This window comes from Croceicoccus bisphenolivorans (genome assembly GCF_001634625.1).
In the GTDB taxonomy this organism is placed as follows: Bacteria; Pseudomonadota; Alphaproteobacteria; order Sphingomonadales; family Sphingomonadaceae; genus Croceicoccus; species Croceicoccus bisphenolivorans.
Map to the genome: position 1 here is coordinate 57,672 of NZ_LRSE01000009.1, position 55,905 is coordinate 113,576.

The window sequence follows — 55,905 nt, forward strand, 5'->3', positions numbered from 1 at the left end:
TTCCGCCCCGCCCGTGGCGCGGATCACGCGGGCCTGCGCCTTGCGCCGCTTCAGGTTTTCGCGCAGCTGGCGGGCAAGCCGTTCCTCACGCGTTTCCGCCGCGTTCGCGCCCGTGGTCACCGATTGACCTGCGCTGTCCGGGTTGCCGTCATCCATCGCCATTCCATGGCATCACCACCGCCGGCTCGCAAGCGCGGCAATGCAGTGCTTGACAAGCACCGGCCCCACCGCCAATAGCGCGCCCCTGCGAACCCCCGACCCTACAGGCGGGAATGGCGGATTCGCACAGCTCCGGTAACGGACACGATGGCGATGCTGCTGTAGCTCAGTGGTAGAGCGCACCCTTGGTAAGGGTGAGGTCGGGAGTTCAATCCTCCCCAGCAGCACCATCGCTTTTACGGCCCCATCGGCGCCTATCCCGACCGACATCGCCCGTCCCGGCTGCTGATCCGCTTCTTTGCGGCCCGTTAACCTGTTCGCCTTACCCTAGCGCAACGGTTCGTTAGCGCTCCGTTACACAGGTGAAGAGTTCCGTCATATCTATGACCGGCCTTCTTGCCTGTTGGACGAGAGCGTATTTGCAGCTGCGTCGTATCGCCCGGCCCCTTTGGCATCGCGGGCGGCGCGGAAGGGAAGCAGATATGTTCAAGCGGTTCTGGAAGGATGAAAGCGGCGGCTCGGCTGCCGAGTATGCGCTTATCATCGCAGTGGTCGGCCCCGGCATCGGCGCGGCGGCTCTGGTTCTTGGCGCCAACGTCAAGCAGTCAGGCGGCAGCCTCGACACGGAACTTGATTCGACCAACGCGGTGGCGGCGGTATCGTCCAACGGTAACAACGGCGGCGGTCAGGGCCTTGATAGCGGCTCCGCCGACGGAACACCGGTGAACCAGGAAACCGTCGCACAGGAACCGGTCACTACCGACAACCCCGGCAACAGCCACACCAATCCCAAGCCCTGCAATCCGAACAAGCCGGGCTGCAGCTAACACAAGATATCCTGTTTCCCGGCACACACCCCAAGCGCGTGTCGGGAGGGGCGGGGACGGTTGCGGCCGCCCCCGCCCCACCTCGAATCAAGCCGGCGCGATCAACACTTGGGATGTTGGCCGATGTCGCGGATGTCGTAGACCTTGCCGTCGGCAACCGTCACCTGAAGGCACTGGCCGGACTGCGGACGCGCCCAGATGGTATATGCGCTGGTGCCCGACTTGAACCCGTCGACATTGGCGAAGCCGCGTTCTTCCAGCACCCTGTCGAAATTCTGCGCCCGCGCGCCCTGCAGATCGGCAAACTGAGCCTTTTCGCGATAGCCGCCGCTGCCGTGGTGATAGCTGGTGTTGTGCCCGCGCTGGTCGACGCCTGCAGAATAGCCCGATGAATAGGCGTCGGTCTTGTCGTAGTTGTGGTACGCGACGTTGTGCAGCCCGTCGTTGTAGCCGCGTTCGTATTCCTGCTCCGCATTCGCATCGTCGAGATGCTTGTTATCGTCGTGATGGTGCGACTTGTGGCTGAGCAATGCGCCCAGCAGCGCCGCACCCGCCACGGCGGCAACGGCGGTACCGGCACCGGAATGATGTTCGCTGTGCCCGCAATCTTGCGCGGAAACGTCGCTGATGGTCATGACGTGCCCGTCCATCGCCTCGACCTGCACGCAATTCTTGTCAGCGCCGTGCCACCAGTTGCTGTAGCTTGAAGAATAGCCGCCCTTGCGCCCGTCGACGTAGATAAAGCCGCGGGACTGCAGTTCGCCTTCCGCGCTGGACGCGCCCAAGCCATTGATGTCGGTCAGCGTGCTAGCCTTCCTCGCAAGTGCTGGCGTGGCGGCAAGGCCGACGGCGGCGGCAAGCGCGAAAACGGAACCGGTTGTACGCAAGATATTCATCAGTCTGTCTCCCCCAGAATGGACAGATGCGTGGATTACCGGCGAGTCGCCCCATGCCGGCAAGTCATTCTAACATTTGAGAGAGGCAGTCGGGTGACATAATTCGTCACCCCGTTATTGGGCCTGTACTTGCACCAGACTGTTCAGGCGCGAACGTCGGCCCATTCCGGATTGCGGCGAAACGCGGTGACGACATAGCTGCATAGCGGCCTGATCTTGAAATCCTGCTCGCGCGCATCGGCAACCAGTGCCTCGACCAGCTTTGCCGCCACGGATTTGCCGCGCAACGCCGGCGGCACGAACGTGTGGTCGGCCACCAGCACTTTTCCGTCCGCCTGCTTCTGGTAAGTCAGCTCGCCGGCTTCCGCGTGTCCGGAAACTTCGGCCTTGTATGCGCCGCGGCTGTCGCCATCGTGGCGCGTGATCTTCACATCGGTCATGAAAACTCCTTTGCCACCTGCAACGAGCGCGGCGGCATGGCGGTTCCGCCCGACGCCCCTATCCCCGCGCGCCGAACAGCGCGGTGCCGACGCGCACATGGGTCGCGCCCACCTTCACCGCGCTTTCGAAATCGCTGCTCATCCCCATGGAAAGGCCCTCCAGCCCGTTTTCCGCAGCCAGCTTCGCCAGCAACGCGAAATAGGGCGACGGTTCGACATCGAGTGGCGGCACGCACATCAGGCCCGCAACCGGAATCCCTGCCTCTCGCGCCTCGGCGATCAGTGCGGGCAAGTCGGCGATGGCGCAGCCGCCCTTCTGATCCTCGTCGCCGATGTTCACCTGCACGAAGCAGGGCACAGTCCGCCCCGCTTTCCCGAACGCCTTGGCCAGTGCCTGCACGAGGCTGGACCGGTCCAGCGAGTGGATCGCATCGAACAGCGCAACCGCATCGTCCGCCTTGTTCGATTGCAACTGGCCGACAAGGTGCAGCTCCACGCCGGGATGGCGTGCCTTCAGTTCGGGCCACTTGGCCTGCGCCTCCTGTACGCGGTTTTCACCGAAGACGCGGTGGCCCGCTTCGAGCAAGGGCTCGATCTCTTCTGCGGACTTCGTTTTCGAAATCGCGATCAGCGTCACGTCCGCGCCCTTGCGCCGCGCGATGCGGGCGGCGTGGTCGATGTCTTCGCGGATTTCTTGCAAGGCTTGCGCTGGTTCGGTCATGGCGCGCTGCTATAGCGATGCCGTGACGAAGAGCCAGACCCTCCTGACAACACGCGTCCTGCCCGCAACATGGCTGATCAGCGATGCGCGCAACGATGCCGTGCTGGAGAAAGCGCTGGACACCCTGCCGCGCGGCAGCGGGTTCGTGTTCCGGCACTACCACCTGCCAACGCCTCAGCGACATGCGCGCTTCAAGGTACTGGCGCACATCGCGCGGGCACGCGGTATTCCGGTTGCGCTGGCGGGCGATCCGGCGCGGGCAAGGGACTGGGGCGCGGATGCCGTCTATGGTGCACCGTCGCAAGTGGCGGGCGCACACGGGCTGATCCGCGTGGCGACGGTCCATTCCCTGCGCGAACTGGGCGAAGCGCATCGCGCGCGGGCGGATCTGGTCATGTTGTCGCCGGTCTTCGCAACGCGCAGCCATCCCGGCGCAAAGGCGCTTGGACCCATGCGCGCGCGCCTGATCGCCCGCCATGCTCAGGTGCCGGTAGTGATGCTGGGCGGGATGAACGCAAGACGCGCCCGCGCGATGGCCCCGCACGGCTGGGCCGCGATCGACGGGCTGACACCGTCCTGACGAATTGCCGCGATACCCACAGGGGCCATGTCGATCGATTGACCCACATCACGCGCAGCGCGTAATTTCGCGCGCGAACGAACGGGGAACCGAACCAATGGCCACGCGAGCGGCACAAAACAGACCGGACTGGCGCGCCGCGCTGAAGCGCAGTGTCAGCCGCACCGGCGAACTGGCCGGCGCGGCGGCATTGATGCTGCTTGCGCTGTTCCTTGCGCTGGCCATGGCCAGCTACAGCCAGACGGACGGTTCGCTTTCCACTGCGGCGGGCGAAGGCACGGCCAACTGGATGGGTGTGCCCGGCGCCTATGCGGCGGACCTGCTGTTCCTAGCCTTTGGCCCAGTGGCGGTGCTGATCCTGCCGATGCTGTGGGTATTCGCGCGCCGGTTGTGGCAGCTTGCCGAACATGAAGCGGCGGATCGCCCGCACTGGTGGCGCCCGCTGGCCATGCTGGCGCTGGCGATGCTACTGCTGGCAACCGTGCTGGCGCTGCTGGTCGAAGGGCCGGTCTGGGGCCTTCCCGCCGGAATGGGGGGGATCGCGGGACTGGCCGGATCGAAACTGATCTACGGCCTCTCCTCCTTCGCGCCTTCGCCCTATGGCGGGTGGGTGATCCTTGTGCTGGCTGTCTTGGCGCTGCTGGGCGGTGCCTATGCTGCGGGGCGCGTCTTCGCCATCGACTGGGCGGGGCTGCTGACGCTGCCGCTTGGCCTGAAGCGTGATCGCGCCGACGATGCGGACGATGGCCGCGTGGTCGTTGCCCCGCGCAAGGCGAAGAAGGCCCCGCGCGAAACCGTCATCGATGACGATCCGGATATCGTGGACGCCGCACCGCGCCGCGCGCCGGAAATTTCCGATCCGACCGCGCCGCCAAAGCCCGCGGCAAAGGCGAAGAAGCCCAAGCAAGGCGACTTCTTCAATGCCGATTATGCGCTGCCCAGCCCGGAGCTGCTGGCCGAAGTGCCGGATCAGTCTGGCCACAAGCTGGACAAGATGGCGCTGGAACGGAACGCCCGCCTGCTCGAAAACGTGCTGGAAGATTTCAACGTAAAGGGTGAAATCACCGCTGTTCGCACGGGGCCTGTCGTCACGATGTACGAACTGGAACCGGCGCCGGGCATCAAGGCCGCGCGCGTCATGGGCCTTGCCGACGACATCGCCCGCAACATGAGTGCCATTTCCGCCCGCGTCTCGGCCATTCCGGGCAAGACCGTAATGGGCATCGAACTGCCGAATGCCGACCGCCAGATGGTCTCGTTCCGCGAACTGATCGAATCCGCCGCGTTCGGCGATCACAAGGGCATGCTGCCGATCATCCTTGGCAAGGATATCGCGGGCGAGCCGATCGTCGCCGACCTTGCCGCCATGCCCCACCTGCTGGTCGCGGGTACGACGGGTTCGGGCAAATCCGTCGGCCTCAACGCGATCCTGCTGTCGCTGCTCTACCGTCTGACCCCTGCCGAGTGCCGGTTGATCCTGATCGATCCCAAGGTGCTTGAACTCAAGACCTACGACGACATCCCGCACCTGCTCTCCCCCGTGGTGACGGAGCCGCAAAAGTCGGTCCGCGCGCTGAAATGGGCGGTGGAAGAGATGGAGCGGCGCTACCGGATGATGAGCTCCATCGGATCGCGCAACCTTGCCGGTTTCAACGAGAAGGTGAAGATCGCAAGGGCCAAGGGCAAGCCGCTTGGCCGCCGTGTGCAAACCGGGTTCGACCCCGAAACGGGCGAGGAAATCTTCGAGGAAGAGCAGCTCGATTACGAAGTCCTGCCCCAGATCGTGCTGATCGTCGACGAACTGGCCGACCTGATGATCACGGTGGGCAAGGAGATCGAAGTCCTGATCCAGCGCCTCTCCCAGAAATCGCGTGCGGCGGGCATCCACCTCATCATGGCGACGCAGCGCCCGTCGGTGGACGTCATCACCGGCGTGATCAAGGCGAACATGCCGACCCGCATTTCCTTCCACGTCACTAGCCGCATCGACAGCCGCACGATCCTTGGCGAACAGGGCGCGGAACAGCTGTTGGGCAAGGGCGACATGCTCTACAAGGCGAGTTCAAAGCCGCTGACCCGCGTGCACGGCCCCTTCGTGTCGGACGAGGAAGTGGAGGAAGTGGCGAACTTCTGGCGCGGTCAGGGCTCGCCCGAATATGTCGATTCTGTCACCGAGGAACCGGAAGACGGCGGCTTTGCGTTCGATGACCTCGATGGCGGATCGGACGATCCCGAACAGCGCAAGTACGTACAGGTTTGCCAGATGGTGTTCGAAAACCAGAAAGCCTCGGCCAGCTGGATCCAGCGGCAGATGGGTGTCGGCTACAACACCGCATCGAAATGGATCGAGCGTATGGAAAAGGACGGGCTGGTCGGCCCGGCCAATCATGTCGGGCGGCGCGAAATCTACCGCGATCGCGATGGCCAGCCGCTGTGAACGCCATCCATCGCACTGCGCGAAATCGAAAAACATGATATAGTAACGCTTTGAAGACCAAGAGCGGGCGACTTCGGACGGGAGCCGGCGGATAATGAACGCGGGATGGAAAGTACCGGATAACCAGGCGATCGGCGCCAATGGTGGCGAACGCCTGCGGATGATCCGCGTGGTGCTTCTCACCATCGTTATCGCCATCGCGGCCTCCATCGCGGCAATCGGCTGGGTGCTCGGCTACGATCCGCTGGTGCACGTGAACGGCAAAGCACCGGCCATGGTGCCCACCACCGCATTCTGCCTGCTCGCGCTCACCGGTGCACACCTCGCGCTTCACCTCAGGCGCAGCGATGCCAGCCGCGCCGCGATGCTGTGCGTGGCGATCGGGGCGGGAACGATCGCATCCGTGAATCTGGTGGCAGTCGTATCGGGCTGGTGGCCACACGGCATCGACGGCCTGCTGTGGCCCGCACTGTTTGCCGGAACCCGCGATGCCATGGCGCCCGCGACGGCAACCTGCATCCTGCTTGCCGTCGTGGCCAGCGTGGAGCTGCGGCGCACCGGCGGCCCGCGCAAGCGTTTGTTCCAGTTTGCCGCCACGTCGGGCCTTGCCGTTTCGGCATTCGCCCTTGTCGCGTACCTGCTGGCGCGGGAATCGCTGTCCAACGCCATGCCGTTCGCCGCGATGTCGGTGCAGACGGCGGTCGCCTCGGCCATGCTGTTCGCCGCCATCGTGCTGGCCCAGCCAGGCGGCGGCTGGCTCTCCGTCCTGTTCGGATCGCTGGGCGGCAGCCGCATATCGCGCCGCCTGTTGCCGGTGGTCGTGCTCTGTCCGCTCGGCCTTGCCGTGCTAGGCAATTTCGCGACGCGGATCGGCTGGATCGATCCCGGCATGCGGCTTGTCCTGCTCACCGTGCTGTTGATGGCCGTTGGTGCCGCCGCGGTCCTGCTGATCGCCATCGGCGAGAACCGGTACGAGGCGGCGCACCTTCGCAACATGCTGACGCTGGAAAAATCGTCCGAGGAAAAAGAGCGCCTGCTGGGCGAAATTTACCACCGCGTGCGCAACAACCTTCAGCGTATCGACGCCATGCTCGCCTTCGAAAGCGCGCAAGTGCCGGGTGCCGAGGGCCGAGACGCCTTCGTGGCGATGTCGCACCGCGTGCGCGCCCTTGCCGTCGTGCACGAGGCGCTGATGCGGTCCGTCTCGCTCTCGCGTATCGAGATCGCGGATTACCTCGACCGGCTTTCGCAAGAGATATCGCGTTCGCGTGCGCTGCCCGAACGGGGCATCCACATATCCTGCCAGGTCGAGCGGATGTTCGTCGACTTCGAAACCGCCAACACCATGGGCCTGCTGGTGAACGAACTGGTTTCCGATGCCGCCGTCCACGCTTTTCCGGTTGGCCAACAAGGGATTATCCGTGTATCCTTCGGCAGACTGGACGCAGACACCTGCGTATTGGCGGTCTCGGACGATGGCGTGAATCCTGCTGCGGACCTTGATCGCGGCGGGGTCGGATCGCGGATTATCCGGTCGCTTGCGCGGCAATTGCGTGGCGAACTTCGGGTGGAAGTCCATGATGGGACACACGTCACCATCACCTTTCCCGACATGACGACCAGATGGGATGGCAGTGGCGCAAACGGCAGTAGATAGCAGGACCAAACGGGTCGTCATCGTCGATGACGATGTCCTGATCTGCGAGTACCTGAGCGACCTTTGCCAGTTCTACGGCGCCGAAGTGGTCGGCATGGCGCACGAGGCGCAGGAAGCCGAAGACATCATCCTCGAAAACCGGCCCGAATTCGTGCTGATGGACCTGCGGCTGGGTGGCCCGCGCGACGGGGTGGACGTTGCCGAAGCGGTCCAGAACCGGATGTCCGGCGTGAAGTTCGTCTATGTTTCCGGTTCGAACGAGCCGAAATCGATGGACCGGATCGCCAGCAACGCCCCGCACCACGTGCTGATCAAGCCGATTTCGCCCGCAGACTTGCGCAAGGCACTGGCCTGAGCGGAGCCTGCGGCCGCTTCGTGCGTTGATCGTCGCGACAGTGCCGATTATCCGGGCCGACACCCCGGCAGGCACACAAGGCTGAGGAACGAGCGATGCGCATCGGGTGCCCGAAGGAAATCAAGAACCACGAATACCGCGTCGGCCTGACGCCCGAAAGCGTGCACGAACTCGTCTCGCACGGGCACGAGGTTCGGGTGGAAACCGGCGCGGGGCTGGGCATTGGCGCCAGCGATGTCGACTACCGCAACGCCGGCGCGGAGATCGTCGACGGGCCGGACGCCATATTCGACGACTGCGAAATGGTGGTGAAGGTAAAGGAACCGCAGGCAGACGAACGCGCTAAACTGCGCGAAGGGCAGGTCCTCTACACTTACCTCCACCTCGCCCCCGATCCGGAACAGACGGCGGACCTCGTCAAATCAGGCGTTACCGCCATCGCTTATGAAACCGTGACCGGCCCGGGCGGCACGCTGCCCTTGCTGAAGCCGATGAGCCAGGTTGCGGGCCGGATGAGCATACAGGCAGGCGCGACCGCGCTGGAAAAGGCGCATGGCGGGCGCGGCGTGCTGCTTGGCGGCGTACCGGGCGTGATGCCGGGGAAGGTCGCGGTGATCGGCGGCGGCGTGGTTGGCTGGAACGCGGCGCAGATGGCAGTCGGGCTCGGCGCGGATGTCACGATCCTCGATCGCAATCCCGAACAGCTGGAACGACTGGGCATGTATTTCGAAAGCCGTGCCAAGACGCGGTTTTCGAACAAGGCGAACCTTGCCGAATCGGTATGCGAGGCGGATCTCGTGATCGGCGCGGTGCTCATCCCCGGGGCCGCCGCGCCGAAACTGGTCAGCCGCGCGATGCTGGCCGATATGAAGCGTGGCACGGTGCTGGTCGATGTCGCGATAGACCAGGGCGGGTGCTTTGAAACCAGTCACCCCACCACGCACGACGATCCGACATTCGTGGTCGACGGGATCGTCCATTACTGTGTCGCCAACATGCCTGGCGCGGTGGCACGCACCAGCACATATGCCCTCAACAACGTGACCCTACCCCATGCCCTTGCCATCGCGGACAAGGGCTGGCGGCAGGCAATGCGCGACAACCCGCATCTCGCCGCCGGGCTGAATGTCCACGCCGGAGCCGTAACGTATGAAGCTGTCGCGCGCGAACTGGGCTACGAATACCGGCCGTTCGAGGGAAACTGACGGGACACTCCGGTACGGCGGTCTGCGCCGCCACATTTCCGACGTATTAACCAGAAATCAAACGAATCGGTGCCAATGTCGGCCCCGATGAAAAGTGCGGCAATTCACTGGGCAACCAAGGCGTTCGGAGCGGTGCTGCTGTGCATGGCCGCGCTTCTGCCAATTACCGCACATGCGGAAGACGTTCGTCCGGGCTGCTGGGCGGCGACAAGTACCGTATCCGGCGGCGATGACCCGGTTCTTCCCCGCACGGATCGATGGATCTGCGACGGGCAGGCGCAGGAAATTGCCCGCGGCACATCGTGGCTGTTCTTCACTCCCGCCGATTTTGCGATGCTGGATACACCGCCTGACCATTTCGTCACCGATATCGGTCGGTTCGAACGCATTCACCTTATCGTCATGGACGCCAGCGGCCCCTTACGTTCGCGCGCTTACTCGATGCGTGATGTCGGCACTTTCGTGAACGGTCCCAAGTTCGCCCTGCCGCTTCCCGACATGACCCGCGCGACGGGGCTGGTCGTCGCGATCGAAAAACCGTGGTCGCCTGCCATCATGTCGCAGGCTCAGCTGCAGACACGCCATGACATCGACGACGCGCTGGGCTGGAGCAATTCAGCCATGCTGGTACTGGCCCTGCTCGTCGGCCTGCTGGCGACGCCGCTTGCCTACAACGCCGCGTTCTACCGCATCCTGCGCGAACCTTTCGTTCTATGGATGCTGGCTGCCGAAATCTCGATGCTGGCTTATGTGCTCGTCTCAAGCGGGCTGTTCCACCACATCGTTGACGTGAGCCTTCCGGTCAGCGTGTCGATTTCGGCGCTGACGCTGTTTGCGCCGATGCTGTTCTCTACCGGGTTCTTCCTGAGTTATCTGGAGGAACGAACGCTGAGCGAAACGATGCACCAGTTGCTGATGAGCACGGCCATCGCAACGGGCATCGTGGGTGCGTTCTTCTGCCTGCCGATGGAATTCCTGCGCCCTTACGGCCACGACCTGTTCCTCGGCGCGCCGGTGCCCTTGCTGGTCGCCGTTGCTGCCGCGTGCGTCATGGCCGCTCGCAATGGCAGTAATGCGGTGTGGTTCCAGGCAGCATCGTGGACCGCGCTGGCCGTGTCGGCGCTGGCCGTGATGGCGCGCAGTTCGGGCATGGGGATCGCGGGGGCCTGGCCCGACATCCTGCTTTACGCCGCTATCTTTGCCCACGTGGCGATCGGATCGATCGCGGTGGTCTATCGCGTCGACATCATGCGGCGCGAGCGTGAACGGGTGAACGCGCGCCTTGAATCGCTGACCAACCTGATCGATCTCGATCCGCTGACCGGCATCTTCAACCGCCGCGCGCTGGAACAGCGTTTCGCCGAATTGCGGTCGGACGGCTTCCACGCATTGGCGGTCGTCGATCTCGATCATTTCAAGCAGGTCAACGACCGCTTCGGCCATACCGTCGGCGACCGCGTGTTACAGGAAGTCGCCGCCGTACTGGCCAGTGACAAAGATGCCATTGCCTTCCGCATGGGCGGGGAAGAGTTCGTCATCATGCTGCGCGGCGCACAGATCCAGCAGCGGGCAGAACAGCTGCGCCGGGCGATCACCATCCGCATCGCGAACGAGGTGGACGGGATCGACGGGCCCATCACGGCCAGCATGGGCCTGATCGAAAGCCCGCCGGGCGGCATATCGTCGATGCGCCAGCTTTACAGCCAGGCAGACCGCCTGCTCTACGAAGCAAAATACAGTGGCCGGAACCGCCTGATCACCGAACGGATACAGGTTTTCACCCCGCCATCGCGCGAGCGCCGCATGAAAGACAGGCGCCGCGAATCGGCCTAGGCAGTGCCCAGGAACGGAGCAACGACTTCGGGCGGAACGCGCAGCAGCCTGCCGGAATCGCGCCCGATCATCGCCCATGTGGAGCGGACCGAGACGATCGGGCGCCTGCCACCGGCAGCCGGCATGAAATCGATCAGGCGTTCGAAACGCGCACCCGTCGGTGGTGTTTCTATCCGCGTCTCCGCCTCTACGCTTTCGCCTTCGGAAATATTGCCGCGATAGTCGATCTCGTGCCGGGTCACGACCCAGAGGTACGCATCAACATGTGTCGGATCCGCCACCGCTTCCCAATGTGCGATCGCGATTTCCTGCGCCCATTGCAGCCAGACCGCGTTGTTGACGTGGCCCATGAAATCGATGTGCTCCGGCCCCGCCGTGAAGGTCATGCGATAACGCGGGGTCGGACCCTCAGCGGGCATCGAGATCCACTCCGGCCAGGACCCAGCCAAGGCCGTCGCGCCGGAAAACCAGCGCACCGTGCCCGTCTTCGCCATAGAGGCGGAACGCGTTCAGCCCATCGCTTCGGATGCGCCAGTCCACCGGTTCACGCGTATCCGACCGCTCTGCCACGGTCACGCCAGCGGCCTGCCCCGTACGCACCAGTTGCGCCACGCTATCCGGTGTCATCAGCGTATCCACGGCAAGCGATGTTCCGGCCTTGGCAAGCACCGAACCGAGGCCGCCGATATCCTCTCGGTCGATAGCCCCGCCCACTTCGGATTTCAGCGATTCGCGAAAGGCGTGAAAATCGACCCGCCCTTCCAGCCGCGCCACGTCCCCCGCGCGCGCCGCTTCCCGCAAGTCGTGCAGGGCATAGAGCCGCGATCCGATGAACCAGCCAACGGCGATGCAGGCGATCAGGAACAGGTAGGCGAGAAGTTTCTTCACGCCGGTTCCGCCCCGCCTGCGCCATCGGCCTCACCTACGCCATCGGCCATGCCGAGTTGCCAGAGGATGAAGGCAAACTCTTCCGCCACTTCGCGCAAGCTGTCGAACCGGCCCGACTTGCCGCCGTGGCCTGCGCCCATGTTCATCTTCAGCAGCAGTTCGTTATCGTCGGTCTTCATCTCGCGCAGCCTGGCGACCCACTTGGTCGGTTCCCAGTATGTCACGCGCGGATCGTTGAGCCCGCCCGTCACCAGCATCGGCGGATAGGCCTGTGCGCTAACCTGGTCGTAGGGGCTGTAACTATGGATCAGGGCAAACGCCTCCGCATCCTCGATCGGGTTGCCCCATTCGGGCCATTCGCCCGGCGTCAGCGGCAGGGTAGCATCCAGCATCGTGTTCAGCACGTCGACGAACGGCACTTGCGCGACGACCGCGCCCCACAGATCGGGATCGGAATTGACGATAGCGCCCATCAGTTCACCGCCCGCCGAACCGCCCGATGCGGTCACGCGGCCTTTGGCGCTATAGCCGCGTTCGATAAGGCCCTTTGCGATGTCAACGAAGTCGTTGAAGGTGTTGGTCCGCTTCTTCAGCTTGCCATCCAGATACCAGCGGCGGCCCAGATCGTCGCCGCCGCGGATGTGCGCGATGGCATAGATCACCCCGCGATCGACCAGCGAAAGCCGCGCGGTGGAGAAATAGGGCGAGACCGCATGGCCATACGCACCATAGCCGTAGAGGTGCAGCGGCGCGCTGCCATCCAGCGGGGTATCCTTGCGCATCATCAGCGAAACGGGGATTTCCGTCCCGTCGCGCGCAGTGATCATCAGGCGTTCGGTCGCATATTGCGACGCGTCGTAGCCCGACGGGATTTCCTGCACTTTCAGCGTGGTCAGTTCGCGCGTCTTCGGATCGTAGTCATAGACCGTGCCGGGCGTGACCATGGAGAAATAGCTGAGCCGCAGCGTATCGGTCTCGTACTCCGGATTGTCGCCCAGCCCCGCGGTATAGCTGGCTTCGGGAAAGGCCACCGGCTCGATCCGCGCCGGATCGTCGTAATACCGCACTTCCACCTGATCGAGCCCGTGAAGGCGCCCCTCGGTCACGTAGAAGGCTTCGAACATCTCGAACCCGGTCAGGTAGAAATCGTCCGATCCGGCGATCAGCGTGTCCCACTCGTCCAGCTTGTTTAGCGTCGTCTGCGCCAGCCGGAAATTCTCGTGCGTGTCGTTGGTGTGCACGAACACGCGGTCGCCCGCGATGTCGATGTCGTATTCCACGCCTGCCTTGCGGGCTTTGACCAGCCGCTGCTCGCCCAGCGGGTCGTCGGCGGACACGATGCGTGCCTCGCTCGTCTCGTGGTCCGAAGTCGCGATCACCAGCCACTTTTCGTCCGAGGAAAGGCCCGAACCGACGCGAAAACCCTCGTCATCCTCGTGGAACAGTTCGACGTCGCTTTCGATCGGCTGGCCCAGCCAGTGCAGGCGGGCATTATCCGTGCGCCAGTTCTCGTTGGCGAGCGAGTAGACAAGCGCCTTGTCCCCCGCGACCCAGATCAGCGAGGAAAGCGTGCCGGGAATCTCGTCCGCCAAAAGTTCGCCGGTGCCAAGGTCCTTGATCCGCGCGGTGAACCGCTCCGACCCGTCGGTGTCGATGGCATAGGCGAGCTTGGTCGCATCCTTGCTGATCGAAAACGCGCCGAGCCGGAAATATTCGTGGCCCTCTGCCAGCACGCTTTCGTCCAGCAGCAGTTCCTTGCCCTCGGTCCCGTCGCGGCCACCAGCGGCAGGCTTGCGCCACCACTGCTTGTACTGCGCGCCTTCCTGGTACTCGGTCCAGTAATACCAGTCGCCGTCCTTCGCCGGAACGGAACTGTCGTCTTCCTTGATGCGCGCGCGCATCTCCTTGAACAGCGTGTCGACCAGCGGTTCGAACGGCTTCATCCGTCCTTCGAACCATGCGTTTTCGGCCTTCAGGTGGGCCAGCACCTCCTCGTCTGTCACTTTGGGATAGCCCGCGTCGCGCAGCCACGCATAGGGATCCTCTATCGTGATGCCGTGGTGGGTGAAGCTGTGGGGGCGCTTTTGGGCAACGGGGGGAGCGGTAACGACTGGGGTATCGGTCAAAAGGGTCGCTTTCTGTTCAGCACTGGGGTCAACGTTGGGGGTGCTGGTGAAATGTGTCGATCGTAACTATGTTTCCGCCATTGGCCTTGCAAGGCGCACCTCCTTTTCGAACGAGAATGAAACGATGTTGATGTCCACCCACGAAGCCCGCCTCCATTCGTTGCGAGAGGAACTGAAGCGCCGCGAGCTGGACGGTTTCGTGATCCCGATCAGCGACGAACACATGAGCGAATATGTCGGCGAATATGCCCAGCGGCTGGCATGGCTGACCGGCTTTGGCGGTTCGGCGGGCACGGCGGTTGTGACACAGGACAAGGCAGTGATGTTCGTCGACGGGCGCTACACGCTGCAAGTGCGCGATCAGGTGGACGGCAAGTTCTGGGATTACGAAAGCATTCCCGAAACCAGCCCCGCGAAGTGGCTGGGCGAGAATGCAGGCGAAGGGGCGAAGATCGGTTTCGACCCGTGGGTCCATTCGCGCGGCTGGGCCAAGGCGGCGGCAAAGGAACTGGAAAAGCGCGGCGCCAGCCTTGTCGCGGTCGATACGAACCCTGTGGATTCCGTGTGGGAAGACCAGCCCGCCCCCAGCGCTGCCTTTGCCCGCCCGCATGACGAAAAGCTGGCCGGACGCTCCAGCGCGGACAAGCGCGCCGCGATCGCCGACTGGCTGACGAAGAACCGGTATGATGCCGCCGTGATCACCGCGCTCGATTCCATCGCGTGGCTGTTCAACATCCGGGGATCGGATGTGTCGCGCACGCCCGTTGCGCTGTCTTTCGCGATCGTCCACGCCGACGGCACGGCGGAGCTTTTCGTGGCGCCCGAAAAGGTCAGCCCCGCGCTTTCCGCGCATCTGGGCAATGCCGTGACGATCCGCGACCGCGATGCCTTTGAAACCGCGCTTGAAAAGATGGACGGGCAAGTCGTTACCGTCGATCCCGACCGTTCCGTCGCCGCGATCTTCCGCGCGCTGGAGGAAGCGGGCGCGACCATCAAGGAAGAACGCGATCCCGTCGTCCTGCCCAAGGCGATCAAGACGGAGGCCGAACAACAGGGCCACCGCGCCGCGCAGGCGCGCGACGGGGCGGCCATCGCCAAGTTCCTGCAATGGGTGCAACGCGAAGCGCCGACGGGCCGGGTCAGCGAGCTGGAAGCATCGGACCGGCTGGAAGCGTTCCGCGCCGAAAGCGACATGCTGACCGACCTGTCGTTCGACACGATTTCGGGCGCAGGGCCAAACGGGGCCGTCGTCCACTACCGCGTGAGCGAGGAGACCAACCGCACGCTGGAGCCGAACAGCGTCTACCTTGTCGATTCGGGCGGGCAGTACGCCGACGGCACGACCGACATCACCCGCACCGTCTGGATCGGGCCCGATGCGGCCCCCGCCGTAGTGAAGGACCGCTTCACCCGCGTGCTGAAGGGGCACATCGCGCTGGCCATGGCCGTGTTCCCCAAGGGTACGGTCGGCAGCCAGCTCGACACGCTGGCCCGGCAATACCTGTGGCAGGCCGGCCTCGACTATGCGCACGGCACCGGCCACGGTGTCGGCTCCTACCTATCCGTCCACGAAGGGCCGCAGAACATCGGCAAGGGCGGCCGTCCGAACGAACAGGAACTGCTGCCCGGCATGATTCTTTCGAACGAGCCGGGCTATTACAAGACCGGCGAATACGGCATCCGGATCGAGAACCTCGTGCTGGTGGAACCGCGCACTGTCGATGGGGCGGAGCAGCAGGTCATGGGCTTCGAAACGCTGACTTTCGCGCCGATCGACCGCGCGCTGATCGATACCGCACTGCTGACGCAGGCCGAGCGTGAATGGCTCGATACCTATCACGCAAAGGTGCTCGAAGTCGTCGGCCCCGGCCTTGCCGGCGACCAGCGCGGCTGGCTTGAGGCGCAGTGCGCGCCGCTTCCTGCCTGACAGCCTTGAGGCAGGATGAACGATGGTGAACGGCTGATACACTTTACGACAAACTGGCGCTCACCCGGCATAAACCTGCGACATGGCGCGTGTAGAAAGGCTTCAAGAAGTCGCGAGGATGATGGATCAACGGGTTTCTCCCTGATGTCCCCTCCCCCAAGCCCGTCTCCGTCGTTTTCGCGGCTTCGCCCTTTCACCTAGTCGTTTCAGAGAGAGGACGATGATGAAGAAGACCATGATAGCCGCAGGTGCCGCCGTTCTGGCGTTGGGCACCGTGGCATACGCCGCCCCGGGCATGATGAAAGCCGAAGGCCCCGTCACGCTGAAGGATGCCGAGGCAAAGTCGGCCGAAATGTTCGCCAAGATGGATGCGAACGGAGACGGAAAGCTGGATCAGGCCGACCGCGAGGCGCGCCATGCACAGCGTTTCGCCACGCTCGATACCGACGGCAACGGCTCGATCAGCCAGGACGAGTTCAACGCCATGCCCGAAAAGCGCGGAATGCGCGGCGATGGCATGCGCGGTGAAGGCGGCCCGGACGGCGAAGGCATGCGCGGCCATCACGGCAAGCGCGGCGGCGGCATGCGCATGATGGCCAAAATGGCCGACACCAACAACGACGGCGTCATCACTCGCGCCGAATTCGATGCCGGCGTAAAGGCCCACTTCGCGAAGATGGACGCCAATGGCGACGGCACCGTTACGGCAGAAGAACGCAAGGCCGCTCATGAGCAGATGCGCGAACGCTTCAAGCAGGCGCGCGACGCTGCCACGGACAACTGATCGCATAAAGATCGGTCAGGCATGGGGCGCGCCGGCTTTGTCGGCGCGCCCCGACGCGTTAAGGGCAACAGGCAATGAACGAGACTCAGTTTCCGGACCGTATCCTGCTCGTCGATGACGAAGAGGCGCTGCGCGACCCGCTGGCATCCTATCTCGCCAAGCAGGGTTTTCACGTGAGGCAGGCCGAATCGGCGGCAGCGGCGCGCACGATGCTGCGCGACGAACCGGCCGATCTCGTCCTGCTCGACATCATGATGCCGGGTGAGGACGGGTTGTCGCTGTGCCGCCATCTGGTTGAAGCGCAGAAGACGCCAGTCATCCTGCTGACCGCGCGGGGAGAGGCGACCGACCGTATCGTCGGGCTGGAAATCGGCGCAGACGACTATGTCGTGAAACCGTTCGAACCGCGCGAGCTTGTTGCCCGCATCCGTTCCGTCCTGCGCCGCGCCAGCCGCGCCGAAGCCGCGCCGACTATGGAGCAGGACTACATGTTCGAAAACTGGCGGCTCGATCCGCTGAAGCGCCGGCTGACCGATCCGGAAGGGGCGCTCGTGGCGATTTCCTCCGCCGAATTCCGCCTGCTGCGCGCGTTTCTCGACCATCCGCGACAGGTTCTGGACCGCGATCGCCTGCTCGACATGGTGCAGGGGCGGGAAGCACATCTTTTCGACCGCAGCGTCGACAATGCGATCAGCCGCCTGCGACGCAAGGTGGAATCGGATCGCACAGATCCGCAACTGATCCTGACCGTGCGCGGCGGCGGCTACATGCTGGCGGCCGACGTTTCGCGGGTCGATCCGGTCTCTGCATGAAGCGTTTTCTGCCCAAATCCCTTCAGGGCCAGATGCTGCTGGCCGTGGCGCTGGCGCTGCTGGTCGCGCAAGGAATCGGTGCAAGCGTCGCCTACCGCGCGCAGCTTGAGCGAGAGGATAACGGCATCATCCACTCGCTCGCCTTTCGCATGATCGGTGGGCGTATCCTGCGCGATGACGACGGCCGCGAAATGCGCCCGCCGCCCGGCCGCCCGCCGCGTATGGGCCGTCTGCTGCGCATGGCCGAAACGCCGCTGCGCGAAAGTGACCACCGCAACCACGCATTCGAAGACAAGCTTGGCCGCATCCTTGCCGCGCAGGGGTTCGTCGCTACGGAAATCCAGGTTTTCGAACGCGATACCAGCGACACTGTCCTCGGGCGCTTCATCGAACGCCGCCGCGCATTGCGCGGTGACGGTCGGGGCGACCCGAAATCCATCGTCGTCGCCGCCGTGCGCGGACAGGACAGTAACGAATGGTTGGTCGCAAGGACTCTGCGCGACCAGCGCGAACCGCGTTTCCTGCGCAATCTCATCCTTCAGACGCTGCTGATCTACGTCGTGCTGATCGGCGTGATCGCGCTGATCCTGCGCCAGATCACCAAGCCGCTCGCCGCGCTGACCCGGCGGGTGGAGGATTTTGCCGCCAACCCCACGCTCGGCCCGGATGGCCGCGTCGAACCGCAGGGTCCGCTCGATACGCGCAGCCTGATCGCCGCGCACAATGCGATGGAAGCGCGGATCGGCACGCTGCTGGATGAAAAGGACGTGATGCTGGGCGCGATCGGGCACGACCTGAAGACACCGCTCGCCGCGCTTCGCGTGCGCATCGAATCCGTCGACGACGATGACGAACGGGCCAAGATGGCGGGCACGATCGAGGACATTACCCGCACGCTCGACGACATCCTCTCGCTCGCCCGCGTGGGTCGCCCCTCCGATCCGCAGGAGCCGACCGAGATCTCCGCCCTCACCGCATCCGTGGTGGAGGAGTTCGAGGATATGGGAGAGGCGGTCGAACTGGGCGATACGACGCGCATCGTTCTGTCCGTGCGCGCGACATGGCTGCGCCGCGCTATTCGCAACCTGGCTTCCAACGCCCTGCGCTATGCAGGCGGTGCCTGCGTGACGGTAGAGAAACGCGGCAAGCTGGCCGTCATCAGCGTAACCGACAACGGCCCCGGCATACCCGAGGACGAGCTGGACCGCATGATGGAACCGTTCGAACGCGGCGACCCCAGCCGCAACCGCGGCACCGGCGGTGCAGGCATCGGCCTCGCGCTGGCCCGCGCCATCGCCGAACAGCACGGCGGCTCGCTGGTACTGGAAAACCGCGCCGAAGGCGGGTTGCGGGCAGAGATTAGGTTGCCGCTCTAACCCAACCCACACACTGACGAAAAAAGGGTTGCTCAACCAGATTGGGAGCAACCCTCTAATAAGTCACGCGTCTTACCAGTTAGACGAAGGGGCGTTAAATGGTCACCCCTGCGGGCCTCGAACCCGCTTCTCATGATTAACCTGTACGCATGAATATACTGACTTCGCCGCTAAGTCTATATTTTAACGCATCAAACCACCCACGATATTCCGCACGAACGCATTCAATCCGGTCCGCAGCGGGTCGGCGCTCGATTTCTTGCCCAGCGCTGCCGCAACGCCGATCGATACGGCAGAGCCAGCCGCGGCCTTGATCGCGCTCTTGCCCGCCTTGCCGATTTCGATGCCCCACAGGCTGGTCGACTTGCGTTCGCGTTTGCCGACTTCCTCGCGGCCCTTTTCGGCCACTTCGGCGGCAGTCGCGGCGGCGTCGGCGGCTTTTTGCGCCAGCACCTCCTCCGCGCTCTCGCGGTCGACGGCCTGATCGTACTTGCCCTCGATCGGACTGACCGAGCGGATGATCGCGCGCTCCTTTGCATTGACCGGACCAAGGCGCGAGCGCGGCGGCTTGATCAGGGTGCGCTGGACGATCGACGGCGCGCCGTCCTCCATCAGCGTGGAGACCAGCGCTTCACCCGTTTTCAGCTGGGTAATCGCTTCCGCCACGTCGAGATCGGGGTTGATACGGAAAGTATCCGCCGCCGCCTTGATCGCTTTCTGGTCGCGCGGAGTGAAGGCGCGCAGCGCGTGCTGGACGCGGTTGCCGAGCTGGCCCGCCACTTCCTCGGGAATGTCGATCGGATTCTGCGTCACGAAGAACACGCCCACGCCCTTGGATCGGATCAGGCGCACGACCTGCTCGATCTTTTCCTCCAATGCCTTGGGCGCATCGTCGAACAACAGGTGCGCCTCGTCGAAGAAGAAGACCAGCTTCGGCTTTTCGGGGTCACCCACTTCGGGCAGCGTTTCGAACAGTTCGGATAGCAGCCAGAGCAGGAACGTCGCGTAGAGCTTGGGGCTGCGCATCAGCTTGTCGGCGGCGAGCACGTTGATGAAGCCGCGCCCGTTCTCGTCACACTTGATGAAGTCGTCGATCTCCAGCGCAGGTTCGCCGAAGAACCGGTCGGCGCCCTGCGAGCGCAGCGACAACAGCGAACGCTGGATCGCGCCGACGCTGGCCTTCGTCACGTTGCCGTACGTGGTGGACAGCTCCTTCGCGTTTTCCGCCGTATGGGCCAGCATCGCCTGAAGATCGTCGAGGTCGAGCAGCAACAGTTCCTGCGCGTCGGCATAGTGGAACGCGATGTTCAGCACGCCTTCCTGCGTCTCGTTCAGATCCATCAGGCGTGACAGCAGCAGCGGCCCCATTTCGGAAACCGTCGTGCGGATCGGGTGGCCCTGTTCGCCGTAAAGGTCCCAGAAAACCGCCGGATTATCGGAATAGGCATAGTCGTCCATGCCCAGTTCCTTCGCCCGGCCTTCCAGCTTGTCCGCGTGCTTGAAGGTCGGCGAACCGGGCATCGAGATACCCGACAGGTCGCCCTTCACGTCGGCCACGAAGACCGGCACGCCGTTCGCCGAAAAACTCTCAGCCAGACCCTGCAGCGTCACCGTCTTGCCCGTGCCGGTCGCGCCCGCGATCAGCCCGTGCCGGTTCGCGCGCGACAGTTCGAGGTACTGGCGCTCTCCATTCGCGGCGAGCCCGATAAAAATCGCGTTATCCGTCATGCCCTGCGCCCATTCCTTTTGAAGACCCCGTGATTGCGGCGATCTGGCCCCGCCTGTGGGGCGCGGTCAAGTACGGCTTGCCGCACCCCACAACGAACGCCATCTAGGCGCGGCAATGCGCAAGCCCTTCATCCTGCTGGACGATGCCCGGAAAACGTCCGGCACGGCCCCCGCCCGCCTTTACCGCGATCCCGTCGCGACGTTCCGTGCGGACAGCGCCGATGAAGTCGCACCCGCGCTGGCCAAGGCGGAGGAAGCGCGGGCCAAGGGGCTGCATCTGGCGGGCTATCTCGCCTACGAAGCGGGACTGGCGCTGGAGAACCGCCTCGCCCCGCGCCTTGATGGCAAGGATACCGGCCCGCTCGTCTGGCTCTGTGCGTTCAAGGACTACGAGACGATCCCCGCCGCCGAAATCGCGGACTGGATCGCGGCGCAAGTCCACGACGAACAGGGCCCGCCCCATCTCTCGCCCGCGCGCCCGGTGATCGAGCGCGAGGAATACGACGCCGCCTTCGAGCATGTGCAGGAGGCTATCCGCGCGGGCGACATCTATCAGGCGAACCTGACCTTCCCGCTCCACGCCGCATGGGCGGGCGATCCGCTGGCGATCTATGCGAAGCTGCGCACCCGCGCGGCAGCCGGATACGGAGCTTTCGTGTTCGACGGGGAACGGCACCACCTCAGCCTCTCTCCCGAACTGTTCTTCGCGCTGAAGGACGGAGCCGCGATGCTGAAGCCCATGAAGGGCACGCGCCCGCGCGGCACGGAGCCGGAAGCGGACGCGGCGATGGTTGCGCAGCTTGGCGCGAGCGAGAAGGACCGCGCCGAAAACCTGATGATCACGGACCTGATGCGCAACGATGTCTCGCGCCTCGCCGTGCCGGGATCGGTGCGGGTTCACGATGCCTTTGCCGTCGAAACCTACCCCACGCTCCACCAGATGACCTCCACCGTGCGGGCAAGGCTGCGCGATGGCGAAGGCGCGGTGGACCTGCTGCGCGCCATCTTTCCCTGCGGGTCGATCATCGGCGCGCCCAAGATCCGCGCGATGGAGATCATCGACGAGATCGAACAGGCCCCGCGAAAGTTATACTGCGGCACTGTCGGGCGGGTTGACGCGGGCGGCGATGCCGCTTTCAATGTCGCCATCCGCACCCTTTCGCTGGAAGGGCGCGGCATTGGGCAGGCCCGCATGGGCGTCGGTTCGGGCATCGTCGCGGACTCGCGGCTGGACGATGAATGGGCCGAATGCCTGGTAAAGGGAGAATTCGTGGCAGCCGCCAGCCGTGACGTGCACCTGATCGAGACGATGGCCTTCGATCCGAAGATCGGGGTGCCGTTGATCGAGTTTCACCTTCGGCGATTGAAGGACAGCGCGCTGGCGCTGGGCTTCGATCTCGACCGTCATGCGCTGCGCAACCACATCCAAGCCTTTTGCTTCCTCAATACCGAGCCGAAGAAGCTGCGCGTGCTTGTCGCGCAGAACGGCACGTGGGACATCGACGGCAGCGACATGCCCGATGCGATGGACGCGCCGGTTCCCGTGGCGCTCACCCCGCTTCCCGTGCCGCAGGGCGACTGGCGGCTGCGCCACAAGACGACCGACCGCGCTTTCTACGACGATGCCCGCAAGGCCGCCGAAGCGGATGGCGCACGCGAAGTCATTTTCGTGCGCGAGGACGGGTTGCTGACCGAGGGCAGCTTCACCAACATCTTCGTTGAACGCGGCGGCAAATACCTGACGCCGCCGCTGTCGGCAGGGCTGCTGCCGGGCGTACTGCGCGCCTCCCTGATCGAGGATGGACAGGCGCAAGAGGCGGAACTGACCGCCGATGATCTTGCGGAAGGCTTCTTTATCGGCAATGCGCTGCGCGGGCTGATGCCGGCCCGGCTTATCTAACGGGCTGTTGCCATGACCGAACCCCGCCTGTCCGCCGCGCTGCAGCGGATAGCCCCTTCGCAGACCACCGCGATGACCGACCGCGCGATCGAACTGCGCGCGCAGGGGCGCGACATCATCTCGCTGTCCGTGGGAGAACCGGATTTCGACACCCCCGCCCACGTGGTCGAGGCAATGAAGGCCGCGCTGGATGCCGGACAGACGCGCTACACCCCCGTCGGCGGCACTGCCGCGATGAAGCGGGCCGCCGCGCTCCATTTCGAGCGCGATCTCGGCATTGCGACCGATACCGCGCACGTGACGATCAGCGCAGGCGGCAAGCAGGCGATCTTCCACGCCCTGTTGGCGACGATCGATCCGGGCGACGAAGTCGTAATCCCCGCGCCGTGGTGGGTGTCCTATCCCGAAATCGTGCGCTTTGCCGGTGGCACCGTGGTTCCCCTGCCGACGCGGCCGGAAAACGGCTTTCGCTTCTCTGCAGCAGAGCTTGAGGCGGCCATCACGCCCAAGACGCGATGGCTCCTGATGAACAACCCCGGCAACCCCACCGGCGCGGTGTTCACGGCAGAAGACCTGACCGCCATCGCCGAAGTGCTGGACCGCCACCCGCAAGTGCTGGTGATGAGCGACGATATCTATGCACCGCTCACCTACACCGGCGCGCCTCATGCGACACTTGCCGCGCTGCGCCCCGATCTGGCGGACCGCGTGCTGACCGTATCGGGCGTATCGAAAAGCCACGCGATGACGGGCCTGCGCATCGGTGTCGCCACGGGCCCCGCATGGCTGATCCGCGCGATGGAAAAGCTGCAGTCGCATTCCAGCGGCAACCCCTGCTCGATCAGTCAGGCAGGCGCAGTCGCCGCATTCGAAGGCCCGCAGGACTTCCTCGCCGACTGGCGCGAGACGTTTCGCCGCCGCCGCGAACTCGTGGTATCGCGCATCAACGCCATCCCCGGCCTGTCGACGCCGGTGCCGCAAGGCGCGTTCTATTGCTTCATCGACGCATCGCCGCTGATCGGCGGCGGGATCGCGGACGATGGTGCATTGGCGCTGCACCTGCTCGAACACGGGGTCGCGGTGGTCGCCGCCTCCGCATTTGGCGGTACGCATTGTGATCTGGCCGGTTTCCGTATCAGCTTCGCGGCCAGCGAAGCGCAATTGACCGAAGCGATGAACCGCATCGAGAAAGCCGTAGCCGCCATATGACCATCCCCATTCTCTACGAAGACGGCGAAGCGCTCGTCATCGACAAGCCCGCCGGCCTGCCGATCGAACGGCCCCGCGCCGGCGGACGCAGCCTTGAAGACCATCTCGAGGAACTGAAGCTCGGCTTCCAGCGCCCGCCCGTACCGGTCCACCGGCTCGACACCGATACCTCGGGCTGCCTGCTGCTGGCGCGCAATCCGAAGGCATTGAAGCGCTTCAACAAGGCGTTTGAGGACCGGCAGGTGGAAAAGGTCTATCTAGGCGTGCTGGCCGGAACCGTGGCCGAGGATGAGGGCGAGATCGCGCTGTCGCTGTCGAAGATCAGCAGCAAGGATGCAGGCTGGCGCATGATCGCGGCGAAGAAGGGCAAGCCTTCGCTGACCCACTGGCGCAAGCTGGACGAGAAGGACGGGACGACGCTGATCGAGTTCCGGCCCGAGACCGGCCGTACGCACCAGATCCGCATCCACGCGCTGGCGGGCCTTGGTGCCTCGCTGCTCGGCGATCCGATCTACGGCACGGGTAAGGGCGCGCCGCGCACGATGCTCCACGCCAGCGGGCTGATCGTTCACCGCGAAGGCAAGATGCCGATTCAAGCGAGTGCGCCCCTGCCCGCCGATTTCGCGCGGCTCGGCTTCGCCATTCCCGACGCGACAGGTGCCTGAGGAACAGGACGCACTGGTGGCGCGGGCCCATGCCCTTGCCGAAGAACGCTTCATCGCCGCGTCCGGACCCGGCGGGCAGAACGTCAACAAGGTCGCGACGGCCGTGCAGCTGCGCGTCAACATCTACAGGCTGGGCCTGACGCCGACCGTGTTTCACCGGCTGAAGGCGCTGGCGGGGAGCCGCGTTTCGTCCAGCGGCGATCTCATCATCGATGCCCGCCGCTTCCGCACGCAGGAACAGAACCGCGCCGATGCACGCGAACGGCTGGCCGAACTGCTGAAAGAAGCGCAGATCGAACCGAAGAAACGCGCCAAGTCCCGCGTGAACCGCGTGGGCAAGGTGCAGCGCTTGAAACAGAAAAAGTCGCGCGGCGAGGTAAAGGCCGGTCGCGGCAAAGTCACCCGCTGGGATTAATCGGGAGCGCCTTCGCTCTCCGTAGCCGCCGGCGTTTCAGCGGGCAGCATTTCCGCGGCATCGGACAGGACCTGCTCCTCCTCCGCCGTGGGGGCGGTGGGCGGTTCCGGCTCCCCGCCACAGGCCGCAAGGTACAGCAGGCCAAGGGCGGAGAGCGCGAAACGCATACCGGTTACTCGGCCATCGCCGCTTCGAGATCGGCCGCAGCATCGGCAGCCGCATCAGCCGCGTCATCGGCGGGAGCGGTCGTTTCCTCGGCAACCGGCGCTTCGTCGGCCATGCCTTCGTCGATAGCCGGATCCTCGTCCATGCCGGGCTGCGTCATCACTTCGTCAGCGGGCATTTCAACGGTGTCTGCCTCTGCCGGTGCGTCCGGATCATCGGTGGAGCCGCAAGCGGACAGGGCAAAGGCCAGCGAGGCCGCGACGAGTGCAATTTTCTTCATGGGTTCGCTCCATGTGGCGGAAATAAGGCGACCCTCCTAGGCGAAGCCCGCCCCGCCCGCAATCACAACCGGACCGGAGCGGCGCTCGGTCCACCGCACCGTTGCAAACATATAAAGGTTTCTTTATATGATGTCGCAAGATGCCCGTGCACGACCTCATCAGCGCTCTCGACGATCCCACGCGCCTGCGCCTCTTGCGCCTGCTTGCGCGCATGGAACTGGCCGTGGGCGAACTGGCCGACGTGCTGGAACAGAGCCAGCCGCGCATCTCGCGCCATGTCCGCATCCTTACAGAGGCCGGCCTGATCGAAAAGCGCAAGGAAGGCAGCTGGGTCTTCCTGCGTGCGACCGGTCATGACGACGATGGCATGGCCGCCCGCGCCGAAGACCTGCTGGCCGCTGCCGAGGAAGAGGACGCCGCCTTTGCGCATGTCTGCGCCGCCGACCGTGCGCGCCTTGCCGCCATCCGCTCCGCGCGGGAGGAAACGGCCGAAAAATACTTCGCCCGCCATGCCGAGGAGTGGGACCGGCTGCGATCGCTGCACAGCCCCGACGGCGCGGTGGAAGCCGAACTGACCCGCCTGCTCGGCGCCCTGGACACGCATGACGATCCGGCGCCGCCCGCGGTCGATCTGGGCCGATTGCTCGACATCGGCACCGGCACGGGCCGCATGGCCGAACTCTACGCGCCCAGCGCGCAGCATGTCGCCGCGATCGACAAGAGCCCGGAAATGCTGCGCATTGCTCGCGCGCGGCTGCAACACCTGCCGCCTGCGCGCCTGTCGCTGCTGCAGGGCGATTTCCTCGACCTTCCGTTCGAGGCGGAGAGTTTCGACACGGTGCTGTTCCATCAGGTCCTGCACTATGCGCAAGCGCCCGAGCGCGCTCTGGCCGAAGCCGCGCGCGTCACGAAGCCGGGTGGCCGCATCGCCATCGTCGATTTCGCCGCCCACGCGCGCGAAGACCTGCGCACCGAACAAGCCCATGCCCGCCTCGGTTTCACCGACACGCAGATGCAGACGCTGCTGGAAGGTGCGGGTTTCGCGCCCGTTGCCGACAGCGCCCTTTCCGGTTCCGAGTTGACCGTCCGCATCTGGACGGGCAGGCGGACCTTATCGGTGCACCGCCTTTCCGCGCGCACCGACACCAGAAGAAAAGCCAGCAAATGACCGATACCCAGACCAGCCAAGCGGGCCTTTCAGGCCTGCCCCTGTTCGCCGATCTTCCCGGCGACGTGAACGTCAGCTTCGAATTCTTCCCGCCCAAGACGGAGAAGATGGAAGAGCAGCTGTGGGACGCGATCGAGAAGCTGGCCCCGCTGAACCCCGCCTTCGTGTCGGTGACTTACGGCGCGGGCGGTTCGACGCGCGAACGCACCCACGCCACCGTGTCGCGCATCATCAGGGAAGCGAAGCTGCCGGCGGCTGCCCACCTCACCTGTGTGGAGGCGAGCAAGGCCGACATTCGCGCCGTGGCCGAACAGTACTGGGAAGACGGCGTGCGCCACATCGTTGCGCTGCGCGGTGATCCGACGACGCCGGGCGGCAAGTTCGAACCGCACCCCGAAGGCTATGCCAGCGCCGCCGAACTGGTCGCAGGGCTGAAGGAAATCGCCCCGTTCGAGATCAGCGTTGCCGCCTATCCCGAAACCCACCCCGAAGCGACGTGCCCGCAGGCCGACATCGACAACCTGAAGCGCAAAATCGACGCGGGCGCGGACCGGGCGATCACGCAGTTCTTCTTCGCGCCGGAATGCTTTCTGGAGTTCAAGGAGAAGGTCGCCGCCAACGGCATCACTGCGCCGGTCCTCCCGGGCATCCTGCCGGTATCCAACGTCGCGCAAACGCGGAAGATGGCGGCGATGTGCGGCGCGGCGATCCCCGAGTGGATGGACCGCCTGTTCGAAGGGCTGGACGACCGCCCCGGCGCGCGCAAGCTGGTCGCGGCGACGATCGCGGCGGAATTCTGCCGCTCGCTCTATGCCGGCGGTGTGCGCGATTTCCACTTCTACACGCTGAATCGCTCGGACCTGTCCTATGCGATCTGCCACCTGCTCGGGCTGCGGCCCACGGGAGAAAACGCATGACCCTCATCCCCAGCAAGGCCCGCGCGCAGTTCGAGGCAGCTGCGGCAGAACGCATCCTCATCACCGATGGCGCGTTCGGCACGCAGATCCAGACGAAAGGTCTGGTCGAAGCGGATTACGCAGGCGATCTCGGCCTGTCCCACGACCAGAAGGGCAACAACGACATCCTCGCCCTGACCCGTCCGGACGTGCCGGAATCGATCCACCGCGCCTATTTCGAGGCGGGGGCCGACATTGCCGAGACGAACACGTTTTCGGCCAACAAGATCAGCCAAGCCGATTACGGCGCGGAACATCTGGTGGAGGCGATCAACCACCAAAGCGCGAAACTGGCCCGCCGCGTGGCCGACGAATTCACGGCAAAAGACGGCAGGCCGCGCTTTGTCGCGGGCGCGATCGGGCCGACGAACAAGACACTCTCGCTTTCGCCCGACGTCAACGACCCCGGCTACCGCGAGATCGACTTCGACTATCTGACCGAAGTTTACCGCGAACAGGCCGCCGCGCTGGTCGAGGGCGGTTCCGACTTCATCCTCATCGAAACGGTGTTCGACACGCTGAACGCCAAGGCGGGGATCATGGCGGTGAAGCAGCTTGAGAAGGAGCTGGGCCGCGAAGTCCCGATCATGCTGTCGATGACGCTGACCGACCTGTCGGGCCGCAACCTGTCCGGCCACACGGTCGAGGCGTTCTGGTACGCGGTGCGCCATGCAAAGCCGCTGACCGTCGGGCTCAACTGCAGCTTCGGCGCGACGCAGCTTCGCCCGCACGTGAAGTCGCTTAGCACAATCGCCGACACCTACATCATGATCTATCCCAATGCGGGTCTGCCCAACGAACTGGGCGAGTATGACGAGATGCCCGACACAACGGCGGGCTTCGTCCACGAATGGGCCATCGCGGGGCAGGTCAATGTGCTGGGCGGTTGCTGCGGATCTTCCCCTGCGCACATCGCCGCGATGGCGAAGGCGGTGGCGGACGTTTCCCCGCGCAAGCTGCCGACCCTTGAAACGAAGACCCGCCTTGCGGGCCTCGAACCCTTTATCATGGCTGCCTGATGACCGATTCCAATTCCTCTGCCCGTTTCGTCAATATCGGTGAGCGGACCAACGTCACCGGCTCGGCCCGTTTCAAGAAACTGGTCATGGCGGGCGACTACCCCGCCGCGGTCGAAGTCGCGCGCCAACAGGTCGAGAACGGCGCGCAGGTGATCGACGTCAACATGGACGAGGGCCTGCTCGACGCGGTCGAGGCGATGACCACCTTCCTGAAGCTGATTGCCGCCGAACCCGACATCGCGCGGGTGCCGGTGATGATCGACAGCTCCAAATGGGAAGTGATCGAGGCGGGCCTGAAATGCGTTTCGGGCAAGCCCATCGTGAACTCGATTTCGATGAAGGAGGGCGAGGAGCCGTTCCTTCAGCACGCGCGCAAATGCATGGACTACGGCGCGGCGGTCGTCGTCATGGCCTTCGACGAAACCGGCCAGGCCGACACGAAACAGCGCAAGGTCGAAATCTGCAAGCGCGCCTACGACCTCCTCACCGGCATCGGTTTTCCGGCAGAGGACATCATCTTCGACCCCAACGTCTTCGCCGTCGCGACGGGGATCGAGGAGCATGACCGCTACGCGCTCGACTTTATCGAGGCGGTGACGGAACTGCGCGAACTGTGCCCGCACGCGCATTACTCCGGCGGTTTGTCGAACCTCTCGTTCTCCTTCCGCGGGAACGAGACGGTGCGCCGCGCGATGCACTCCGTCTTCCTGTACCATGCAATTCCGGTCGGCCTCGACATGGCCATCGTCAATGCCGGACAGCTCGACGTTTACGACCAGATCGAGCCGAAACTGCGCGAGGCTTGCGAGGACGTGATCCTCATGCGCCGCCCGGATGCCACCGAACGCCTGATCGAGCTGGCCGAAAGCTACAAGGGCGTTTCGGTAGAGGCCGAGAAGCAGGCGGCCGAGTGGCGTTCCTATCCGGTTGAAAAGCGGCTGGAACACGCGCTGGTCAAGGGCATCGACGCACACATCGTCGATGATACCGAGGAAATGCGCGCCGCGACCTCGGAACGCGGCGGCCGCCCGATCGAGGTGATCGAAGGCCCGCTGATGGACGGCATGAACGTCGTCGGCGACTTGTTCGGCAGCGGCAAGATGTTCCTGCCGCAAGTCGTCAAATCCGCCCGCGTCATGAAGAAGGCCGTCGCCCACCTCATCCCCTTTATCGAGGCGGAGAAGGAAGCGGGCGCCAAGGCCAAGGGCCGGATCATCATGGCCACGGTGAAGGGCGACGTTCACGACATCGGCAAGAACATCGTCGGCGTGGTCCTGCAGTGCAACGGCTACGAAGTGATCGATCTTGGCGTCATGGTGCCGTGGTCCACGATCCTCGAAGCCGCCAACGAGAACGATGCCGACATCATCGGCCTTTCGGGCCTCATCACCCCCTCGCTGGACGAGATGGTGACCGTGTCGGAGGAAATGCAGCGCGCGGGAATGACCATCCCGCTGCTAATCGGCGGCGCGACGACGAGCAAGGTGCACACAGCGCTCAGGATCGATCCGGCCTATGAAGGCCCGGTGATCCACGTTCTGGACGCCAGCCGCGCGGTCGGCGTTGCCTCGCAGCTTCTGTCCGACACGCAGCGCGACGGGTTCGTCGGGTCGACTGCCGACGAATACGAAAAGGTTCGCGAAGCCCGCGCCAACAAGGGGCAGAGCGCACTGCTGCCGCTGGAGGAGGCCCGCGAAAACGGGTTCGTGGCCGACATGGCGCTGAAGGCCCCCGCCCCCGCGCAGCCCGGCGTGCACGTTTTCGACGACTGGGATCTGGCAGATCTTGAGGAGACGTTCGACTGGACCCCGTTCTTCCGCGCATGGGAACTGGCGGGCACGTACCCTGCCATCCTCGACGACGAGATCGTGGGCGAAAGCGCGCGCAGCCTGTTTGCCGATGCGAAGGCGATGCTGGACAAGATCGTCAGCGAGAAGTGGCTGACAGCCAGGGGCGTGGCAGGCTTCTGGCCCTGCAGGCGCGAGGGTGACGACGTGCTTCTCGATGACGGCACCCGCCTCCCTTTCCTCCGCCAGCAAGTGAAGAAATCGCGCGACCGCGCCAATTTCTGCCTGTCCGACTTCATCGATCCGGCAGGCGACTGGATCGGCGGCTTTGCGGTCTCGATCCACGGCATCGAACCGCACATCGAACGCTTCCGTGCGAACCACGACGACTATTCGGACATTCTGCTCAAGGCTCTGGCCGACCGGTTTGCCGAAGCCTTTGCCGAACGCCTGCACCAGCATGTCCGCACGAACCTGTGGGGTTATGCAGAGGGTGAGCAACTGACCAACGAGGCGTTGATCAAGGAGCAATATCGCGGCATCCGCCCCGCCCCCGGCTATCCGGCATGCCCCGACCACTCTCTGAAACCGACGCTGTTTGGCCTGCTCGACGTAGAGGGTAACACCGGCTCAACGCTCACCGAAAGCTATGCCATGTTGCCCACCGCGGCGGTAAGCGGATTCTACTTCGCGCATCCGGACAGCCAGTATTTCGGCGTCGCGCGCATCGGGCGGGACCAGCTGGAAGACTATGCCGCGCGGCGCGGGGTCGAAATCGCCGTCGCAGAGCGCTGGCTGAGGCCAAACCTAGACTGATGTTGCCCAAACGGCGCGCACCGGTGTAAGGGCGCGAGCAAATTTTCGAACATCAGCGATTAACGAGGATCAGCGGCAATGGCCGGCCATTCCAAATTCAAGAACATCATGCACCGCAAGGGCGCGCAGGACAAAAAGCGCTCTGCCATGTTCTCCAAGCTTTCGCGCGAGATCACCGTGGCCGCCAAGATGGGCACGCCCGATCCCGACATGAACCCGCGCCTGCGCCTTGCCGTGAACAACGCCAAGGCCCAGTCGATGCCGAAGGACAATATCCAGCGCGCCATCGACAAGGCATCGGCCAACGAAGGCGATGACTACGAAGAAATCCGCTACGAAGGCTATGGCCCGGGCGGCGTCGCTCTGATCGTCGAGGCGCTGACCGACAACCGCAACCGCACCGCCACCAACGTGCGCACCGCCTTTGCCAAGAACGGCGGCAATCTCGGCGCTTCGGGCGCGGTCGCCCACGGCTTCGAGCGCCTTGGCATGATCGAATATCCGGCCAGCGCCGGTGACGAGGAGAAAGTCCTCGAAGCCGCGATTGAGGCCGGCGCGGACGACGTCGAATCGAGCGAGGACGGCCACGTCATCTGGACCCAGATGGAAGCGCTGCACGAAGTGTCGAGCGAGCTGGAAAAGGCGCTGGGCGAGGCGGAGAACGTCAAGCTGGCGTGGAAGCCGAACATCACCGTCGATTGCGACGAAGGCACGGCGCAGACCCTGCTGAAGCTGGTCGACGCGCTTGACGATGACGACGATGTCCAGACCGTCTGGGGGAACTACGAGATCTCCGACGAAGTCATGGAAAAGCTTTGACCTTTCGCTATGCCGGGCTGCGAATGGCTACCGCCTGCGCTTCCGGTGCTCACGGACGGAAAGTCCGCTGCGCTCCGGTTCTCGTCGGCAACCATTCTCGCTCCGGCCTGACAAAAGGTTTCCTGTCGTAATGTGGGCTTTGGCCGCGAAGGCGCTGCTTGCCGGTGCCATGATCGCGGCCATTGCCGAACTCGGACGGCGGCTGCCGACGTTGGCCGCCTTTGTCGCATCGCTGCCGCTGGTATCGGTGCTGGGCATGATCTTCCTGTGGCATGCCCGTCCGGATGTGGAGAACATGGCCCGGCATAGCGAGGCGACGTTCTGGTATGTCCTGCCCTCGCTGCCGATGTTCCTCGCCATTCCCTTCCTGTTGCGCCACGGATTGCCGTTCTGGCTGGCGCTGGCGGTCGGCTGTGCGCTGACGATCATGCTCTACGGCTTGCTGAAACTCGTTGCCCCGCGCTTCGGGCTTCCGGTCTGATGTTAGCAATCTGATGGTGACGACATGATCGTACTGGGCCTCGATCCCTCGCTGACCTGCACCGGATGGGGCGTGGTGCGCGTGGATGGCCCGCGCCTGTCGCACATCGCCAATGGCCAGATCGCGACCGACACGAAGTCTTCCCTGGCAGAGCGGCTTCACCACCTGCACGACGCGGTTTTCGCGGTGATCGGCGCTTATCATCCCGACGCTGCTGCGGTGGAGGAAGTGTTCGTCAACAAGAACCCGCAGTCGACGCTCAAGCTGGCGCAGGCGCGCGGTGCGGTGCTGGCGGGTTGCGGGCGCGCATCGTTGCCGGTGCACGAACATGCCACGCGGCTGGTGAAGAAATCGGTGGTCGGCACCGGCGCCGCCGACAAGACGCAGGTACAGGCTATGCTGAAAATCCTGCTGCCCACGGCAAAGATCGCGGGGGCGGACGCGGCGGACGCGCTTGCGGTTGCCATCGCCCATGCCCATCTCGCCCCGCATGGAAGATAGCTCCACAGACGCAGACTGGATGGCGCAGGCCATCGATCTTGCCACGAGGACCAAGGGCACCAATCCCGCCGACACGCCGATTGCCGCGCTGGTGGTGATGGATGGCAAGCTGATCGCCAGCGGCGTGAACCAGACTGCCGAATGCTGCGACGCCACGGCCCATGCAGAGATTGTGGCCCTGCGCGCGGCGGGCAAGGCGGCGGGCACCATGCGGGTGGAGGGGGCGACGCTCTATTCCACGCTGCAACCCTGCGGCATGTGCACGATGGCCGCGATCTGGGCAGGCGTCTCGCGCGTTGTCTATGGCGCGGGGCGCGACGATGTTCACGAGATGTATTTCGAGGATCGGCACCTCTCCACGCTCGACTTCATCGCCGATGCCTACAAGGACGACCTGACGCTGACCGGCGGCGTGCGCGCGGACGAATGCGCCCCGCTGTACTTCCGCCCGTGGGACGACGTGCCCGAAGAGATGCAGGGTAACGATTGATGGCACGGGGATTGATCGCAGGGTGATTGATCGCAGGGGATATGCCGCGTCGGCGCGTTCCCTTCCCGTTCTCCCCGCGCTAGCATCGCGGGCATGATCGCGAAACTTTCCGGCAGGCTGGATGAAACGGGGCTCGACTGGGCCGTTATCGATGTCGGCGGCGTCGGCTATCTCGTCCATTGCAGCGCCCGCACGCTGACCTCTCTGGGAGAGAAGGGAGAGGCCTGCACCGTCTTCACCGACTTGCAGGTTTCCGAAAACGACATGCGCCTGATCGGCTTTGCCAGCGCGGCGGAGCGGGAATGGTTCCGCCTGCTGACGCATGTGCAGGGGGTGGGATCGAAAGTGGCTCTGGCGATCCTGTCGGCGCTGAGCACCGAAGAACTGCAACGCGCCTGCGCGGCCGGCGATGCCAAACAGGTTTCGCGCGCCAACGGCGTCGGCCCGAAACTGGCGGCGCGCATCGTGAACGAGTTGAAGGAGAAGGCCGGCGGGTTGCCGACGGCACCGGGCGCGGTGGGTGGCGTGACCATCACCCCCGCCGGTGGCGCGAGTGCAGACGCCGTGTCGGCGCTGGAGAACCTTGGCTTCAAACCCGCGGTTGCTGCGGCGGCGGTCGCGGCGGCGCAAGGGGAACTGGGCGAGGCGGCGGACCTCAACGCGCTGGTGCGGGTGGCTTTGAAGAGGGCGGCGGGGTGATTAAAGGTGGTCTCCCAGATGCGATCCGACAGCAGGCATTGCAAAACTTTGAAACATATACATCTGAAGCCGCTGATCATCTTCGTTGGCAAACTGAAACATCTCAGTCGTCGTTAAAGAATCTTACGCTGGCAAATGGCGGTGCTGTGATTGCGATTCTCAGCTTTATCGGCAATCGCAATCCTCAGTTCAATGAGCAGCAATTGTGGATTGCCATCGCATTGTTCGTATCCGGATTAGGTTGCGCTCTGCTCGGTTACATATTAGCCGATAGATCTCATTCCTATTTCTACAGCTTTGCAAAAGCGTCAGCATGGTTTGAACAAGCAAAAGCCAATGGTTTGAAGCTTCAAGAGCCAAACAAGAATGACCTCTTAGCAGGCAACAGATTTATGCGGGCGTCCGCGTCAGCATCGTTTTTTTCATTGAGCGGCTTCATAGTCGGCGCTGCCGCAGCAATTAGCTCTTTGATATGACCGATAACCCCATCCTCACCCCGGACCGCCAGCCGGAAGACCCGGATGCAGCGCTGCGCCCGAAAACGCTGGCCGAATTCGTCGGGCAGGAAGCCGCGCGCGACAACTTGCGCGTCTTTATCGAAGCGGCCCGTTCGCGGTCGGAGGCGATGGACCATGTCCTGTTCTTCGGCCCGCCCGGCCTTGGCAAGACGACGCTGGCGCAGATCGTGGCGCGCGAACTGCGCGTCGGTTTCCGCGCGACATCCGGCCCCGTCATCGCCAAGGCGGGCGACCTTGCCGCACTGCTGACCAATCTGGAGGAGGGCGACGTCCTCTTCATCGACGAGATCCACCGTCTGAACCCCGTGGTGGAAGAAGTGCTCTATCCCGCGATGGAGGACCGCGCACTGGATCTCATCATCGGCGAAGGGCCGGCGGCGCGTTCGGTGCGGATCGACCTGCCGCCCTTCACGCTGGTCGGCGCGACGACGCGGCAGGGCTTGCTGACCACCCCCTTGCGCGACCGTTTCGGCATTCCGGTGCGGCTGAACTTCTATACCGTGGCCGAACTGGAACATGTCGTCACGCGCGGCGCGCGCCTGCTGGGCCTGGCGATCGATCCGGACGGCGCGACAGAGATCGCCCGCCGCGCCCGTGGCACCCCGCGCGTCGCCGGACGCCTGCTGCGCCGCGTTCGCGATTTTGCCGAGGTGGCCGGTTCCGCCACCATCACGCGGAAAATCGCGGACAATGCCCTCACCCGGCTGGAGGTCGACAGTCTCGGCCTCGATGCGATGGACCGGCGGTACCTGAACATGATCGCGGACATCTACAAGGGCGGGCCGGTCGGCGTGGAAACGCTGGCGGCGGGCCTGTCCGAACCGCGCGACACGATCGAGGAAGTGATCGAGCCGTATCTCATCCAGCTCGGCCTCGTCGCCCGCACCGCGCGCGGCCGCTGCCTCAACGATCGCGGCTGGGCGCATCTGGGCCTGACCCCGCCGACGGGGACCGTTCAGGGCGGCCTGTTCGACGAGGGGTGACGACCGGCCTCGGAACCGGGGAAACCCGCGCTGCGCGGGTTGGTCAGGCGGGCCTGGGCGGGTTATCGCGGATCGCGTGAAAGCCGAGATCGTCATTGGCGATGAGCAGGGTCGTCCCGTCCTCATCGATATCGAAGAGCTGCTTGCCACGCGCCTTCTGGTGCAGGGCAATTCCGGCTCCGGCAAGTCGCACCTGCTGCGCCGGTTGCTGGAAGAAAGCGCCGGCATGGTGCAGCAGATCATCGTCGATCCCGAAGGCGATTTCGTCAGCCTTGCCGATGCGTTCAACCATATCGTCGTCGATGCCGCGTCCTACTCGCAAGGCGAGCTGGAGGCTCTGGCCGCGCGGGTGCGTGAACACCGCGCCTCTGTCGTGCTGGCGCTGGAGGGGCTGGAGGTAGAGCAGCAGATCAAGGCGGCGGCGACTTTCCTCAACGCCCTGTTCGATGCCCCGCGCGAACATTGGTATCCCGCGCTGGTGGTGGTGGACGAGGCGCAGATGTTCGCGCCGTCCGCCGCTGGCGAAATGGCGGAAGATACGCGCCGCCTGACGCTTTCGGCCATGACCAACCTGATGTGCCGCGGGCGCAAGCGGGGGCTGGCCGGTATCGTCGCGACGCAGCGTCTGGCGAAGCTGGCCAAGAACGTCGCGGCAGAGGCGTCGAACTTCCTGATGGGGCGCACCTTCCTCGATATCGACATGGTGCGCGCCGCCGACCTGCTGGGCATGGAGCGGCGGCAGGCCGAGCGTATCCGCGATCTGGAGCGGGGGCGCTTCGTCGGGCTTGGCCCCGCCATCAGCCGCCGCCCCGTCACGGTGAAGATCGGTTCGGTGCAGACCGGCAACAAGGCAGCGGTCACGGGCCTCATGCCTCTTCCCGAAGCGCCCAAGGCTGACATGACCGCGCTGCTGACCGATTCCCTGGCGCAGGAAGCGGCGACGCGAACCCCGCCCCCGCCGCCGATGCGGCCCGCACCCGATGCCCGCGTGTTGAGCGAAACGATTGCGGAGCAGACGGAAAGGCCGGCGCGCACCAGTGCAAGGACACCTGTCGATACCAGCGCCGCCCTGCGCGACGTGCTGGCCGCGATGGCCGCTGATCCCGACGCGCCCTATCAGCCCGCCAGCACGCTCTACCAGTCCTTCCTCGCCCGTTGCCGCGCGCACGGCATCCATATCCCGCCGCTCGACATGATCGCCTTCCGGCGGGAATTCGCGATGGCCGTTGCCGGAGTGGACAATGTGGAAGAGGACGCGCGCTCGCGCCTGCTGGAAGCCGGTTCGGGCATTGCCGACGACTTGCTCGGTCCGTTCCTCGTGATCGGCCGCGCCGCGCTGGAAGGGCGCGACAGCCCGGACGAAGGCGAACTGGCCCGCGCCTATGGCACCAGTTCGCCGGGGCGGGTGCGCCGCCTGCTCGATCATTTCGAGCGGGAGGGACTAATCGTCGTACGCGAGATTTTCGGCGGAGAGCGCAGGATCAGCGTCCCCGCGCTGGAAGCAACGGGCTCTTAGGAGGCAGGACCCTAGGCGGCCACCGACCTGGTGGAGCGTGCGACATCGGCCAGGGTCTGCCGGTCCAGCACGTCCAGAAATGCCCGCTTCGCCTCGTCCAGCGGGCTGATCAGAGAGCAATCCCGGTTGATGACGCAGTTGGGGCAATCCGCCATCTGCATCGTCGGCTCCATCTTGCGGACAACATGCCCGATGCGGATGTCTTCTGGCGGCATCGCCAGCTTCATGCCCCCCGAACGCCCGCGCACCGAACGCAGATATCCTGCGTGGACAAGTGCTTGCCCCACCTTGGCAACGTGGTTGTAGGAAACCCGGTGAGCAGCGGAAAAGCCGGGCAATGCCACCGGAATTTCGCCACTGCGGGTAACGGCGATAAGCAGCCGCAGCGCGAGATCCGTATGGAGCGTCAATTGCATGGCGCTGGGCATAATCTCGTTGCGGCGCAATATCAAATCCAATACAGGTATTTTCAGTACCAGTATTAGGAGCAACCCATGCGTACAGTTTCCGCCCAGACCATCGCTATCGTGAAAAGCACGGCCCCCGCGATCGAAAAGCATGGCCTTGCCATCACCACGCGCATGTACGAGCGGCTGTTCCAGGATGCTGAAATCGCCGCGATGTTCGACCGTGCGGCACAGGAAAGCGGGGAACAGCCCAAGCGGCTGGCGGCGGCGATCCTGGCCTATGCGAAGAATATCGACCGGCTCGACGCGCTCGGCCCCGCCGTTGGCCGCATGGTTGCCCGCCACGTCGAAACCGGTGTGAAGGCGGAACATTATCCCGCCGTTGCCAATGCGCTGCTGCCCGCGATTCGCGATGTCATCGGCGAGGCGGCGACCGACGAGGTTCTGGCCGCATGGGGCGAAGCCTACTGGATGCTGGCCGATATCCTGATCGCCGCAGAAGCGCAGGCTTACGAAGACAGCGACGCGGCCTGAACCGGCCAACCTTCAAAACGGGCTGACACCAGAAAACAGGCCAATATGCAGAATGCAGGAAGGCCTCCCCCCGCGATGTGCGAGGGGAGGCCTTTCCTTTTGGCAATCGCCGTCAGGGCACAGCGCTTATGAAGCGGCGAGCTTGCGCAGAACGTACTGCAGGATGCCGCCGTTCTTGTAGTATTCCAGCTCGTTCGCCGTATCGATGCGGCAGGTCACTTCGAAGCTGAAGGTCGAACCGTCCTTGCGGGTCACGTTCACCGTCACGTCCTGCTGCGGCTTCAGATCCGCAACGCCGGTGATGGTGAAGGCGTCGTCCGCCGTCAGGCCCAGCGTTTCACGCGTGTCGCCTGCCTTGAACTGCAGGGGCAGGACGCCCATGCCGACGAGGTTCGAACGGTGGATACGTTCGAAGCTTTCGACGATCACGGTCTTCACGCCCAGCAGGATCGTGCCCTTCGCCGCCCAGTCGCGCGACGATCCGGTGCCGTATTCCTTGCCCGCGATGACGACCAGCGGCGTTCCGTCGGCCTTGTGCTTCATCGCCGCATCGTAAACCGGCATCGTCTCGCCGTTGTAGCTCGACAATCCGCCTTCGGTGCCGGGGCACATCTCGTTGCGGATGCGAATGTTGGCGAACGTGCCGCGCATCATCACTTCGTGGTGGCCACGGCGCGCGCCGTAGGAGTTGAAGTCAGCCTTGGCGACCTGATGCTCCTGCAGCCACTGGCCCGCCGGGCTGTCGGCCTTGATCGAACCGGCCGGGCTGATGTGGTCGGTCGTGATCGAATCGCCCAGGATGAGCAGCGGCCTGGCTTCGACGATGTCGCCGACGGGCGCCGGGGTCATCGTCATGCCGTCGAAGTAGGGCGGGTTGGCGACGTAGGTCGAACCGGCGCGCCACTGGTACGTTTCCGAGCCCGTGACATCGATCGCCTGCCAGTGGGCATCGCCCTTGTAGACGTCGGCATAGCGGGCCTGGAACATCGCGCGGTCCATGCACGACTGCATCGTCGTGGTGACTTCCTCGTTCGTGGGCCAGATATCCTTCAGGAACACGTCCCGACCGTCCTTGCCGGTGCCGATCGGGGTCGTGGTGAAGTCCTCGATCACCGTGCCCTTCAGCGCATAGGCGACGACGAGCGGCGGCGAGGCGAGGAAGTTGGCGCGAACGTCGGGCGACACGCGGCCTTCGAAGTTGCGGTTGCCGGATATGACGGCGCTGGCAACCAGTCCGTTCTCGTTGATCGCCTTCGAAATCGGCTCGGCCAGCGGGCCGGAGTTGCCGATGCAGGTGGTGCAGCCGTAACCGACGAGGTTGAAGCCGATGTTGTCGAGGTGCGACTGCAGGCCGGCCTTTTCGAGGTAGTCGGTCACGACCTGCGATCCGGGAGCCAGCGAGGTCTTGACCCACGGCTTGGGCTTCAGGCCCAGTTCGTCGGCCTTCTTCGCGACGAGGCCCGCGGCAACCAGCACGCCCGGGTTCGAGGTGTTGGTGCAGCTGGTGATCGCCGCGATCATCACGTCGCCGTCACCCACGTCGAAGTCCTTGCCTTCGACCGGAACGCGCGCGTTCTGCTTCTTGTAGACTTCGGCCATGTCCTTGGCGAAAACGTCGTCGACTTCGGTAAGGTCGACACGGTCCTGCGGACGCTTCGGGCCGGCGAGCGAGGGAACGACGGTGCCCATGTCCAGTTCCAGCGTCGAGGTGAAGACCGGTTCGGGGCCGTTCGGGTCGAGCCAGAAACCCTGTTCCTTGGCATAGGCTTCGACGAGGTCGATCTGCGCTTCTTCACGGCCGGTCAGGCGCATGTATTCCAGCGTCTTGTCGTCGATGCCGAAGAAGCCGCAGGTCGCGCCGTATTCCGGCGCCATGTTGGCCAGCGTCGCACGGTCGGCAAGGCTGAGCGAGGCAAGGCCCGGGCCGTAATATTCGACGAAGCGGCCGACCACGCCATGCTTGCGCAGCATGTTGGTGCAGGTCAGCACGAGGTCGGTCGCGGTGACGCCTTCCTTCAGCTTGCCGGTCAGCTTGAAGCCGACGACTTCGGGGATCAGCATCGAGACCGGCTGGCCGAGCATGGCCGCCTCCGCCTCGATCCCGCCGACGCCCCAGCCCAGAACGCCAAGGCCGTTGATCATCGTGGTGTGCGAATCGGTGCCGACGCAAGTGTCGGGATAGGCAACCGCAGCGCCGCTCTCGTCAGACGAGGTCCACACCGCCTGCGCGATGTTTTCCAGGTTTACCTGGTGGCAGATGCCGGTGCCCGGGGGCACGGCGTAGAAGTTGTCGAGGCTCTTGGAACCCCACTTCAGGAAGTCGTAACGCTCGCCATTGCGCTGGTATTCGATCTCGACGTTCTCCTCGAACGCCTTGGGGTGGCCGAATTCGTCCACCATGACCGAGTGGTCGATGACGAGGTTCACGGGAACCTGCGGGTTGATCTTCTGCGTGTCGCCGCCAAGCTTGGCGATCGCGTCGCGCATCGCGGCAAGGTCGACCACGCAGGGAACGCCGGTGAAGTCCTGAAGCAGGACGCGGGCCGGGCGATACTGGATCTCGCTATGTGGGCCGACGGGGTTCTTCTGCCAGTCGGCAACGGCCTGCGCATCGGCGGTGGAAACGGTGAAGCCGCCGTCTTCGAAACGGAGCATGTTTTCGAGGAGAACCTTCATCGAGAACGGCAGGCGCGAAACGTCGCCCAGCTTCTCTGCGGCCTTCTTCAGCGAGTAATAGGCAAATTCCTTGCCCCCGACGGTCATCGTCGAACGGGTGCCGAGCGTGTCCTTGCCGACTGCGGTCATGCGATCAATCCCCTTGGCTGTGCGGGCGGTGCCGCGAACCCGATCCCTCACCGAGTCGCGCCGCGCCGTGTTGCAATTGCTAACGTGCGTGGGCGCGATGCGCGGGAATGCGCGCTACGTCAAGGCAGGCTAAAGTAGGCCCGCGTCCATAAAAGCGCAGAATCCGCGTGGTTCGACCGGAAAACGACGCACCTGCGAAGAAATGCGCCCCCTGCTATTTCATCCTTGCTTATAATAACTATAGTTACTATGTGTGTGGCATGGATCAAAACGTTGCCTATCTGACCGCCGATATCGGCCGGTTGTTCCGCAAGCGACTGGATTGCCTTGCCCGGCCCAACGGGTTGACGGGCACGCAAATGCGCGTGCTCATTTACCTCAATCGCTTCCCCGGTTCGAACCAGGTCGCGCTGGCTGGATATTTCGAGGTCGAGCCGATCACTGCCGGGCGCATGGTGGACCGGATGGTGTCTGCCGGCCTCGTGGAGCGGCGGGCCGATCCTAACGACCGGCGCGCATGGCTCGTCTACGCTACCGACAAGGGGCGGGAACTGCTGAAGGAACTGCGCGGCGAATTCGACGCCAATGTAAAGAGCGCGCTGTGCGGACTGGACGAGAGCGAGCGACGCACGCTGGAAAACCTGCTGGGGCAAGTCCGGCAAAACCTGCTCGACCAGATGGAAGAACCGGAGGTGGTCAATGGCTGAAGCTGATCCCGTGACCGTTCCGCAAGCCGATAGCGAAGCGCCGGTGCGGCACCCTGCCCCGCGCAAGCGCGGCCGGATGCTTGCGATGTTCCTCGTACCTCTGGCCATTGTCGCCGCAGGGCTGTGGTACTGGTTCGGCAGCCCGGGCGAAGTATCGACGGACAACGCCTACCTGAAGCTGGACGTCGTTTCGGTGGCGAGCGAAGTGCCCGGCAAGATCGTCAAGGTCCACGTGACCGAGAACCAGCTGGTGAAGCAGGGCGACATCCTGTTCGAGATCGACCCCGCCGAATACGAGGTCGCCGTTTCGCAGGCCGATGCCCAGATCGCTGGCGCGCAGGCCCGCATCACATCGCTGCAGGCCGACGTGCATGCCACGGCCGCCGATGTCGCCGGCGCGCGGGATGACCTTGCGCTGGCCGAAGCGAACTATCGGCGCGAGAAGGAACTGATGGACCGCGGCTTCAACACCCGCGCCCGCATGGATGCCGCCACTCACGCCGTCGCCAGCGCGCGCGACGAACTGAGCGCGCTGCAGGCCGACGTGGTCAAGGCGCAGGCGCAGCTGGCCACGGGATCGCAGGTTCCCGGCGTCAATCCCGATATCGCCGCCGGACAGGCCGCGCTGGCCAAGGCGCGACTGAACCTGCAACGCACCGTCGTGCGCGCACCGGTCGCTGGCCGTGTGACGCAGGTTTCGCGGCTTCAGATCGGGCAGTCGGCCATGGCCGCATTGCCGATGGTGTCGATCGTCGAGGACCGGGGTGCACGGGTGGAGGCGAATTTCAAGGAGACCGACCTCAAGAACATGCGACCCGGTCAGAAGGCGGAGATCCGCATCGACGCCTACCCCGACCTCGTGCTGAAGGGGCATGTCGACAGTATCGGGGCAGGCACGGGTTCCGAATTCTCGGTGCTTCCGGCGCAGAATGCCACCGGAAACTGGGTGAAGATAACGCAGCGGGTGCCGGTGCGCATCGCAATCGACGATCCCTCTTCGCGCCCCCTGATTTCGGGCCTTTCCACCGACGTAACCGTCTTTACCAACGACAAGTGATTCCGGCGATGCCCGTGATCCACGCCGCGATGGCGCCCTTCCATGGCTGAGGCTGCGACTGCCGACAGTGCGCCGCCTGCGAACAACCGCGGGATAACGCTGCACACGTCAAACCGCCCGCTGCTGATAACCGGCGCGATGGCGGCGATGATCATGCAGATGCTGGACACCACGATCGCCAACGTCGCCCTGCCCCATATGCAGGCATCGCTTGGCGCGACGACGGATACGATCACGTGGGTGCTCACCAGCTATGTGCTGGCATCGGCCATCGCGCTTCCGGCCACGGGCTGGATGGTGAACCGGCTGGGGCTGCGCACGCTGTTCGTCGGTTCGGTCGCGGCTTTCACCGCCGCCTCGATCCTGTGCGGGCTTGCCCAGAACATGACGGAAATGGTGGCATTCCGCGTCCTGCAAGGGCTGGCCGGTGCCTTCATCGCGCCGCTGGCGCAGACCGTCCTGCTCGATTCCTGTACCGAGGAAGAGCGGCCCAAGATGATGATCATCTACAGCCAGGGCATTTTGCTCGGCCCCATCCTTGGTCCGGTGCTGGGCGGCTACATCACGGAAAGCTTCAGCTGGCGCTGGGTCTTCTACATCAATGTGCCTGTCGGCATCGTCACCGTCCTGATCCTGATGACGATGCTGCCCAACCGCAGGGGGCCGCGCACGAACTTCGATTTCATCGGCTGGGCGCTGATTGCGGCGGCCGTTGCCGCGCTGCAGCTGATGCTCGATCGCGGACAGGGCGAGGACTGGTTCGATTCGGGCGAGATCGTGATCTACGCCGTCATCGCCGCCGCAACCTTCTGGATGGCGATCGTGCATCTTGCGACCCATCGCAATTCGATCTTCCCCCGCGCGCTGTTCCGAGACCGGAACCTTGTGCTCTGCGCCATCCTGAGCTTCCTGTTCGGCACCGTCCTGATGGCCGTCATGGCCCTGTTGCCGGGGCTGTTGCAGCAGATCTACGGGTACCCGGCGATAGAGGCCGGCTGGCTGATGATCCCGCGCGGACTGGGCATGCTTTTGTCGATGACGATCATCGGCCGCTACGTGGCCCGGATGGATGCACGCTTTTCGCTTGTGATCGGCGTTTTCCTGACCGGCCTGTCGCTATGGATGATGACCAGCTGGACGACGGAGATGCCGGCCTCGGACATCTTCATTTCCGGGCTGGTTCAGGGCATCGGGTTCAGCTTCGTGTTCATGCCGCTGAACATCCTCGCCTTCGCCACGTTGCGCGGCGACTTGCGCACCCATGCCACCAGCCTGATGAACCTGGTGCGCAACATCGGTCAGTCGATCGGGATCGCCGTCTGTTCGGTGCTGCTGTCTCGCAATATCCAGATCAACCATGCCGAACTGGGCGCCCGCATAACGCAGTACCGGTTTCCGGTGAACATGGACCAGCTGGGCAGCCTTGGCGAAGTCGGCGACGGGGCGCTGGGCATCATGGACGGGATCGTCACGCAGCAGGCGGCGATGATCGCCTATCTGAACGACTTCTGGTTCATGGCCATCGTCAGCTGGGCGATGATCCCGGTGATCTTCCTTACCCGCAAGCCCGCGACGAAAGCGGACGACAAAGGGCCAGCCGACATCCCGCACTGACCCGCCCCGCAGGTGGCGGAGTGCCGTTCAGTCCCTGACCAGCGCGACCGACGAGTGATAGCCGCCGCGATGGAACAGCAGGGGCGTATCCCCGCCGCAAACGTCGAGCGCTTCCACCCTGCCCACCACCAGCCAGTGATCGCCAAGATCGACGGTCTGTTCGATGGTGCAGTCGATCCAGGCCAGCGCATTATCGAAAACCGGCTGTCCCGACGGGCTTTCCCCGTGCGAAAGATCGAGGAACTTGTCCGGGCGTTTTGAGGCGAAACGCTTGCACAGGTCCAGCTGGTCGGAGCCGAGCACGTTCACACAAAACCGCCCGGCCTTTGCGATACCCGGATAAGTTGCCGACCCCTTGTCGGGGAAGAAGCCCACCAGGGGCGGATCGAGCGAGATCGACGAGAACGAGCCCACCACCATGCCCGTGCGGTTCCCTTCGTCATCGATGGCGGTGACGAGGCACACCCCGGTGGGGTAAGCGCCGAGGACTTCGCGGAAGTGTGCTGAATCGATCATCCGGCGAGGTGTGCCGCGTGCCCGGCCCATCGTCAACGTCGCGCATACGCCCCGCTGCAACGCAACCTGCAATTCAGCTTTGCGAAAGCGCCACTCTCACAAGCTGGGTGAAACTCGCCGGCGCGCTGGACGTTGACCGGTAAGGCGGGGCATATGCCGCCACCATATTATCCGGAGCTTACCTTGAAGCCGAACCTTCCGATCTTGCTTGCAGGCACCTGTCTTGCGCTGGCCGCTACGCCGGGCGCTGCCCAGAATGCGACCGCGAAGCCGGTTCCAGCCCGATCCACCGCACCGGTCTATGTCGGTGAAGGCCAGTTGCCGCGACCTGCCGCCACACCGACGCCCGCGCCGACCCCCGGCCCCGACACGATGCCCGAAACGACGATGCAGTCGAACCCGGTGGTGCAGGACGTGCCGACCGACTTCTTCGATACCCCGCCCACGTGGACCGTGGCGCAGGCGCAGGACTTGCGCGCCTATGTCGCGGGCCTCGGTAACGAAGGGCTGTTTCCCCGCGATTACCTGCCGGTAGAGCTTGACGGCGCCATCGCTGCCGGTGCGGGCGAGAAACTGAACGAGATCGCCACGCGCACTTTCACCTGGGTGGCACAGGACCTGCGCGACGGGCGGACCGAGATGGATTCGCGCAAACAATGGTTCGTGCGCGATCCCGACGCCGAACGCCTGCCGATCAAGCCCCTGCTGGAAGAGGCGCTGGCCACTGGCGATATCGTGGGCGCGCTCGACACGCTCAGCCCCGTGCATCCCGACTATGCCGTGCTGAAACAGATGCTGCTCGAAACGCCGGAAAACGCGAAGGACAAACGCGCCCGGATTCGCGCCAACATGGACCGCTGGCGCTGGCTCGCCCGCGATCTGGGTTCCAGCTACCTGCTGACCAACGTGCCGGAATACCAGCTGCGCCTGACGGTGAACGACAAGATCGTGCGTTCGTACCGCACCATCGTCGGCAAGCCGGGCCGCACCAGCACGCCGCAACTGGCCGAAACGGTGGAAGGCGTGATTTTCAACCCGACGTGGACCGTGCCGCAATCCATCGTGGTCGGCGAAGGGCTGGGCGCGAGAGTGCTGAACAATCCGTCCTATGCGAAAAGCCACAATTACAAGGCGTGGAAGAACGAGGATGGCATGACAGTCGTCGTGCAGCAGCCGGGGCCGGGCAATTCGCTGGGCATGATGAAGATCGACATGCCCAATCCGCATGCGATCTTCCTGCACGACACGCCGGCCAAGAACCTGTTCGATACCGAAAACCGCGCCTATTCCCACGGCTGCATCCGCACCGATCGCGCACTGGAACTGGCGCTGACGCTGGCTATCGCACTGGGGCAGGTACCCAAGGAAGAGGCCGTCGCGATCAGCAAGTCGGGCGAATACACCCGCGTCCCGCTGAAGAAGCAGGTGCCGGTCTACATCACCTACTTCACGATGGCGCAGGACATCGACGGCGAAATGCGCACGTTCAAGGACATCTACGGCCGGGACGAGCCGGTGCTCGCCAGCTTTGCCGCCCCCCGCGTCGCGAAGGACGGCCGCCGCGTCACGAACGAGGAAGTCGTCGCGATCGAGGATCCGGGGCTTTGATATCGATACGCCCCGAACGCGAAGGCGATCGGGGCGCGATTTCAGCGGTCATCGACGTCGCCTTTGCCTGCGCGGACCATTCGGGCGGCAACGAGGCGAAGATCGTGGATGCCATGCGCAGCGACGGGGATCTGGCAATATCGCTTGTCGCCACCACGGGCGGCAATATCGTCGGCCACGTGGCGCTATCGCATGTGCGGATCGCGCAAGCGCAGGATTGGTACGGGCTAGGGCCCGTGAGCGTCCTGCCGGAATGCCAGCGCAAGGGGATCGGCACCGCGTTGATCGAACAGGCACTGGAGGTTGCCACCGCGCAGGGTGCACGTGGCTGCGTCGTCTTGGGCGATCCGGCCTATTACGGCCGCTTCGGATTTGCGGCGGGCCTGGGTCCGACCTTCACCGACGCACCGGCGGAATACTTCATGGCCCTCGCGATTTCCGGGCCGGTCCCGCAGGGCGAGGCGCGCTATGCCCCGGCGTTCTATTACGCCTGACCACGCCGGATTAGCGCTGTCCTACACGGCTCCGCATTACGGAAACCCGCGGGAAAGCGGCGTATTCGGGCGATTGCGCAGGGTGACAGGGTGTAACCTTTGTCACCCTTGTATCGCTGATGCAGCCAAACGGGGCGGGACCGGCCCGCCCCGTGTGCATTACATCCCGTCGACGCTCTTGCTGACGAGGATGTTGACCGCGACGCGACGGTTCTGGGCCTTGCCCTCCGGCGTCGAATTGTCGGCCAGCGGATCGGCCGAAGCCATGCCGGTGGGCGAAAGCATGCGCCACGGCTTCCAGCCGCAGGCCTGCTGCAGATAGTTCACGACGCGGCCCGCGCGCTTTTCGGAAAGCGTCTGGTTCACTTCGTAGCTACCGGTCGAATCGGTGTAACCGACGACAAGCAGCAGCGCGTTATCCATGCTGTCCGCTTCCTGCGCGGCGGCGCACAGGTTCTGTTCGGCATCGGGGGTCAGACCGTACTTGCCGGTATCGAAATAGACGTTGGTCGTGCCCTTGATGTTGTACTTGTCGATGTCGGCCATGCGATCGCGCAGTGCGTCGGCCATCGCCTTGTTCTTGGCGATTGCCGAGCTGTGCGCGGCAAACTGGCGTGACGTGCCGTTGCGCACCATCTGCGCCATTTCGAGCTGCTTGCCTTTGAACTTCACCTCGGTCGCGACAAGCTGGTTGCCCCAGCGCATCGTTTCCACCGTGACGGGCAGGCCGGGCAGCAGCGATTCGGCACCGTGATCCTTGCCGCCCATGCCAAGGAAGCCGCCGCCGCCCTTGATCTTGGTGCCGCTGTCGAGGTTGATGCTGGCGACATCGCCAGTGTCCATCGCCACCTCGATCACGTTGTTGCTGCTGGCGGCAATAACGCCTTCGATTTTCGGACCTTCAGAGGCGCGATCACCGATTACGGTTGCGTAGACCCCGTTATCGGATCCATCCGCCGCTTGCGCCGAAACAGGCAGGGCAAGCAGGGCTAGCAGTGACAGGGCCATCGGTTTCCCGGTTACGACGATCATTGCGCTACTCCTTCATCCATACAACGCCATTCATGCGTTGCGCGCGCAGCGAACCCTTGCAAGGAGTGGTAACGATCGGGTTAACGCGCGCCAAGAGGGGGCAGAAAGTGACCAACAGCCCGTTGCCCGCCGGCAACAGCTATCCGGCGTAGATCGCGGTTTCTCTGAGGCCCTCCGAATTGGATCGGCCACGGAACATGCCCGGCGTGTTGAAGGCAAAACCGGCCGAACCGTCGGGTGCGGCAAAGATCACACCGCCTTCGCCGCCCAGCGCGCCGACTTCGGACATCACCGCATCGGCCGCCTGCTGCGCGGTTTCGCCCAGCATCCGCATCCGCGCATTGATTTCATGGGCCGCGGCGATGCGGATGAAAACTTCGCCGGTGCCGGTCGCCGATACGGCGCAGCCGCGATCGTCTGCATAAGTGCCCGCGCCGATCACCGGCGTGTCGCCCACCCGGCCCCAGCGCTTGCCGGTAAGGCCGCCGGTGCTGGTTGCCGCCGCGACATGGCCATGACTGTCCAGCGCCACCGCGCCGACCGTGCCGTACTTCAGATCGGTGTCGAACCATGCGCCATCGCCGCGTTCGCCCTTCGCGCGAAATTCCTCCCACTGCGCGCGGCGATGGGGCGTGGCGAACCATTCCGGATCGGCCTGCTCGACATCACTTTCCACGCCGAACCGGTTGGCGCCTTCGTGGCTGAGCATGACGTGGGGGGTCTGTTCCATAACGGCCCGCGCGGCCCGAACCGGATTGCGGATGCAGGTCGTGCCAGCCACCGCGCCTGCCGCACGGGTGGCCCCGTCCATCACGGCTGCGTCCATCTCGTTATGCCCTTCGAAAGCGAAGACCGATCCGCGCCCTGCATTGAACTGCGGATCGTCTTCCAGCACGGCGACGGCGGCGACAACCGCGTCCATCGCCGTCCCGCCACCGGCCAGAACCGCCGCCCCCGCATCGAGCGCTGCCGCAAGGCCGGCAATAAATGCGGCGTCCTCCTCGGCAGAGAAGCGGCCCGGCTTCATCGAGCCGGCCCCGCCATGAATGGCAAGGCTCCATTGCAAATTCGCGGCATCGGGCATCTCGGTATCCTCAGTGTCGGCCACGGGCTGATCCTATGGTAATTGACAGTGCTGTCCACATGGGCGCATCCACCCCATTGCGCCAGCCCCCACACACGGGCATGGGGCGCCGCGCCGCCCACCCCTCTGGCGGTTCGATCCTGGAGTTTCAAGGCGATGAATATGCTGCAAGGCATGGCCGAACGGAAGCAGACCGCAAGCAGCGAAATCATATTCCGCAACGCCACGCTAGAGGATCGCGACGCTCTCGTCGCACTTGGCCGGGCTAGTTTCGATGCCGCCTTCGGGCATCTCTACACACAGGAAAACCTCGCCCGGTTCCTGCATTCCGCCCACTCGCCGGAGAAAGTGGCCGCGCAGCTTGTCGGCGGACACGTAGCCTATCGCCTTGCCTTCAGGGGCAGGCGCCTGGCGGGATACTGCAAGCTGGTCGAAGGCGCGCAATTCGGCGACCATTCCCATGCGAAACGTCCGATCGCACTGTCACAGCTCTACACCGATCCCGCCTCAACCGGGCAGGGTATCGGCGCGGGCCTGATGGACTGGGCACTGGCGGAGGCGAAGCACAGGCGCAAGGACGCGATCCAGCTATCGGTATGGAGCGAGAACGTGGGCGCACAACGGTTCTATGCCCGATACGGCTTCGCCAAAATCGCGGATATCGATTTCTGGGTCGGAGAACACCGCGATGACGAGTTCCTCTACGAACTGAAGCTATAGGCGTTCGATCGCAATTGCCTCGCACGTCTTGTCCGCGGGCAGGTTGACCGGCGCATAGCAGACCCGCGCCTCGCGCGTTTCGCCGGGCCTCAGGTTCTGGAATACCGCCAGCACCCGCTGGCTTTCGCCGCCTGCGACATCGTGGCTTTCCCCCGGCAGCAGGCGCACGTCGGCAGCCGGCGTGTCCGTCTGCGCACCGATGGCGAAGACCCGGAACGTGCGCCGGACATTGTCGGAGTTGTGCACTTCGATAAACACCGATTCCATCGAACTCGACGTCGTGCGCGTGGTGACGGAATCACCATCGCCGCCGAAACCGATCGTTGGAACCAGTGCAACCGTCAGCACGACCACCGGGATGGCGAGCAGCTCCTTGATGCAACCGAATCCTTATGCCCCATACGGCGGCAAGGATTCGGCATGAGGCATGAAAATCGGCCACGGAGGGGCTTAGGTAGTCGCCCCTATGCCATCGCTGACCATGGCGTTGACGGCAATCGCGTCAGAACCACTTCCAGCGCCAGAACAACGCGAACTGCATGACCAGAATCGCACCGCACAGCGCCACGACTTCCCAGAAAGCGTTGGGATTGCCGGTCCCCGGCATCCCGCCGACATTGATGCCGAGCAGCCCCGTCAGGAAACCCAGCGGCAGGAAAATCGCGGCAACGATCGTGAGGAGGTAACTGGTGCGTTCGGACCGGGCGACAGCGCGGGCGCGGATATCGTCCTGCAGCACGACCGCGCTTTCCTTGGAAATGTCGATATCGTCGAGATAGCGGGACAAGCGGTCGATCGTTTCGGCGATCTCCCGCCGGTCGTGATCCTCGAACCAGTCCGGCGCATCGCGGCTGATGCGCTCGAACGCTTCGTGCTGCGGGCTCATGTGGCGTTTTAGGGCAAGGCAGTTGCGCCGGATCGTCGCGATCTTTTCCAGCAGCGCTTCATTGTCACCGTCGAGGTCGGCGTCCTCCAGCTGGTCGATATGATCGTTCATGTCGACGATCGATCTGTTCATGCGCGCAATCATCTGCTCGGTAAGGGATGTGATCAATGCACCAGCATCGGTCGGGCCATGGCCGGCATCGATCAGCGCCAGCGTGTCGCGTGGGGTCTGCAGCGGGAAGCGGCGTAGCGTGATCACCCGCTTGCCGTCGCTCCACAACTGCATCGAAACCATGTCCTCCGGCTCGGCATTGGGGTTGAAGTTGATGCCGCGCAGCGTGGCCACCAGCGTGTCCCCTTCGCGAAAGGCGCGCGGGCGGGTCTGGTCGGATACCAGCAGTTCGGCTGTAGGCTCGGGAATGGAAAGGGCATGCTCCAGCCAGTCCTGTATGCCATGCTGGTTGCGGCACATGTGCAGCCAGATGACCTCGTTCTCCCGCCCGCTGCCGGGCAGGCCCGGAGACCATTCGCGCGCCTCTTCCCATGTTACCGCGCGCCCGCCGCCCTGCCCGTCAAGCACGCGCCCGAACAACAGCGCTTCGTCGCCCGCCACGTCATCGGTCCACTGCACGTTATCCTGCATCCCGGCTCCTTCTTGCCAGCCTTCTATGCCGTGAAGACGCGCAATTTCATACCGCCCTCGAAACTGCTAGGAAAAGCACCATGTTGTCATCAAGACGATCGGGCCGTTATGCGAACCCGATGGCGGCGCATTCGCCGCATTCGAAAGGCTACGGGTTAGAACTATGAACGCGATCCGCCCCTGGCGCACGATCGAGCGACGCAAGTGCCGGCAGATCATGGTGGGTTCGGTGCCCGTGGGCGGCGATGCCCCGATCACCGTGCAGACGATGACCAACACGCCGACAGAGGACGTGGCCGCGACGATCGACCAGATCCGCCGGTGCGAGGATGCGGGTGCGGACATCATCCGCGTGTCCTGCCCCACGGAAGAATCGACCGCGAACTTCGACCAGATCACGAAGGCGTCGAACATTCCGGTCGTTGCCGACATCCACTTCCACTACAAGCGCGCGCTGGAAGCAGCCGACAAGGGCGCGGCCTGTCTGCGTATCAATCCTGGAAACATCGGCAGCAGCGAGCGGGTGGCCGAAGTCGTCCGCGCCGCCAAGGCCAACGGCTGTGCGATCCGCATCGGCGTGAATGCTGGGTCGCTGGAAAAGGACCTGCTGGAAAAATACGGCGAGCCTTGCCCCGAGGCGCTGGTGGAATCGGCACTCGATCATATCAAGCTGCTGCAGGACCACGATTTTCACGAATACAAGGTGGCGGTGAAGGCCAGCGACGTGTTCCTTGCCGTCGCGGCCTATCAGGGCCTTGCCGACGCGGTCGATTGTCCGCTCCACCTTGGCATTACCGAGGCAGGGGGCCTGATAGGCGGGACGGTGAAATCCTCGATCGGCATCGGCAACCTGCTCTGGGCCGGAATCGGGGACACGATCCGCGTCTCGCTTTCGGCAGAGCCGGAGCAGGAAGTGCGCGTCGGGTTCGAGATCCTGAAGTCGCTGGGCCTGCGCACCCGCGGCGTGCGCGTCGTGTCCTGCCCGTCCTGCGCCCGCCAGGGCTTCGACGTGATCCGCACGGTCCAGACGCTGGAGGAACGGCTTCAGCACATCAAGGTGCCATTGTCGCTCTCCGTTCTCGGCTGCGTTGTCAACGGACCGGGCGAAGCGCGGGAAACCGATATCGGCATCACCGGCGGCGGCAACGGCAAGCACATGGTCTACCTGTCGGGCGTGACCGACCATCACGTGCAGTCCGGCGACATGCTCGACCATATCGTGAACCTTGTTGAGGCGAAGGCCGCCGAGATCGAGGCGGACATGATCGACGCGGGCAAGGCTACCGAAACGGCGGGATAACGGCCTGCGCCGCTTCGGGGGCACATTTACGCTATCTTCAGTCCCACGCGTCATGATTGCCCGCATGAAGTTGGGATCACTGATCTGGCTCGGCGCGGGGCTATGTCTGGTTGGCATCATGATGCCGGCTGATCATAGTCGCATGAACGATCCGCCGCAGGCCGTGTCCGGCACCGGCAGTCTGACGGTCGATGCGGTGGAGCCTTTCGACCATACCGGTTCTCAGGACTACCTCGGCGGTGAAATGGTGCTGCAGCAGCAGAGCGACGGCCATTTCTATGCCAGTCCCTCGATCAACTCCGTGCCGGTGGATGCGCTGATCGACACCGGGGCCAGCGTCATCGCGCTGACCGGCGCCGATGCCGAAGCCATCGGCCTGTCGTGGGACCAGAGCCAGATCCGCACGGTGGGCCGCGGAGCCAGCGGGCCGGTGCAGGGTGTCGCTGTCCGGCTGGACAAGGTCGAACTCGGCAGTTTCGAGGTTCACGATGTCGACGCGATGATCATTCCCGAAGGGCTGCACGTCACCCTGCTGGGCCAGAGTTTCCTGTCGCGCATACCCGAAGTGCAGATATCGGACGGCAAGATGCGACTTGCCGAATACTGATCGCGGCAGAACGCGCTCGATTCAGTGCAAATCAATCTGCGCCATGTTATAAACGGGTCATGGTGAAGGCTGCGAACAGACGCGATTTGTTGAAAGGCGCACTCGTTGCGGGTGCCGGCCTTGCGCTGCCCGGCGCGTTTCCGGCGCGTGTCTTTGCGCAGGCAAGTTCGCTGACCCCTCGGGATCGCGCCGTGCTGGATGTGGCCAAGCGCGAGATCGAACGGGCAGGATCGGCATTGTGGCACAAGGACATGGCCGCGATCGCCGATTTCGGCGTCCATTCCGCGCTGCCGCGCTTCCACTTCGCCAATCTCGAAACCGGCACCGTGCGCAGCTTCCTTGTCGCACATGGCATGGGTTCCGATCCCGAACATGACGGCTGGCTCAACACCTTCTCCAACGTGGAGGGATCGAACGCCACCAGCCGCGGCGCGTTCATCACGTACGAGTGGTACAAGGGCAAGTACGGCACCTCGATCCGGCTTGGCGGGCTGGACCCGGAAAATTCCAACGCCCTGCCCCGCTATATCGTCGCCCACGCGGCGGAATACGCGACGCCCGAACACGTGGCGAAATGGGGCAAGCTGGGCCGATCCAACGGCTGTTTCGCGATGAGCCCGACGGACTTTCGAGAGGCCCTGTGGAATATCTCGGGCGGCCGCCTGATCTATTCGGACAAGCTCGGCCTCGGCTGAACCAATCCGGCATCGCTATCCGGCAGCAGGGTGACAAAGGTGACACCCTGTAACCCACATCCAGCAGCCGCAAACCCGCAGGAAAGCTGGCGTTGCGCCCGCATGTCACGGGTTACACGTTGCGGGGCAGCGCCCTGCGATTACCGACGATTGCAAAGAACCGCGCACATGATGACGCGGGAACCACGTGTAGGACAGCACTATCTCGCGCCCTCTTCAACCCACCCCGCTGCGACTAGCCGAGCCTGACGGCCCGCCAAGTCTCGCGCCCCTCCCGCAAGCTGGAAGGGTTGGGGGTGGGATTATCGAACGGTGAAAAGCGGAAACCGTCAGTCAGGTTCATTTACGGAAATCAGCTGCTCGGCTTTCACAAGACCGACATGCGTTTGGTAATAGTATTTGTCAGTGCGCTCGCCGTCCGAGTAAAAATCAACCTGAACGCGTCTCGCCACGCCGAGAACTCGGATTGTCTTGCCTAGCAAGGCCTGTCGCAGATCGCCGCCAAATTGTTCGTTCAGGGCCTTTTGCGCCTCGGGCAGGATCGCAATCGTAAGGCAACGCTGGTCACGGTAGTCTTTTTCGGAATTCAGATAGACGAGACCGTCTTGGGTTCCGATGGCAGCCACGTTCATTTCGAACGCGGCGAATACGCCTTCGGGCGCGGCATCGGCTGCTTTTACCACGGCTTCGATCGGTTTCAGCACAACTCCGCGATAGGGCCGTGGGGCCGGTTCGGCGGCGTGTTGCTCTTTCTCGCCGCCTTCTGCCGAGACGTTCGGTTCATTCTCTTGATCACGCGATATTTCGGCGACGGCTGGCAGGGGCGGCGGGGGCGCATCCGATGGCGCGACGAACACCGCCGCCAACGCAAAAGCCAGTTCAATCATGCAATGCTCCGTGAGTGAAGCACCGACAATGCGAACGCTTCAAGTCACCATTATTACAGCGGAAGCCCCCTCAGGCCCGCTCCCGCCCCATGGGATAGCAGCCCAGCAGGCGCAGGTTCTTGGAGTAGAAACCCAGTTCCTCAAGCGCCAGATCCACCGCCGGATCGCCGGGCTTGCCCACGATGTCGCAGAAGAAGCGTGTGGCGGCAAAGCTGGCCCCGTCCTGATAGGATTCCAGCTTCGTCATGTTGACGCCGTTGGTCGCAAAGCCGCCCAGCGCCTTGTACAGCGCGGCGGGGATGTTGCGCACCTCGAACACGAAAGTCGTCATCGCCGGCCCCTCGATCTCCGCCGGGTCCAGCGGCGCGCGCGACAGGATCACGAAGCGCGTCATGTTGTCGTGCTCGTCCTCGATCCCCTCTGCAATGACGTCGAGTTCGTAGAGCTTGGCGGCCAGCGGCGGGGCGATGGCGGCAACCGCAGGATCGCGATCCTGCGCCACCTTGGCCGCAGCGCCCGCCGTATCGGCATATTCCATCGGCACGATACCGCGTTCCCGCAAATAATGGCGGCACTGGCCCAGCGCCTGCGGATGGCTGAAAACGGCCTCGAACGGCCCGTGACCCACCGCCATCAGCGTGTGGGTGATCGGCATGAAGTGTTCCGCCGTGATCGACAGGCCCGATTCGGGCAGCAGGAAGTGGATGTCGGCAACGCGCCCGTTGGCACTGTTCTCGATCGGGATGATCGCACGGTCGGCCCGGCCGTCGCGTACTGCGTCGATCGCGTCGGCAAACGACCAGCACGGCATCGGCAGGCATTCGGGATCATGGCGCAACGCCGCGATGTGCGAATTGGCGCCCGGCGCGCCCTGAAACGATACCGCGCGGGCGGGATCGGCGGCGGCGGCGCGGTTCAACTGCTCTGCAAGGGCGAGCGCGGGATCGGGATAACTGTGCATGGCGGCAGGTGCGTTAGGCCGCGCATCGCCCCGTGCCAAGCCCTGCTCTGCACCGTGATTGGCGCGGGCGACATGCCGCAGGGCAGCATCCGGGCGTCATTTCGGGGCGAATGGCCCTTGCGCTGGCGCAGCGCTGCAACTAGAGCGGCGCGCAAACCTCCGTTCGGGGGTTGTGACAGGGACATCGCGCGGGTTTTTGCAAGATGAGCG

The 55,905-nt window shown here is 64.2% G+C and carries 57 protein-coding genes and 1 tRNA gene (2 of these 58 running past the window's edge); 39 read left to right on the top strand and 19 right to left on the bottom strand.

The features are described from left to right. Positions 1 to 156: the 5' portion of a hypothetical protein gene (locus A7A77_RS17895; RefSeq protein WP_156500531.1), read on the bottom strand. The gene continues 12 nt to the left of window position 1, outside the view; only the first 156 of its 168 coding nucleotides appear in the window; it begins with the start codon at positions 154 to 156; the stop codon falls past the left edge of the window. A gap of 158 nt (positions 157 to 314) precedes the next feature. On the opposite strand from A7A77_RS17895, the gene A7A77_RS11100 reads away from it, so the two are divergent. Beyond that, a tRNA-Thr gene (locus A7A77_RS11100) sits at positions 315 to 389 on the top strand. Positions 390 to 641: 252 nt separating this feature from the next. Then, the gene (locus A7A77_RS18540) at positions 642 to 986 is read left to right on the top strand and encodes a Flp family type IVb pilin (RefSeq protein ID WP_066557798.1); all 345 of its coding nucleotides are present in this window, start codon (positions 642 to 644) and stop codon (positions 984 to 986) included. A 101-nt stretch (positions 987 to 1,087) separates the two neighbouring features. On the opposite strand, the gene A7A77_RS11110 is transcribed toward A7A77_RS18540, so the two are convergent. The 3 genes from A7A77_RS11110 to A7A77_RS11120 all read right to left on the bottom strand — a co-directional run bounded on the left by A7A77_RS11110 (position 1,088) and on the right by A7A77_RS11120 (position 3,043). Then, positions 1,088 to 1,882, bottom strand: a complete 795-nt coding sequence (locus A7A77_RS11110) for a hypothetical protein (protein WP_066557801.1) — start codon at positions 1,880 to 1,882, stop codon at positions 1,088 to 1,090. 143 nt (positions 1,883 to 2,025) lie between these two features. Further along, positions 2,026 to 2,322 (bottom strand): GNAT family N-acetyltransferase, encoded by a 297-nt coding sequence (locus A7A77_RS11115; RefSeq protein ID WP_066558099.1) that lies wholly within the window; start codon positions 2,320 to 2,322, stop codon positions 2,026 to 2,028. A 58-nt stretch (positions 2,323 to 2,380) separates the two neighbouring features. Next, the gene (locus A7A77_RS11120; RefSeq protein ID WP_066557804.1) at positions 2,381 to 3,043 is read right to left on the bottom strand and encodes a YggS family pyridoxal phosphate-dependent enzyme; all 663 of its coding nucleotides are present in this window, start codon (positions 3,041 to 3,043) and stop codon (positions 2,381 to 2,383) included. Here A7A77_RS11120 and A7A77_RS11125 point away from each other — a divergent pair. The 6 genes from A7A77_RS11125 (at position 3,042) to A7A77_RS11150 (ending at position 11,110) form a co-directional block, all read left to right on the top strand. Then, complete coding sequence (locus A7A77_RS11125; protein WP_066557807.1) at positions 3,042 to 3,623, top strand: thiamine phosphate synthase; 582 nt, start codon at positions 3,042 to 3,044, stop codon at positions 3,621 to 3,623. The genes A7A77_RS11120 and A7A77_RS11125 overlap by 2 nt on opposite strands. 97 nt (positions 3,624 to 3,720) lie before the next feature. Continuing rightward, positions 3,721 to 6,060, top strand: coding sequence for an FtsK/SpoIIIE family DNA translocase (locus A7A77_RS11130; protein WP_066557810.1), 2,340 nt, complete (start codon positions 3,721 to 3,723; stop codon positions 6,058 to 6,060). A 94-nt stretch (positions 6,061 to 6,154) separates the two neighbouring features. After that, positions 6,155 to 7,717: a sensor histidine kinase gene (locus A7A77_RS11135; protein WP_066557812.1), complete on the top strand. Its 1,563-nt coding sequence runs from the start codon at positions 6,155 to 6,157 to the stop codon at positions 7,715 to 7,717. Then, positions 7,695 to 8,072, top strand: coding sequence for a response regulator (locus tag A7A77_RS11140; RefSeq protein WP_216635580.1), 378 nt, complete (start codon positions 7,695 to 7,697; stop codon positions 8,070 to 8,072). Before A7A77_RS11135 ends, A7A77_RS11140 begins: the two co-directional genes overlap by 23 nt. 95 nt (positions 8,073 to 8,167) lie before the next feature. After that, positions 8,168 to 9,277: an alanine dehydrogenase gene (ald, locus tag A7A77_RS11145; protein WP_066557826.1), complete on the top strand. Its 1,110-nt coding sequence runs from the start codon at positions 8,168 to 8,170 to the stop codon at positions 9,275 to 9,277. A gap of 87 nt (positions 9,278 to 9,364) precedes the next feature. After that, on the top strand, positions 9,365 to 11,110 hold the full coding sequence (locus tag A7A77_RS11150; RefSeq protein WP_172799893.1) for a GGDEF domain-containing protein: 1,746 nt from the start codon (positions 9,365 to 9,367) through the stop codon (positions 11,108 to 11,110). Here A7A77_RS11150 and A7A77_RS11155 read toward each other — a convergent pair. The 3 genes from A7A77_RS11155 to A7A77_RS11165 are packed head-to-tail and all read right to left on the bottom strand — an operon-like array spanning position 11,107 to position 14,124. Further along, positions 11,107 to 11,529, bottom strand: coding sequence for an acyl-CoA thioesterase (locus tag A7A77_RS11155; RefSeq protein ID WP_066557832.1), 423 nt, complete (start codon positions 11,527 to 11,529; stop codon positions 11,107 to 11,109). The two genes, A7A77_RS11150 and A7A77_RS11155, sit on opposite strands and share 4 nt — an antisense overlap. Beyond that, a complete protein-coding gene (locus A7A77_RS11160) occupies positions 11,519 to 11,998 on the bottom strand; it encodes a DUF2939 domain-containing protein (protein WP_066557839.1) in 480 nt (159 codons plus the stop codon). The genes A7A77_RS11155 and A7A77_RS11160 overlap by 11 nt, the downstream gene beginning before the upstream one ends. Further along, on the bottom strand, positions 11,995 to 14,124 hold the full coding sequence (locus A7A77_RS11165) for a S9 family peptidase (protein WP_066557841.1): 2,130 nt from the start codon (positions 14,122 to 14,124) through the stop codon (positions 11,995 to 11,997). The genes A7A77_RS11160 and A7A77_RS11165 overlap by 4 nt, the downstream gene beginning before the upstream one ends. Before the next feature lie 130 nt (positions 14,125 to 14,254). Between A7A77_RS11165 and A7A77_RS11170 the strand changes: the two genes are divergently transcribed. The 4 genes from A7A77_RS11170 to A7A77_RS11185 all read left to right on the top strand — a co-directional run bounded on the left by A7A77_RS11170 (position 14,255) and on the right by A7A77_RS11185 (position 19,023). Then, positions 14,255 to 16,051, top strand: coding sequence for an aminopeptidase P family protein (locus tag A7A77_RS11170; protein ID WP_066558102.1), 1,797 nt, complete (start codon positions 14,255 to 14,257; stop codon positions 16,049 to 16,051). A gap of 220 nt (positions 16,052 to 16,271) precedes the next feature. Further along, positions 16,272 to 16,835 carry an EF-hand domain-containing protein gene (locus A7A77_RS11175; RefSeq protein WP_066557843.1) on the top strand — a complete coding sequence of 188 codons (564 nt, stop codon included), beginning with the start codon at positions 16,272 to 16,274 and terminating at the stop codon, positions 16,833 to 16,835. 74 nt (positions 16,836 to 16,909) lie between these two features. Then, a complete protein-coding gene (locus tag A7A77_RS11180; protein WP_066557846.1) occupies positions 16,910 to 17,647 on the top strand; it encodes a response regulator in 738 nt (245 codons plus the stop codon). After that, on the top strand, positions 17,644 to 19,023 hold the full coding sequence (locus tag A7A77_RS11185; protein ID WP_066557850.1) for a sensor histidine kinase: 1,380 nt from the start codon (positions 17,644 to 17,646) through the stop codon (positions 19,021 to 19,023). Before A7A77_RS11180 ends, A7A77_RS11185 begins: the two co-directional genes overlap by 4 nt. 183 nt (positions 19,024 to 19,206) lie before the next feature. Here the strand turns inward: A7A77_RS11185 and A7A77_RS11190 are convergent, their stop codons facing one another. Further along, positions 19,207 to 20,751, bottom strand: a complete 1,545-nt coding sequence (locus A7A77_RS11190) for a helicase HerA-like domain-containing protein (protein ID WP_066557853.1) — start codon at positions 20,749 to 20,751, stop codon at positions 19,207 to 19,209. Between the two features lie 115 nt (positions 20,752 to 20,866). Here A7A77_RS11190 and pabB point away from each other — a divergent pair, with 115 nt between their 5' ends. From pabB to arfB, 4 genes are read left to right on the top strand one after another with little or no spacing between them, the layout of a single operon-like run. After that, complete coding sequence (gene pabB, locus A7A77_RS11195; protein ID WP_066557856.1) at positions 20,867 to 22,651, top strand: aminodeoxychorismate synthase component I; 1,785 nt, start codon at positions 20,867 to 20,869, stop codon at positions 22,649 to 22,651. A gap of 12 nt (positions 22,652 to 22,663) precedes the next feature. Beyond that, positions 22,664 to 23,860, top strand: coding sequence for a pyridoxal phosphate-dependent aminotransferase (locus tag A7A77_RS11200; RefSeq protein WP_066557867.1), 1,197 nt, complete (start codon positions 22,664 to 22,666; stop codon positions 23,858 to 23,860). Next, positions 23,857 to 24,525: an RluA family pseudouridine synthase gene (locus A7A77_RS11205; protein ID WP_066557870.1), complete on the top strand. Its 669-nt coding sequence runs from the start codon at positions 23,857 to 23,859 to the stop codon at positions 24,523 to 24,525. The genes A7A77_RS11200 and A7A77_RS11205 overlap by 4 nt, the downstream gene beginning before the upstream one ends. A gap of 16 nt (positions 24,526 to 24,541) precedes the next feature. Beyond that, complete coding sequence (arfB, locus tag A7A77_RS11210; RefSeq protein WP_245638455.1) at positions 24,542 to 24,940, top strand: alternative ribosome rescue aminoacyl-tRNA hydrolase ArfB; 399 nt, start codon at positions 24,542 to 24,544, stop codon at positions 24,938 to 24,940. Here arfB and A7A77_RS17900 read toward each other — a convergent pair. Further along, positions 24,937 to 25,107 carry a hypothetical protein gene (locus A7A77_RS17900; RefSeq protein ID WP_156500532.1) on the bottom strand — a complete coding sequence of 57 codons (171 nt, stop codon included), beginning with the start codon at positions 25,105 to 25,107 and terminating at the stop codon, positions 24,937 to 24,939. The two genes, arfB and A7A77_RS17900, sit on opposite strands and share 4 nt — an antisense overlap. 5 nt (positions 25,108 to 25,112) lie before the next feature. After that, positions 25,113 to 25,385 carry a hypothetical protein gene (locus A7A77_RS11215; protein ID WP_066557874.1) on the bottom strand — a complete coding sequence of 91 codons (273 nt, stop codon included), beginning with the start codon at positions 25,383 to 25,385 and terminating at the stop codon, positions 25,113 to 25,115. Positions 25,386 to 25,525: 140 nt separating this feature from the next. On the opposite strand from A7A77_RS11215, the gene A7A77_RS11220 reads away from it, so the two are divergent. From A7A77_RS11220 to A7A77_RS11270, 12 genes are all read left to right on the top strand, one after another. Continuing rightward, entirely contained in the window at positions 25,526 to 26,554 is a 1,029-nt protein-coding gene (locus A7A77_RS11220) for an ArsR/SmtB family transcription factor (protein WP_066557876.1), read from the top strand. After that, positions 26,551 to 27,471 carry a methylenetetrahydrofolate reductase [NAD(P)H] gene (gene metF / locus A7A77_RS11225; protein WP_066557879.1) on the top strand — a complete coding sequence of 307 codons (921 nt, stop codon included), beginning with the start codon at positions 26,551 to 26,553 and terminating at the stop codon, positions 27,469 to 27,471. Before A7A77_RS11220 ends, metF begins: the two co-directional genes overlap by 4 nt. Beyond that, positions 27,468 to 28,529: a homocysteine S-methyltransferase family protein gene (locus A7A77_RS11230; protein WP_066557881.1), complete on the top strand. Its 1,062-nt coding sequence runs from the start codon at positions 27,468 to 27,470 to the stop codon at positions 28,527 to 28,529. The genes metF and A7A77_RS11230 overlap by 4 nt, the downstream gene beginning before the upstream one ends. Further along, positions 28,529 to 31,132, top strand: a complete 2,604-nt coding sequence (gene metH, locus A7A77_RS11235; protein WP_066557883.1) for a methionine synthase — start codon at positions 28,529 to 28,531, stop codon at positions 31,130 to 31,132. Before A7A77_RS11230 ends, metH begins: the two co-directional genes overlap by 1 nt. 78 nt (positions 31,133 to 31,210) lie before the next feature. Beyond that, the gene (locus A7A77_RS11240; protein ID WP_066557888.1) at positions 31,211 to 31,951 is read left to right on the top strand and encodes a YebC/PmpR family DNA-binding transcriptional regulator; all 741 of its coding nucleotides are present in this window, start codon (positions 31,211 to 31,213) and stop codon (positions 31,949 to 31,951) included. 130 nt (positions 31,952 to 32,081) lie between these two features. Continuing rightward, on the top strand, positions 32,082 to 32,432 hold the full coding sequence (locus tag A7A77_RS11245) for a DUF3147 family protein (protein ID WP_066557891.1): 351 nt from the start codon (positions 32,082 to 32,084) through the stop codon (positions 32,430 to 32,432). 24 nt (positions 32,433 to 32,456) lie between these two features. Beyond that, a complete protein-coding gene (gene ruvC / locus A7A77_RS11250) occupies positions 32,457 to 32,933 on the top strand; it encodes a crossover junction endodeoxyribonuclease RuvC (protein ID WP_066557896.1) in 477 nt (158 codons plus the stop codon). Beyond that, on the top strand, positions 32,905 to 33,423 hold the full coding sequence (locus A7A77_RS11255) for a nucleoside deaminase (RefSeq protein WP_245638456.1): 519 nt from the start codon (positions 32,905 to 32,907) through the stop codon (positions 33,421 to 33,423). The genes ruvC and A7A77_RS11255 overlap by 29 nt, the downstream gene beginning before the upstream one ends. A 93-nt stretch (positions 33,424 to 33,516) precedes the next feature. Next, the gene (gene ruvA, locus A7A77_RS11260; protein WP_066557900.1) at positions 33,517 to 34,122 is read left to right on the top strand and encodes a Holliday junction branch migration protein RuvA; all 606 of its coding nucleotides are present in this window, start codon (positions 33,517 to 33,519) and stop codon (positions 34,120 to 34,122) included. Next, positions 34,119 to 34,598: a hypothetical protein gene (locus tag A7A77_RS17905; RefSeq protein WP_156500533.1), complete on the top strand. Its 480-nt coding sequence runs from the start codon at positions 34,119 to 34,121 to the stop codon at positions 34,596 to 34,598. Before ruvA ends, A7A77_RS17905 begins: the two co-directional genes overlap by 4 nt. Beyond that, positions 34,595 to 35,623 (top strand): Holliday junction branch migration DNA helicase RuvB, encoded by a 1,029-nt coding sequence (gene ruvB, locus A7A77_RS11265; RefSeq protein WP_066557903.1) that lies wholly within the window; start codon positions 34,595 to 34,597, stop codon positions 35,621 to 35,623. Before A7A77_RS17905 ends, ruvB begins: the two co-directional genes overlap by 4 nt. A gap of 76 nt (positions 35,624 to 35,699) precedes the next feature. Further along, complete coding sequence (locus A7A77_RS11270; protein ID WP_066557906.1) at positions 35,700 to 37,139, top strand: helicase HerA domain-containing protein; 1,440 nt, start codon at positions 35,700 to 35,702, stop codon at positions 37,137 to 37,139. 11 nt (positions 37,140 to 37,150) lie between these two features. Here the strand turns inward: A7A77_RS11270 and A7A77_RS11275 are convergent, their stop codons facing one another. Beyond that, positions 37,151 to 37,549, bottom strand: coding sequence for an RrF2 family transcriptional regulator (locus A7A77_RS11275; protein ID WP_425388566.1), 399 nt, complete (start codon positions 37,547 to 37,549; stop codon positions 37,151 to 37,153). A gap of 84 nt (positions 37,550 to 37,633) precedes the next feature. Here A7A77_RS11275 and A7A77_RS11280 point away from each other — a divergent pair, with 84 nt between their 5' ends. Then, a complete protein-coding gene (locus tag A7A77_RS11280; RefSeq protein ID WP_066557911.1) occupies positions 37,634 to 38,080 on the top strand; it encodes a globin domain-containing protein in 447 nt (148 codons plus the stop codon). A 126-nt stretch (positions 38,081 to 38,206) separates the two neighbouring features. On the opposite strand, the gene acnA is transcribed toward A7A77_RS11280, so the two are convergent. Further along, positions 38,207 to 40,885, bottom strand: coding sequence for an aconitate hydratase AcnA (gene acnA, locus A7A77_RS11285; RefSeq protein ID WP_066558108.1), 2,679 nt, complete (start codon positions 40,883 to 40,885; stop codon positions 38,207 to 38,209). A 260-nt stretch (positions 40,886 to 41,145) separates the two neighbouring features. Between acnA and A7A77_RS11290 the strand changes: the two genes are divergently transcribed. From A7A77_RS11290 to A7A77_RS11300, 3 genes are read left to right on the top strand one after another with little or no spacing between them, the layout of a single operon-like run. Continuing rightward, entirely contained in the window at positions 41,146 to 41,592 is a 447-nt protein-coding gene (locus A7A77_RS11290) for a MarR family winged helix-turn-helix transcriptional regulator (protein WP_066557913.1), read from the top strand. Then, positions 41,585 to 42,649 (top strand): HlyD family secretion protein, encoded by a 1,065-nt coding sequence (locus A7A77_RS11295; RefSeq protein WP_066557915.1) that lies wholly within the window; start codon positions 41,585 to 41,587, stop codon positions 42,647 to 42,649. Before A7A77_RS11290 ends, A7A77_RS11295 begins: the two co-directional genes overlap by 8 nt. A 42-nt stretch (positions 42,650 to 42,691) precedes the next feature. Continuing rightward, positions 42,692 to 44,263, top strand: coding sequence for a DHA2 family efflux MFS transporter permease subunit (locus A7A77_RS11300; RefSeq protein ID WP_066557917.1), 1,572 nt, complete (start codon positions 42,692 to 42,694; stop codon positions 44,261 to 44,263). A gap of 27 nt (positions 44,264 to 44,290) precedes the next feature. Here A7A77_RS11300 and A7A77_RS11305 read toward each other — a convergent pair whose 3' ends face one another. Further along, positions 44,291 to 44,779 carry a flavin reductase family protein gene (locus A7A77_RS11305; RefSeq protein WP_066557919.1) on the bottom strand — a complete coding sequence of 163 codons (489 nt, stop codon included), beginning with the start codon at positions 44,777 to 44,779 and terminating at the stop codon, positions 44,291 to 44,293. Positions 44,780 to 44,932: 153 nt separating this feature from the next. Between A7A77_RS11305 and A7A77_RS11310 the strand changes: the two genes are divergently transcribed. Together A7A77_RS11310 and A7A77_RS11315 are read left to right on the top strand one after the other, a co-directional pair. Then, entirely contained in the window at positions 44,933 to 46,387 is a 1,455-nt protein-coding gene (locus tag A7A77_RS11310; RefSeq protein WP_082836076.1) for a L,D-transpeptidase family protein, read from the top strand. Beyond that, positions 46,384 to 46,881: a GNAT family N-acetyltransferase gene (locus A7A77_RS11315; RefSeq protein ID WP_245638457.1), complete on the top strand. Its 498-nt coding sequence runs from the start codon at positions 46,384 to 46,386 to the stop codon at positions 46,879 to 46,881. Before A7A77_RS11310 ends, A7A77_RS11315 begins: the two co-directional genes overlap by 4 nt. A 159-nt stretch (positions 46,882 to 47,040) precedes the next feature. On the opposite strand, the gene A7A77_RS11320 is transcribed toward A7A77_RS11315, so the two are convergent. After that, positions 47,041 to 47,913, bottom strand: coding sequence for an OmpA family protein (locus tag A7A77_RS11320; protein ID WP_066557921.1), 873 nt, complete (start codon positions 47,911 to 47,913; stop codon positions 47,041 to 47,043). 139 nt (positions 47,914 to 48,052) lie between these two features. After that, positions 48,053 to 48,997 carry an isoaspartyl peptidase/L-asparaginase family protein gene (locus tag A7A77_RS11325; RefSeq protein WP_066558117.1) on the bottom strand — a complete coding sequence of 315 codons (945 nt, stop codon included), beginning with the start codon at positions 48,995 to 48,997 and terminating at the stop codon, positions 48,053 to 48,055. Positions 48,998 to 49,153: 156 nt separating this feature from the next. On the opposite strand from A7A77_RS11325, the gene A7A77_RS11330 reads away from it, so the two are divergent. Then, on the top strand, positions 49,154 to 49,717 hold the full coding sequence (locus A7A77_RS11330) for a GNAT family N-acetyltransferase (protein WP_245638458.1): 564 nt from the start codon (positions 49,154 to 49,156) through the stop codon (positions 49,715 to 49,717). On the opposite strand, the gene A7A77_RS11335 is transcribed toward A7A77_RS11330, so the two are convergent. Further along, positions 49,712 to 50,065, bottom strand: a complete 354-nt coding sequence (locus tag A7A77_RS11335) for a hypothetical protein (RefSeq protein WP_156500534.1) — start codon at positions 50,063 to 50,065, stop codon at positions 49,712 to 49,714. The genes A7A77_RS11330 and A7A77_RS11335 overlap by 6 nt on opposite strands. 154 nt (positions 50,066 to 50,219) lie before the next feature. Further along, complete coding sequence (locus A7A77_RS11340; protein ID WP_066557926.1) at positions 50,220 to 51,245, bottom strand: zinc transporter ZntB; 1,026 nt, start codon at positions 51,243 to 51,245, stop codon at positions 50,220 to 50,222. 163 nt (positions 51,246 to 51,408) lie between these two features. Here A7A77_RS11340 and ispG point away from each other — a divergent pair, with 163 nt between their 5' ends. From ispG to A7A77_RS11355, 3 genes are all read left to right on the top strand, one after another. After that, entirely contained in the window at positions 51,409 to 52,545 is a 1,137-nt protein-coding gene (ispG, locus tag A7A77_RS11345) for a flavodoxin-dependent (E)-4-hydroxy-3-methylbut-2-enyl-diphosphate synthase (RefSeq protein ID WP_066557929.1), read from the top strand. A gap of 64 nt (positions 52,546 to 52,609) precedes the next feature. Next, entirely contained in the window at positions 52,610 to 53,152 is a 543-nt protein-coding gene (locus tag A7A77_RS11350; protein WP_172799894.1) for a retropepsin-like aspartic protease family protein, read from the top strand. 89 nt (positions 53,153 to 53,241) lie between these two features. Next, on the top strand, positions 53,242 to 53,847 hold the full coding sequence (locus tag A7A77_RS11355) for a murein L,D-transpeptidase catalytic domain-containing protein (RefSeq protein WP_245638459.1): 606 nt from the start codon (positions 53,242 to 53,244) through the stop codon (positions 53,845 to 53,847). A 329-nt stretch (positions 53,848 to 54,176) separates the two neighbouring features. Here the strand turns inward: A7A77_RS11355 and A7A77_RS11360 are convergent, their stop codons facing one another. After that, entirely contained in the window at positions 54,177 to 54,734 is a 558-nt protein-coding gene (locus A7A77_RS11360; protein WP_066557936.1) for a hypothetical protein, read from the bottom strand. 70 nt (positions 54,735 to 54,804) lie between these two features. Then, on the bottom strand, positions 54,805 to 55,695 hold the full coding sequence (locus A7A77_RS11365) for a prephenate dehydratase (RefSeq protein ID WP_066557939.1): 891 nt from the start codon (positions 55,693 to 55,695) through the stop codon (positions 54,805 to 54,807). A 203-nt stretch (positions 55,696 to 55,898) separates the two neighbouring features. Between A7A77_RS11365 and A7A77_RS11370 the strand changes: the two genes are divergently transcribed. Further along, positions 55,899 to 55,905, top strand: partial view of a c-type cytochrome gene (locus A7A77_RS11370; RefSeq protein ID WP_066557941.1) — the 5' end (the start) only. The gene runs 644 nt beyond the window's last position; the window shows 7 of its 651 coding nt (coding positions 1-7); its start codon is at positions 55,899 to 55,901; its stop codon lies off the right edge, out of view.

Bases quoted from the DNA above. Each gene is read 5' to 3' on its own strand.
- A7A77_RS18540 (WP_066557798.1), top strand. From the start codon at position 642: ATGTTCAAGCGGTTCTGGAAGGATGAAAGCGGCGGCTCGGCTGCCGAG.
- A7A77_RS11110 (WP_066557801.1), bottom strand. From the start codon at position 1,882: ATGAATATCTTGCGTACAACCGGTTCCGTTTTCGCGCTTGCCGCCGCC.
- A7A77_RS11115 (WP_066558099.1), bottom strand. From the start codon at position 2,322: ATGACCGATGTGAAGATCACGCGCCACGATGGCGACAGCCGCGGCGCA.
- A7A77_RS11125 (WP_066557807.1), top strand. From the start codon at position 3,042: ATGGCGCGCTGCTATAGCGATGCCGTGACGAAGAGCCAGACCCTCCTG.
- A7A77_RS11120 (WP_066557804.1), bottom strand. From the start codon at position 3,043: ATGACCGAACCAGCGCAAGCCTTGCAAGAAATCCGCGAAGACATCGAC.
- A7A77_RS11130 (WP_066557810.1), top strand. From the start codon at position 3,721: ATGGCCACGCGAGCGGCACAAAACAGACCGGACTGGCGCGCCGCGCTG.
- A7A77_RS11135 (WP_066557812.1), top strand. From the start codon at position 6,155: ATGAACGCGGGATGGAAAGTACCGGATAACCAGGCGATCGGCGCCAAT.
- ald (WP_066557826.1), top strand. From the start codon at position 8,168: ATGCGCATCGGGTGCCCGAAGGAAATCAAGAACCACGAATACCGCGTC.
- A7A77_RS11150 (WP_172799893.1), top strand. From the start codon at position 9,365: ATGAAAAGTGCGGCAATTCACTGGGCAACCAAGGCGTTCGGAGCGGTG.
- A7A77_RS11155 (WP_066557832.1), bottom strand. From the start codon at position 11,529: ATGCCCGCTGAGGGTCCGACCCCGCGTTATCGCATGACCTTCACGGCG.
- A7A77_RS11170 (WP_066558102.1), top strand. From the start codon at position 14,255: ATGTCCACCCACGAAGCCCGCCTCCATTCGTTGCGAGAGGAACTGAAG.
- A7A77_RS11175 (WP_066557843.1), top strand. From the start codon at position 16,272: ATGATGAAGAAGACCATGATAGCCGCAGGTGCCGCCGTTCTGGCGTTG.
- A7A77_RS11180 (WP_066557846.1), top strand. From the start codon at position 16,910: ATGAACGAGACTCAGTTTCCGGACCGTATCCTGCTCGTCGATGACGAA.
- A7A77_RS11185 (WP_066557850.1), top strand. From the start codon at position 17,644: ATGAAGCGTTTTCTGCCCAAATCCCTTCAGGGCCAGATGCTGCTGGCC.
- A7A77_RS11190 (WP_066557853.1), bottom strand. From the start codon at position 20,751: ATGACGGATAACGCGATTTTTATCGGGCTCGCCGCGAATGGAGAGCGC.
- pabB (WP_066557856.1), top strand. From the start codon at position 20,867: ATGCGCAAGCCCTTCATCCTGCTGGACGATGCCCGGAAAACGTCCGGC.
- A7A77_RS11200 (WP_066557867.1), top strand. From the start codon at position 22,664: ATGACCGAACCCCGCCTGTCCGCCGCGCTGCAGCGGATAGCCCCTTCG.
- A7A77_RS11205 (WP_066557870.1), top strand. From the start codon at position 23,857: ATGACCATCCCCATTCTCTACGAAGACGGCGAAGCGCTCGTCATCGAC.
- A7A77_RS17900 (WP_156500532.1), bottom strand. From the start codon at position 25,107: ATGCGTTTCGCGCTCTCCGCCCTTGGCCTGCTGTACCTTGCGGCCTGT.
- A7A77_RS11215 (WP_066557874.1), bottom strand. From the start codon at position 25,385: ATGAAGAAAATTGCACTCGTCGCGGCCTCGCTGGCCTTTGCCCTGTCC.
- A7A77_RS11220 (WP_066557876.1), top strand. From the start codon at position 25,526: ATGCCCGTGCACGACCTCATCAGCGCTCTCGACGATCCCACGCGCCTG.
- metF (WP_066557879.1), top strand. From the start codon at position 26,551: ATGACCGATACCCAGACCAGCCAAGCGGGCCTTTCAGGCCTGCCCCTG.
- A7A77_RS11230 (WP_066557881.1), top strand. From the start codon at position 27,468: ATGACCCTCATCCCCAGCAAGGCCCGCGCGCAGTTCGAGGCAGCTGCG.
- metH (WP_066557883.1), top strand. From the start codon at position 28,529: ATGACCGATTCCAATTCCTCTGCCCGTTTCGTCAATATCGGTGAGCGG.
- A7A77_RS11240 (WP_066557888.1), top strand. From the start codon at position 31,211: ATGGCCGGCCATTCCAAATTCAAGAACATCATGCACCGCAAGGGCGCG.
- A7A77_RS11245 (WP_066557891.1), top strand. From the start codon at position 32,082: ATGTGGGCTTTGGCCGCGAAGGCGCTGCTTGCCGGTGCCATGATCGCG.
- ruvC (WP_066557896.1), top strand. From the start codon at position 32,457: ATGATCGTACTGGGCCTCGATCCCTCGCTGACCTGCACCGGATGGGGC.
- A7A77_RS11255 (WP_245638456.1), top strand. From the start codon at position 32,905: ATGCCCATCTCGCCCCGCATGGAAGATAGCTCCACAGACGCAGACTGG.
- ruvA (WP_066557900.1), top strand. From the start codon at position 33,517: ATGATCGCGAAACTTTCCGGCAGGCTGGATGAAACGGGGCTCGACTGG.
- ruvB (WP_066557903.1), top strand. From the start codon at position 34,595: ATGACCGATAACCCCATCCTCACCCCGGACCGCCAGCCGGAAGACCCG.
- A7A77_RS11280 (WP_066557911.1), top strand. From the start codon at position 37,634: ATGCGTACAGTTTCCGCCCAGACCATCGCTATCGTGAAAAGCACGGCC.
- acnA (WP_066558108.1), bottom strand. From the start codon at position 40,885: ATGACCGCAGTCGGCAAGGACACGCTCGGCACCCGTTCGACGATGACC.
- A7A77_RS11290 (WP_066557913.1), top strand. From the start codon at position 41,146: ATGGATCAAAACGTTGCCTATCTGACCGCCGATATCGGCCGGTTGTTC.
- A7A77_RS11295 (WP_066557915.1), top strand. From the start codon at position 41,585: ATGGCTGAAGCTGATCCCGTGACCGTTCCGCAAGCCGATAGCGAAGCG.
- A7A77_RS11300 (WP_066557917.1), top strand. From the start codon at position 42,692: ATGGCTGAGGCTGCGACTGCCGACAGTGCGCCGCCTGCGAACAACCGC.
- A7A77_RS11305 (WP_066557919.1), bottom strand. From the start codon at position 44,779: ATGATCGATTCAGCACACTTCCGCGAAGTCCTCGGCGCTTACCCCACC.
- A7A77_RS11310 (WP_082836076.1), top strand. From the start codon at position 44,933: ATGCCGCCACCATATTATCCGGAGCTTACCTTGAAGCCGAACCTTCCG.
- A7A77_RS11320 (WP_066557921.1), bottom strand. From the start codon at position 47,913: ATGATCGTCGTAACCGGGAAACCGATGGCCCTGTCACTGCTAGCCCTG.
- A7A77_RS11325 (WP_066558117.1), bottom strand. From the start codon at position 48,997: ATGCCCGATGCCGCGAATTTGCAATGGAGCCTTGCCATTCATGGCGGG.
- A7A77_RS11330 (WP_245638458.1), top strand. From the start codon at position 49,154: ATGAATATGCTGCAAGGCATGGCCGAACGGAAGCAGACCGCAAGCAGC.
- A7A77_RS11340 (WP_066557926.1), bottom strand. From the start codon at position 51,245: ATGCAGGATAACGTGCAGTGGACCGATGACGTGGCGGGCGACGAAGCG.
- ispG (WP_066557929.1), top strand. From the start codon at position 51,409: ATGAACGCGATCCGCCCCTGGCGCACGATCGAGCGACGCAAGTGCCGG.
- A7A77_RS11350 (WP_172799894.1), top strand. From the start codon at position 52,610: ATGAAGTTGGGATCACTGATCTGGCTCGGCGCGGGGCTATGTCTGGTT.
- A7A77_RS11360 (WP_066557936.1), bottom strand. From the start codon at position 54,734: ATGATTGAACTGGCTTTTGCGTTGGCGGCGGTGTTCGTCGCGCCATCG.
- A7A77_RS11365 (WP_066557939.1), bottom strand. From the start codon at position 55,695: ATGCACAGTTATCCCGATCCCGCGCTCGCCCTTGCAGAGCAGTTGAAC.